The sequence below is a fragment of the Luteibacter pinisoli genome, assembly GCF_006385595.1.
Taxonomy (GTDB): Bacteria; Pseudomonadota; Gammaproteobacteria; order Xanthomonadales; family Rhodanobacteraceae; genus Luteibacter; species Luteibacter pinisoli.
In genome coordinates this window covers 3,645,280-3,700,617 of the sequence record NZ_CP041046.1, presented here as the reverse complement: position 1 = coordinate 3,700,617, position 55,338 = coordinate 3,645,280, and the positions used below count along the sequence as shown (strand labels likewise).

Here is a 55,338-nt window from a genome sequence, read left to right as displayed (position 1 = left end):
GCAAGAAGCACACCGGTAAGTACACCGTTGCCGCCGAGAAGGAAGGCGTCGCCCGCCTCGACCTCGGCGCGAAGCTCGAGGGCGAGATCACCGTCGCCATCGACTTCGCCGCGCCGCTGAACAAGCAGCTGCAGGGCCTGTACAAGGTCTCGCACGAAGGCGTCCCGTACGCCATGACGCAGATGGAGCCGGTGTCGGCCCGCTACGCGTTCCCGGGCTTCGACGAGCCGCGCTTCAAGACCACCTACGACCTGAGCCTCACCATCCCGGCCGACGACCAGGGCGTGGCCAACACCGCGCAGGTGAAGGAAGAGAAGGCCGGCGCTGGCTGGAAGACCCTGACCTTCTCCACGACCAAGCCGCTGCCGACCTACCTGGTCGCGTTCGCCGTCGGCCCGTGGGACGTGGTGAAGGGCCCGGACATCAGCCCGACCGAATTCCGCACCACGGCCACCCCGCTGCGCGGCATCGCCGCCAAGGGCGAAGGCCACCGCATGCAGCACGTGCTGGGCGAAACCAACTCGATCATCCACACGCTCGAGGAGTACTACGGTTTCGGCTATCCGTTCGACAAGCTCGACCTGCTGGCCGCGCCGGACTTCAGCGCGGGCGCCATGGAAAACGCGGGCCTGGTCACCTTCCGCGACTGGCTGCTGCTGATCGATCCGGATTCGGCCGCCAACTACGTGCGTGGCTCGTTCAACGTCAATGCGCATGAGCTGGCCCACCAGTGGACCGGCGACACCGTCACCATGGCGTGGTGGAACGACCTGTGGCTCAACGAAGCCTTCGCGACGTGGATGCAGCAGAAGGTCACCCAGAAGGTGCATCCGGAATACCGCGCCGACCTGGACCGCGTCCGCGGTGCCCAGGGTGCGATGAATAACGACAGCCTGGTCAGCGCCCGCAAGATCCGCCAGGAAATCACCGGCAACGGCGACATCGAAACCGCGTTCGACGGCATCACCTACCAGAAGGGTGCCGCGGTGCTGGGCATGTTCGAAGGCTACGTGTCCGAGCCGGTGTTCCAGAAGGGCATGCGCGCGTACATCCAGAAGCACAAGTTCGCCAACGCCACCGCTGACGACCTCGTCGATTCGATCGCCGAAGCCGCGGGCCAGGGCGAGCAGTTCAAGAAGGCGTTCAACAGCTTCCTCGACCAGTCCGGCGTGCCGTACGTCACCACCGAAGTGAAGACCGAAGACGGCAAGACCGTGCTGCACGTGAAGCAGAGCCGTTACCTGCCGCTGGGCAGCACCGGTGACGCGAACCGCGTGTGGGGCGTGCCGATGTGCGTGCGCTACGGCGTGGCCGGCGGCGACAAGGTGAAGTGCGAAATCTTCAGCGCGGCCGAGGGCAGCATCGTCCTCGACGGCGCCGCGAAGAACACCTGGGTGATGCCGAATGCCAGCGGCCGCGGTTACTACCGCTTCGCGCAGAGCAAGGCGGACCTCGCCAACCTCGCCAAGGTGGTCTCCAGGCTGAGCGACGCCGAGCAGCTGGCTTACGCCGATGCCGTGCGCGCGGGCTTCCAGCATGGCGACATCAACGCCGGTGACACGCTGGCCGCGCTGAAGCCGGTCACCGCGTCGAACACCCGCGAAGTGTTCACCGCGCCGATGGGTACGTTCACCTGGATCGTCGACCACGTCGCCACCACGGACGCCCAGCGCGCCGTGCTGCGCAAGTGGGCCATCGATGCCTACAAGCCGAAGCTGGCCTCGCTGGGCTTCCGCAAGAAGGCCGGTGAGAAGGACAACGACACCCTGACCCGCAACGTGCTCGTGGGCTTCCTTGCCGACAAGGACATCGCCGATAAGGATGTGCGTGCCGAAATGCTCGCGCAGGGCGACGCCGCGCTGAAGACGAAGGACGGCCACCTCGACCTCGACGCCGCCGACCCGGACCTGCTCGCCACCGCCCTCGGCGTGGCCGTGCAGGAACGTGGTGCCCCGGCCGTCGATGCGCTGATCGCCGAAATCCCGAAGACTTCGGACCCGGCCAAGCGCAACGCGATGCTTGCGGCACTCGGCGATGCGCCGAACGCCGCACTCGCCAACAAGGCCCGCGACTTTGCCCTGGGCAAGGACGTGAAGGTCGGCGAGATGGCGATGGTGCTGATGGGTGGCCGCGACAACGAGAAGTCGCGTGATGAGCTGTGGCAGTGGTTCACCACGAACTACGACAAGATCATCGCCCGCACGGGTAGCTTCGCCGGCGGCAAGCTGCCGTCGCTCGCCGCGCAGGGTGGTTGCTCGAAGGCCGAGGCTGACCGCCTCAGCGAGTTCTTCAAGCCCCGCCTCGGCCAGGTGAGCGGTGCCGAACGCGGCCTCGCGCAGACCAGCGAGTCGATCCTCCTGTGCTCCGCACTGAAGGACAAGCAGGACGCGAAGACGATCAAGTAATCGTCGACGTTAAAGCAGACCAAGGCCGGGCAGTTCGCTGCCCGGCCTTTTTGTGCCGCGATTACGGGCGGGTGGGGTGTCGCGGTCGGGGGCGGGCAGGCCCTTGGGGCCGCCAGACGCGGACCTTCGGACCGGGCCGTAGCTTCCTCGTCGCGAGAATCGCCGCGCCACGCGGCCCTCCGCTTATGTCGGCCCCAAGGGCCTGCCCGCCCCCGAGTCCACACGCCTCGTTACATGTCGCAAAAGCAGCCGCGATCAGCGCACCTGGAATGTCACGCGCTGCTCTTTTCCGCTAGTGGCTGGATAGACCGCATACTCGAAGTTGCCACCCTGGTGGCCATTTGCGTCCCACGTGCGGCGATAGCCAATGATGGTTTCGCCACGACGGCATGGCCCAACGGCGTTTCCGTTCTTGCACAACGGTTCCGTCTTGATCTCACGAAGCGCATTGCTGAGTAATTTCGCCTGGGCGGCTTTGCCGTAGCCGATGTCGTCGGTAGTGATCTGCATCCACGCGCCGCCGTGGTCGTTTACGGTCGTGCTTTTTCCTTCAACGTACTCGTTTCCCCCGGCTGCGGATTGGACGCGGAAGACATAGGCGCCTGTTAGAGAGCTCGCATATGACGGAAGCGTCGAGGCTACTGCGAGAAAGGCGAAGCACATTCGTTTCATGATCGTGTCCCTTTGTCGGCCTTATTGCCGGAAACCATGGTCGTGTGCCGCACTTGGATTACCGAGTAGATGGCACCCTCGTTTACGCGTAGGCCGCTGCCTCGTTGACTAGGAATGGCGAAGACGGATGACTGACCTGTAGGCGGCGTACGCCAATTCACGTCAGCGTTTGTCTCGGCACCTGTCCCAAGGGCGTCTGTCGCAAAGGGTGCGTGGTCTGATGGCTGCGCCAAGGCCAGGAGGTCCAAACATGCAGGTTTCCATCAACTCAGCCGTGCCCGCCTCGCAACTCGTGCCGTCAACGCGAGCGCAAACCGCCACGGCGCCCGCTCGTGACGCCGAGCCATTTGCGCTTGATAAGCGCATCGACTTCTCACACATCACCCCGCGTCAGCTGAGCGAGTACGTCGTCGAGCAAGAGCGGCTGGGCGTACTGAGCCGGGATGAAGGCGACGCTCTCCTCAATCAGGTCCCTGTGACGCTATCGGACGCGGGACCCCACGTTCAGATGGATACCCCGTTCAACCTGCGCGCCGGCCTCCAGGGCACGATGGAGTTCCACCTGGACACGAAGAGCGGCCTCGCCAGCTGGTACGCCGGCCTGATCGACCGCCTGGCTACCCTGGAAGCCCAGTCCATCCGGCTGTCTGCGGAGGTCTAGCGGCCACGGCCCCGGTCATGGGTTACGCTAAACCCATGCATACCCGCACGACCACCGCCCGTGATGTTGCCGAACTTGCCGGAGTTTCGATCTCCGCCGTGTCGCGCACGTTTACCGCGGGCGCGAGTGTCTCGGCGAAGACGAAGGCGCGCGTGCTGGCGGCGGCGGAATCTCTGGGATACCGGCCGAACCAGCTGGCCCGCAGCCTGATGACCGGGCGCACGGCGCTGATCGGCCTGGTCTCCAATCACTTTGCGAACCCCACCTTCATGGAGGTGTTCGACCTGTTCACCCGGGAGCTGCAGGCGCGTGGGTTGCGGCCCCTGCTGGCGAACCTGGGCGAGGATGAGGACGGGAGCCAGGCGCTGGACATGATGCGCCAGTACAGCGTGGATGCCGTGCTGATCGCCACCTCCGCACCGCCTGCGGGCTTCGCCGCGTCGTGCCGCGCCGCAGGCATGCCGGTGATTCATGTGTTCGGGAGGGCAGGGCGTGGCTCACCGGTACCGGTGGCGACGGTGGATAACGTCGCTGGGGGCCGGCTGGTCGGTGAAGCGATGCGCAAGCGCGGTCTGAAAAAGCTCGTGTTCCTCGGTGGCTCGTCGCACGATGCGTCATCCATCGACCGCGCCAATGGCTTCGCCGAGGCGGCGGGAAAAGCGCTGAGGCGCACGGTGTTCGCCGGCAACTACACGCACGACCACGGCCGTGACGCCATGCTGGCGCTGCTGGACGACGATGCCACGGTGGATGGCGTGTTCTGCGGCGACGATGTGCTCGCCATGGGCGCGATGGATGCCTGCCGCGAACGCGATATCGACGTGCCTGGCCAGATCAGCATCGTGGGCTTCGACGACATGCCGCTGGCGGCGTGGTCCGCCTACTCGCTGACCACGGTGCGCCAGCCGATCCGGGCGATGATCCTGCACGCGATCGAACGCATCGCCGCGTGGGTGGACAACGCGGATGCCGTCCCGCGCAGCAAGCTCTTCCCCTGCGAACTCATCATCCGCAACAGCCTCCGCTAGAGGTCGACCCAGCGCCTGTCGCGCGCGGAGGCGAGGGCGGCTTCCACCACCTTGTCCACCTCATAGCCATCGCGGAAGGTCGGCCACACGGCGTCGCCGGTTTCCACCCCGCGCAGGAAATCGCGTAGCTCGATCACGATCTGGTCGTTGTAGCCGGTGCCGTGGCCGACGCCCTGGCTAAACGCGAGGTAGTCCGGGTGCGCCGGCCCCATCAGGATTTTCTGGAACCCCCGTCGCGAGGGGTCGCGCGCGGCGTCGTATAGCCACAGCGCATTCTGGTCCTCCTGATCGAAGTACAGCGCGCCACGCGTGCCGGTGATGCGATAGGTGTAGCCCATCTTCCGCCCCGCCGCGACGCGGCTGAAGCTGAGGCTGCCGCTGGCGCCGTTGGCGAAGCGCAGCAGCATCTGGCCCTGGTCGTCGTTCTCGATGGCCTCCGGGCCGTGCGGCCCCGGGCGCGTGGTATGGATGACCTGCGTATCCGCCACGAGGCTGGCGATGGGCCCAACCAGACGCAGGCAGGCGTTGATGATGTGCGGGGCGACATCCGCCAGCGCACCCGCGGCGGTGCCCGTGCTCACGCGCGTACGCCAGGACGCGGGAAGGGCCGGGTCGTGCAGGTAATCCTCCACATGCTCGACGGTCACCTGGATGACCTCGCCGATCTCGCCCGACGCGATGATCTGCTTTGCCAGCTGGCTGGCGGGCGTGCGGATGTAGTTGAAGCCGACCATGTTGGCGAGGCCGGCGCCCTCCATCGCCTCCACCATCCGCAGCGATTCCGCGGCATCGCATCCCAGCGGCTTCTCGCAGAGCACCGGCTTTTTCGCCGAGACGCAGGCGAGCACCATGTCCAGGTGCGTGCGTGGCGGGGTGGCAATGATGACCGCATCGATGCCAGGGTTATCGACCAGCGTGCGCCAGTCCCCGGTTGACCGATGCCAGCCCCAGCGCGCCGCATGGTCCGCCGCGCCCGCCGCCGTGGAGGTGGCGATCATCTCGCAGCGCGGGCGCAGGCCGGTCTCAAAGATGGCGCCTACCGACTGCAGGGCAATGGTGTGTGCCTTGCCCATGTAACCGGCGCCAATCAGGCCGATACGAAGCTCTTTCATCCTGGATATCCCGTGTGGTGTGGGGCCGCCGTCCCGATACTGGCGATGTTGCAGTGCAATTTGCAAGCGCTTGCAAAACGGCATAGCGTAAGCCCTGACAACGCCCGGAGCCTCCGCCATGAACGCCGTTCGCCAGCCCGCCGTCGTACCGCCCGTGTTCACCGAAGCTACCCTCGACACCGACGCCATCGTGCGCGAGCTGCTCGAAGGCGTCGGTGCGGTGACCCTGCGCGGGTTGTTCTCCGAGGCGGAAATTGCCGAGGCGCGCGACATCGTCATGCGCGAATCCAACGGGGACGACCGCGGGGCCAAGGTCACCCATTTCCAGGGCGATGCCGAGCGGGCAGGGCGGATCAACCTGCAGCGCCGCGTGTGGAACCTGCTCGCCAAGGGCGACATTTTCTCGCGCATGGCCGCGCACCCGACGATCATGCAGGTGATGCGGGTGTTCCTTGGCTCGGAGTTCATCATGGGCTCGATCGCGGCGAACCGGATCCTCCCGGGTGGCCCGGGGCAGGAGCCGCACATCGATTACCCGTACTGGGATTTCCATTCGCCGGAAACGCATCCGACGCGGATCAACGCCAGCTTCCCGTTGAACGGGCAGGTGACGATCATGCTCGATCCGTTCACCGAGGACACCGGCGCGACGGCGTATGTCCCCGGCAGCCAGCGCGAACTGCGCTACCCCGACGAGAAAGACGGCTCCTTCGACCGCTGTGAACGCATGCTCGGCGAACCCGGCGACACCGTCGTGTTCTTTGGTGCCGTCTGGCATTGCGCCATGCCCAACCGGAGCAGCATCGACCGCTCGGCGATCATCACCCAGTACCTGCCGAAGTTCATCAAGCCGATGGAAGACCTGCCGGCCGCGCTACCGGAGGCCTTCGTAAAACAGGCAAGCCCCGATATCCGCCAGCTGCTCGGCCTCAACTATCCGTACCCGGAAGTGCTGGATGCCGCGCGTGGCGGCAATGCCGAAGGACGCAAGCGTTACTGACGCCTCGGCGTCGCTTCGACGAAGCGGACGATGTCGTCGAGCACGGGCACCTTGTCCTTCGACGGACCCAGGGCAAACAGGATGCGCATGTGCCCGGTGTCCGGATACAGCTTCACGACGACGGGCTCGCCCTGCGCCTCGTAGCGCTTTGCCAGTGACAACGCGTTCTGCGGCTTCACCGTCGTATCCGTCTCGCCCTGCAACAGCAACGCAGGCGGTTCGTCGCCATCGACGAAGTTCACCGGCTGCGATCGCGCCTGTTCCTGCGGCGTATGCCCGAACATGTCGATGAAGCTGTCGTTGGTCAGTGGCAGGAAATCGTACGGGCCGGCCAGGCCGATCACGCCCGACAGCTCTCGCGGCGTCATGCCCAGCTGTTGCAGCCAGCGTCCGTCGGTCGCCAGCAGCAGCGCCAGGTGCGCGCCGGCGGAATGGCCCATCACGAACAGGCGCGAGGTGTTACCGCCGTATTCACCGGCGTGGCGGTGCGCCCAGGCCACGGCCTGCGAGGTGTCCTCCATGAAGCCATCGAGTTTCGCGCGCGGCCAGGTGCGGTAATCCGGCACCACGGTCACGATGCCGCGAGCCGCCAGCGCCTCGCCCACCCAGCGATACCACTGTCGCTTGCCGCTCTTCCAGCTTCCGCCATAGAGGAACACCACCACCGGTGCGTTCCTGGCGTCCTTCGGTGCATACACGTCGAGCGAAAGCCCGCCGTGGAAGGGAATGTCATGGTGCGCGACGACGCCGTCAGAGGACTGGCGGGCGTTGACGACGGCGAAGAGGGGCGCCTGGCAACCGGAGAGCAGCAGGGCGAGGAGCGCGGCGAGGAAGAGTCGGGTCATGCCCCACAGTTACGTGCCGGGCGTGAAAATGGATGCATCGCCTAGTGGGCGGGATGCCGACGGATGAAGTCCACGGTGTCGGCGAGGACGCTGGCGCGGTGTTTCATGGGGCCAAAGGCCAGCAGGATGCCTTCATGGCCAACGCCCGGGTAAAGGCGCAGCTCGGCCGGCTCACCCGCATCCTCGTAGCGCGCTGCCATCGACAGGGCCTCGGACGGATACACCTCGGTGTCTTCCTCGCCCTGCAGGAGCAGCGCAGGCGGCGCGCCGCTTGCCACGAAGTTCACCGGCTGCGAGGCCGCCTGTTCCTCCGGGGTCGTGCCGAACATGCCAACGTAGTCCGGGTCGTCGTCGATGGGCAGGAAGTCGTAGGCACCGGCGACGCCGATCCATCCGGACAGCGCCCGCGGCTGCATGCCCACCTTGCCCAGCCACTGGCTGTCGGTGGCGAGCATGGCGGCCACGTGCCCGCCGGAGGAATGGCCCATCAGGAAGATGTTGTCGGGCGAGCCGCCGAACTCGCCCGCATGCTCATGCACCCAGCGGACGACGTTGGCGGCGTCGGTAAGGAAACCCGCCATGGCGACAGCAGGCCAGAGCCGGTAGTCCGGCACCACGGCCACCACGCCCTGCCGTGCGAGCGCTTCGCCCATCCAGCGATCCCACTGGCGCTTGCCCTCCTGCCAGTCACCGCCGAAGAAGTAGACGACCACCGGGGCATGCGCGGCATGCGGTGGCGCGTATACGTCCAGCGCCAGCTGGTGCGCGGGGTCATAGACCAGATCGGGATGCGTCACGACGCCCTCGCCAGACTGCGAAGCATTGATGCTTGCGAAGAAGGTAGCCCGGCACGCCGTCAGGCAGAAGAGGGCGACCACGATGAGGAGAACGCGCATCGGCGCATTGTAGGCAGGGCCAGCCGCTAGAATGCGTGCATGACCGATATTCGCACGATCCTGCGCACCGCCGGCCACGCCCTGGGCGACCGGCTTGAGGCGGAACTGCTGCTGGCGCACGCCCTGGGCGTCAACCGCGCATGGTTTTTTGCCCATGCGGAAGACGTGCTGCCGGCGGGCGATGCACTGCGTTTCCAGGAACTCGTCGGCCGTCGCGCGAAAGGCGAACCGGTGGCCTACATCACCGGTCGCCGCGACTTCTGGTCGCTGCCGCTCGAAGTGACACCCGCCACGCTCATCCCGCGTCCGGAAACGGAACTGCTGGTGGAACTGGCACTGGCCCACCTGCCGGAAGGCGGCCGCCTGCTCGATCTCGGCACCGGTAGTGGCGCCATCGCCCTGGCCATCGCCAAGGAGCGCCCGGATGCGACGGTGCACGCGGTGGATGCCAGCGAAGCCGCGCTCAGGGTGGCGCAACGCAACGCCCGCACGCTGGGCCTGCCTGTCACGTTTCACCACGGCGACTGGTTCACGCCCGTCAGCGGCGAGCGCTACGACGTGATCGTCAGCAATCCGCCGTATATCGAGGAAAGCGACGAGCACCTCGGGCAGGGCGATCTTCGCTTCGAACCACGAAGTGCGCTGGCGTCCGGCGTGGACGGGCTTGATGACATCCGCCGCATCATCGATGCGGCGCCCGCTCATCTCACCGAGGGCGGCTGGCTGCTCTTCGAGCACGGCTGGAACCAGGGCGCGCCGTCGCGCGCGCTGTTCGACACCTCGGTGTGGAGCGATCCGGTGACGACGGTCGACCTCGAAGAGCGCGACCGTGTCACGGGCGCGCGGCTTAGCCCGCGCTAGCCACCGGCGTCGCCACGAACTGCGGGAAGCGCCCGCGAATCGCTGTACGGATCTGCGGCAGGTCCAGCCCGGCCATCGTCAGCACTTCCTCGCGGCTACCGTGTTCCAGGTAGGCATCGGGCAGGCCGAGGTGGAAGATCGGAATCGTGATGCCCTTCGCGGCCAGGAACTCGGCGACACCGGCACCGGCACCACCGGCCACCGCGTTGTCTTCGATGGTGACGAAGGCTTCGTGCGTGCGCGCCATCTCGAGGATGAGTTCTTCATCCAGCGGTTTGACGAAGCGCATGTTCACCAGCGTGGCGTCCACTTCGGCGGCGATGACTGCGGCGGGCGCGAGCATGGTGCCGAAGGAAAGGATCGCCAGGCCGTGGTGGCCACGACGACGCACTTCGCCCTTGCCGATCGGCAGCGTTTCCAGGCCTTCCGCGATCTTTGCGCCCGGACCCGTGCCACGCGGATAGCGAATCGCGGCCGGGCCGTTGTACGCATAGCCGGTGCTCAGCATCATCCGGCATTCGTTCTCATCCGCCGGCGCCATCACCACCATGTTCGGCAGGATGCGCAGGAACGACATGTCGAAGCTGCCGCAATGCGTTGCACCGTCCGGGCCGACGACGCCGGCGCGGTCGATGGCGTAGGTGACGTCGAGGTTCTGCAGGGCCACGTCGTGGATGGCCTGGTCGTAGGCGCGCTGCAGGAACGTGGAGTAGATGGCGACGACGGGCTTGGCGCCTTCCACGGCCATGCCGGCCGCCAGCGTCACCGCATGCTGCTCGGCGATCGCCACGTCGAAGTAACGCTGCGGGTATTCACGCGAGAAACGCACGAGGCCCGAGCCTTCGCGCATGGCCGGCGTGATGCCGAGCAGGCGCTCGTCGGCGGCGGCCTGGTCGCAGAGCCAGTCGCTGAAGATGTCGGTGTAGGTCGGCTTGGCCGGCGCACCCTTCTTCACCAGGCCGGCCACCGGATCGAACGGGCCGACGGCGTGGTAATCGATCTGTGATTTTTCGGCAGGTTCGTAGCCCTTGCCCTTGGTCGTCATCACGTGGAGCAGCTGCGGGCCGGGCAGGTCCTTGACCATTTCCAGCGCCTGGACCAGCTGCGGCAGGTTATGGCCGTCGATGGGGCCGGTGTAGTGGAAGCCCAGCTCTTCGAACAGCGTGGACGGCACGAACATGCCCTTGGCGTGCTCTTCCCAGCGCTTGAAGAAGCGGCCGAAGAAGGATTCACGCGGCATGGCCTTCTTGGCCCGCTCGCGCCACGCGTTGAGCGTGCGGCTGGACATCGCGCGCGCGGCCATCTTGGTCATGGCGCCGACGTTTTCGCTGATCGACATGCCGTTGTCGTTGAGGATCACCAGCATGTTCGGCTCGACGTCGCCGCCATGGTTCATGGCCTCGAAGGCCATGCCGGCGGTGAAGGCGCCATCGCCGATCACGGCGACGACCTTGCGGTTGTCGCCACGGCGCTGCAGGGCAATCGCCATGCCCATCGCGGCCGAGATCGAGGTGGACGAGTGACCGACGCCGAAGGTGTCGTATTCGCTCTCGTCACGACGCGGGAAGGGGGCCAGGCCGTCCTTCTTCTTGATCGTGGTGATGCGGTCGCGGCGGCCGGTGAGAATCTTGTGCGGATAGCACTGGTGGCCCACGTCCCAGACCAGGCGGTCCTTCGGGGTTTCGAACACGTGGTGCAGGGCCACGGTGAGCTCAAGTACACCCAGGCCCGAGCTGAAATGCCCGCCGGACGAGGCGACGGCCTCGATCAGGTAGCGGCGCAGTTCATCGGCGATGGCCGGCAGTTCGTCCGCGGGGAAACGGCGAAGGTCCTCCGGCGACTCGATCTGCGCCAGATAGGGGTAATGGGAAAGGTCGTTCATCCGCCTATTGTTCGCCCAAGGCGAGGGCACGGCAAGGGATCGGGTGTGAAACCTTGCGGGCAAAACCCGGGCGGCGTTCAGGCGGGACGGCGGTCCCGCGGCAGGTGGCTCACCAGGAATTCCATCTGGTCGGCCAGGATGTTGCGGTTGGAGAGGATCAGGTGCTCCACCCAGCTGGGCCGGTAGGGCACGGCCAGCAGGGGCATGTGGGCCTGCTGCGGGGTGCGGTTGCTCTTCCGGAGGTTACAGGCCAGACAGGCACTTACGACGTTCTCCCACTCATCCGCGCCGCGCTTGGAGAGCGGCACCACGTGGTCGCGGGTGAGCTCGTGGCGGGTGTACTGGTGGCCGCAATACAGGCAGATGTGCCGGTCGCGGGCGAACAGGGCGGTGTTGGTCAGGGCCGGGGCCGGGTCGATGGCGTGTTCGCGGCAATGGCCGGTACTGGCCACGATGGGGTGCAACTGCATGCTGCTGCGCAGGCCGGACGCCCGGCTGGTGCCGCCGCGGACGGTGACGCAGGGGTCGCCGAGGGTCCAGGCCACGACCCCGCGGACATAGAGGCAAACCGCGTCCTGCCAGCTGATCCAGTCGAGGATACGGCCGGAGGCGTCCAGCGAGAGCACCCGCGTCGCATGCAGCGCGGCCACCCTCGGCAGGTCCTCTTGGAGCACTTCCATCGTCATCTAGTCTCGTCCTTCACGTACGCGAAAGAGCGTTCCAGCAAGCCGAACTCCGTGCGGGCCAGTGATGCCGGCCCCGCCCCACAGGGGGCGTTGACCCGAGCATAGCCCATAAATGCGACAGAAAAGCACTGTCCGGTACGCTTCTTGCGGGGGCTTTTCCTGTCACTCGCCGCTGATATAGTGGGGGTTCGATTGAAAGCCCGCAGGGTTTGGAAGGGGGGCCGGGGTGGCTTCCCAGGCCTGGCGGGTCCTAGAGGGAATGAAAGTGGCAGAAGTGCTTTTCTACGAGCGTCCGGTCGCGCTGAACCGTACGACCCATCGCGACCTTCGCCTGAAGGCCGTCAATAACATCCAGTTCGCCGCCAAGGCGCACTCCGTGCCGCTCACCGGCGTGGAATTCGCCCCGGCCGCGCGTGACTTCCCCATCCTGTTTGCTGGCAACAGCATCGAGGAAGCGGGCCCGATGGCACTTCTCGGCCTGCGCCAGGGTGAAAACCTGCTGGTCGGCGAGAACGGCTTCTGGGAGCAGGGCCTGTACATCCCGGCGTTCGTCCGCCGCTACCCGTTCGTGCTGGCTGAAAAGCCGGCCGGCGCCGAGGGCGACGATTTCACCGTGTTCCTCGACGAGGCCTACGAAGGCTTCAACGAGACCGAGGGCGAGCGCCTCTTCAATGAAGACGGCACCGACGCGCCGGCCCTGACCAACGCCGTGAACTTCCTCGGCGAGTTCCAGGACCACGTGGCCCGCACGCAGTGGTTCATGGGCAAGCTGCGCGAGCACGACCTGCTCGAGCCGCGCACCATCACGCTGCAGAAGGAAGGCCGCGGCATCAATCTCAACGGCCTGTTCGTGATCAACGAAGAGAAGCTGCGCAAGCTCGACGAGAAGGTGGCCGGTGAGTTCCTGCGCGAAGGCGCCTTCGGCTGGATCTACGCGCACCTGGTGTCGCTGGCGAACATCGACCGCATGGCTGCCCGCCTGGACGGCCGCGAGACGAAGGAAGACGTGGCCAAGGCCGCCGTCTGATCCTGAGCGCCACCGCTTCATGAAAAGGCCGCCTGGATGGGCGGCCTTTTTTTTTGCCTAGCGAACCGGCCGGGCCATGCGCACCAGGTCCGTATCGAAGCCGTGGCGCGTGTACAGGTCGCGGGCGTGCTCGTTGCCCGGGAACACGGCCAGGGTGACGAACTGGCAGCGGTGCTCCTTCGCCCAGTGATAGGCGTGGTCGAGCATGGCCTTGCCCGCGCCGGAGCCTTCGTAGTCCTCGTGTACCGCGATGTCCGAGATATGGCAGTTGTCGCGGTGGGTGAAGAAATCCTTGGTCTTCTGCAGGTGGATGAAACCCACCGCCTCGCCGTCGTCGTTCTCGGCCACGAAGATGTAGCTGTTGGACGGCTGTTCGTCGAGGTGCTTCACCAGGTCCGTCTCGATGCCCTTAAGACAGTCGGTCTTGGTTCGCCCGTTGGGCAGCGGGAAATGGATGAACCGGTGGACCAGGCCGAGGATGAAGTCGTCGTCGTCGCTCTCGGCGAGGCGAATCAGGAACGGTGCGTCGCTCATCGTGTCAGGAACCGTCGTTGGCGTAGAGAGTCCGGGTCTGGCCAGTTCTACACCTGAACGAGGGCCGGGAAAAGTCCCGGCCCTCGCTGTCGATCACAGCAGCTCGGGCAGGGTCTCGACGCCGGCGTCGATCGCCGCCTTGTGCAGGTGGATGCGCGGCAGGATGCGGGCGAAGTAGAACGTGGCGGTGTCACGCTTGGCCTGCTTGCCATCGGCCGACAGCAGCTGCGAGCTTTCCGCGGCCAGGACGCTGCGGGCCAGGAAATACGCCAGGGTGATGTAGCCGGAGTAGTAGAGGTAATCCACGGCGGCCGCACCCAGCTCCTCGGGGTTGGCCTGGGCCTTCGCGGCGATGGCCTGGGTCAGTTCGCCCCATGCCTTGGTCGCGGCCGCCAGCGGGCCGACGAACGCCTTCACTGCCTCGTTGCCCGCGTTGGCCTGGCAGAACGCCGCGACCTCGCCGAGGAAATGTTTCAGGCCCGCGCCCTGCAGCTGCATGATCTTGCGGCCCAGCAGGTCCAGTGCCTGGATCTGCGTGGTGCCTTCGTACAGGGTGATGATGCGGGCATCGCGGACGAACTGCTCCATGCCGTGCTCGGCGATAAAGCCGTGGCCACCGAAGATCTGCAGCGCTTCCTTGGTGCATTCCTGCGCCGCCTCGGTGAGCAGGCCCTTGGCGATGGGGATAAGGAACGAGAGCAGCTCGCCGGCCTGCTTGCGCGCCTGCGGGTCCGTGTCGCGTGCCTCGATATCGCTCTGCAGGGCGGCGTAGGCGGCGAGCACGCGGCCACCTTCGACGAAGGCGCGCTGGGTGAGCAGCATGCGGCGCACGTCCGGGTGCACGGTGAGCGGATCAGCAGGCTTTTCCGGCAACTTGGCACCCGAAAGGGCGCGCATCTGCAGGCGCTCGCGGGCGTAATTCAGGCTGTTCTGCAGGGCGCGTTCGGAGACGGCCAGGCCCTGGATGCCCACGGCCAGGCGTGCCGCGTTCATCATGGTGAACATCGCCACCAGGCCCTTGTGCGCGGGGCCCACCAGCCAGCCCTGCGCGTCGTCGAAATTCATCACGCAGGTGGCCGAGCCCTTGATGCCCATCTTGTGTTCGATGGCACCCGCGGCGGCGCCGTTGCGCTCGCCCAGCGAGCCGTCGGCATTCACCTTGAACTTCGGCACCACCAGCATCGAGATGCCGCGGCTGCCGGCGGGCGCATCCGGAAGGCGTGCCAGGACGAGATGCACGATGTTCTCGGCGAAGTCGTGTTCGCCGGCGCTGATGAAGATCTTGGTGCCGTTGATCCGGTAGCTGCCGTCCTCATTCGGTTCGGCGCGGGTCTTCAGCAGGCCAAGGTCGGAACCCGCCTGCGGCTCGGTCAGGCACATGGTGCCGGTCCAGCGGCCTTCCACCAGCGGCTTCAGGAAGGTGTCCTGCTGCCACTCGGTTCCGTGGTGTTCCAGCGCGTCCGTGGCGCCGTGCGAGAGCAGCGGGTAAATGCCCCAGGCAAGGTTGGCCGAGTCGATCATTTCCTTGACCAGCGCGCCAAGCACGGCGGGCAGCGCCTGGCCGCCGAACTTCTCGTGCGCGGTGAGACCGGCCCAGCCGCCTTCGGCGTACTGGTGATAGGCCTCCTTGAAGCCCTTCGGCGTGGTCACGGCGGCCGTGGCCTTGTCGTAATGGCAGCCCTCGGCGTCGCCCGATGCGTTCAGCGGCGCGAGCACCTGTTCGTTGAAACGCGCGGCTTCGTCCAGCACGGCGTCGAGCAGGTCGCGGCTGTGCGCTTCGCCGCCTTCGAGGCGGCCGAGCACGGCTTCGGCGCCGAGCACGTCGTAAAGCGCGAAGCGCATGTCGTTGAGCGGGGCTTTGTAGATGGTCATCGTGGATCCTGGCGAATGCGGCTGGGGATGGGGTCAGGGCGAGCGGTAGGTGTCGGGGATGCCGGGCACCGGCGACAGCCAGCTTTTGCCATGCACCGGGTAGGTGCTGGGCTTGGTTTCTTTTTCCGGGGTGGCGGTGATCTGCCCGCGGATGTCGTAGGCGAGGCCGCCCGAGCTGCCCTTGGCGGCCAGTTCGGCGAGCGCCCTGGACATCTCCGGTGTCGGCAGGAGGTCCACCTGGGTCACGTCCGCGGCGAACGCGGGGATGTCCTGGGCGATGTTCGCATCGAGCAGCACGCCAGGCAGCTGGCCCACCTGCAAGGTGCCCTGGAAGCGGTCGAACGACATACCGCCGTAGCTGTTATTGCGTACGCGCAGGGTCACGTGCCACGTGCCACCCGGCTTGGCGGTGACCTCCTGGAAGGTGATCGTGGGCGGAAACACGCTTTTCTTCGCAGGGCCACAGCCGGCGAGGAGGGCAAGGCCGACGAGCGCGGCCACGCGGACGAACAGAATGCGTCGCATCAAGGTCATTCCCTGGGCATGATCAGGCGTCAAACAGGCGTTCGATGGTAGCGCCCGGCAGGCTACCTGCGCGAGACGGCGTTTGAAACGCGGTTCCCAAGCGGGGGCCGACAAGGCATCATCCGGGTTTGCCTTCCATGACGACTATTTATCCATGACCCGACGCATTGTTGCGCGCCGCTCCCCCATCCATGGCAACGGCGTTTTCGCCGTGGCACCCATCAAGGCGGGTGAAGACGTCGTCGAATACAAGGGCGACCGGATCACCCACGCCCAGGCCGACAAGCGTTACGGCGACGGTGGCGAAACCGGCCACACCTTCCTGTTCACGCTCAATGACACCTGGATCGTCGACGGCAACAGCCACGGCAACACCGCGCGCTGGATCAACTACGGCTGCGACCCGAACTGCCAGGCCGTCATCGTGGAAGACGAGCCGGGCAAGGATTCGAAGAAAGACAAGGTGATGATCGAGGCCATTCGCGATATCGCCCCGGGTGAAGAGCTCACCTACGACTACGGCATCACGCTGGACATGCCGCACACCGCACGCCTGAAGAAGATCTGGGCCTGCCGCTGCGGTTCGCCGAAGTGCACGGGGACGATGCTTAAGCCGAAGGTGAAGACGAAGGCGGCTTGAGCGTCTGGCGGGGGCCCTGTGGCGGCGTCGCGAACGGCGTCGCGCACAGGGTGCGCTCCTAAAGGTCAGTCGTCGTCGGCCTTGGGTTTCCACTGCTCGACGAGGCGTTTCTGCACGGCGGGTGACACGCTGTCGTAGTGGCTGAACTCCATCGCGTAACGTCCCTGGCCGCCGGTGAGGGCTTTCAGCTGGGTCGGGAAATCCGCCAGTTCCGCCAGCGGGACGCGGGCCTTGATCAGGGTCTCGCCACCCCTTAGCGAATCCGTCCCCATGATCTGCGCGCGCCGCGAGGCGAGGCCGCCGGTCACATCGCCCACCGACGGGTCGGGGATCGACACCTCCAGGTCCACCACCGGCTCCAGCACGATCGGCCGGGCCCGGGAGACGGCGTCGAGGAAGGCCTTCCGCCCCGCGCTGATGAACGCCACTTCCTTTGAATCCACCGGATGGTGCTTGCCGTCGTACACGCTGACGCGCACGTCCTGCATGGGATAGCCCGCCACCGCGCCCGCGTCCATCGCCTGGCGGATGCCTTTCTCGATCGCCGGCATGAACTGGTTGGGGATTACCCCACCCTTGGTGTCGTCGGAGAAGATGAAGCCGGCGCCACGGTCCAGCGGTTCCACCCGCAGGAACACCTCGCCGAACTGCCCGGCGCCGCCGGTCTGTTTCTTGTGCCGGTGATGGCCCTCGGATTTGCCGCCGATGGTTTCGCGATAAGCGATGCGCGGCGGGTGGGTGATCACGTCCACGTCGTAGCGCGTCTTCATCCGTTCCAGCATCAGCTTCAGGTGCAGGTCGGAAAGGCCGCGGATCACCGTCTGGTTCACTTCGGCGTGGTGTTCCACGATGAAGCACGGGTCTTCCTCGGCCAGCCGGCCAAGGGCTTGCGCGAGCTTCTGCTCATGGCCCTTGTGCGCGGGCTCGACAGCCAGCCCGAACATCGGCGACGGGAACGGACACGGCTGCAGGTGGATGCCCGATTCGCCGGCGGCATCGTGCAGCACCGCATCGAAGTGGATGTCGTCGACCTTGGCGACCGCGACGATGTCACCGGGCAAGGCCTCGTCGATCTCCACGTGCTCCTTGCCCTTCAGGCGGAACAGGTGCGCCACCTTGAACGGCTTGCGCCCGTCGTCCACCAGCAGCTGCGAATCCTTGCGCACGGTGCCCTGCCAGACGCGGAACACGCCCAGCTTGCCGACGAAGGGATCGTTGACGATCTTGAACACATCCGCGACCACGTGCTTGCCGGCATCGGCGTTGACGTCGAAGTGGATGCCCTTGTCGTCGTGGAACGGCGGCGGATTGATCTCGTTGGGGCAGGGCAGGATTCGCTCGATGAGCTCGAGCAGTTCGCTGACGCCCACGCCGTCACGTGCGCTGGTAAACACGATGGGAACGAGGTGCCCGTCGCGCAGGCAGTGCTCCAGGGCGGCATGCAGTTCCTCGGCGCTGAGCGAACCTTCGCCACCGTCGAGGTAGTGCTCCATCACCGCGTCGTCGATTTCCACCACCTGGTCGATGAGCTGCTGGTGTGCTTCGCCGGTAGACGAAAAGTCCGTATCGCCGTTGTCCTGGAAATACGTGCCACGCACGGCATGGCCGTGCGCCGCGGGCAGGTTCACCGGCAGGCATTCGTTACCGAACTCGGCGCGGATATCGTCGACCAGGGCCGGCAGGTCCACGCCTTCCGCGTCGATGCGGTTGACGATGATCAGGCGGGCGAGGCCGCGTTCCTTCGCGTGCGCCATCATGCTGCGGGTGCCGTGCTCGATGCCGTTGGCGGCGTTCACCACGATGGCGACGGTATCGGTGGCGGCGAGCGCCGCCAGGGCGGGGCCGCGAAAGTCGGCGTATCCCGGGGTATCAACCAGGTGTATTCGAAACCCGTTGCGTTCGATGGAGGCGATGGAGGCATCGATCGAATGCCCCCGCGCGCGTTCCATCGGGTCGTTGTCTGAAACGGTACTGCCTCGTTCCACGCTGCCCATGCTATTGAGCGCGCCGCCGGCGTGGAGCATGGCTTCGAACAAGGTGGTCTTGCCGGCTCCGGCGTGGCCGGCGAGTGACAGGCTGCGGATGTGTTCCGTGGATGGCGACACGATGCGACCCTCCGTAAGGATGGCGGTCCCCTGTCCCCCCAGCCTTCTCCGATTGGGTCCGGGAATCAAGGGGGTGGGAATCTTCTGCCGGGGTCGGTGTCTGTAGGCACAGGCTTAAGGTGCGGTCAGCCGTCCGCGCTAAGCTGTGTGGCTTTCCCCTCAACGGCCCCTTAGGGAACCCCCGCTCGCGTGCAATACCCAGGCAAGGCGCCACCGCCCTACGTCGAATCGCACCGGCTCCCGCCGGAGGCGACGGCGCGCCATGGGTTGCAGCCGATCGATCCGGCCACCTTCACGGCCCTGCGTGCCATCGGCCAGCGCAAGGCGCCGCGCGACCGCGTCCTCACCACCCTCGCCATCGTCGGCACCCTGGTGCTGCACCTGCTCATCATCATGCTGGTGAGCTACGAGATGCAGCCGCGGCCGTACCTGGGCTATGCCCCGGTCGACGACAAGGCGGAGATCATGGAGGTGCGCTTCATCGAGCCGACGCCACCCCCACCGCCCCAGGCCAACGTGCCGCCCCCGCCGCCGGTGAGCGAGCCGCCGCCGAAGGTCCGCTCGCCCGAGGCGACGCGACCGGAGCCGCCCCGGCCGAAGAAAGAGCTGCCCAAGGACGAGCCGCCTGCCGAAAACGAGGCGCCCGCGCCGCCGGCCCCGGCGCTCCAGCTGTATGGGAAGGACGGGAGCATCAACGCGGGCAAGCCGGCGCCGTCCACCGGCGCCACGACCCAGGCCGACTTCGTCTCGCATAAGCCCACCGACGACGCCGGCGTCATGGTCCACAAGGGCCCCGTCACCTACAAGGAAACCCGGTTCGAAAAGGACTGGGCGCCGCGCGACGAGAACATCGCCAATGCCGGCATGCGCAAGGTGCTGGAAAACACCATGCTGAAGAAGGAAGTGAACATCGGCGGCCAGCGCATCAACTGCGCCACCGTGCTGTTCATCCTGCCGGTGGGTTGCCGTGGCCAGGATCCCTCCAAGCCGCCGCCGAAATCCGCGGATGGGCGACTGAACATGGCACCGTCGCATCCGCTCGCGGACGGGCCTGATGTGGTGAAGCCGCCGAGCGAGGCCGAGTGCATCGCGGCCTTCCGTGCCGACAAGCCGCTGCCCCAGGGCTGTGCGAGCGACGTGCCGCTGAAGGCCATCGAGCTGGAAAAGGCCGAGCAGGAACGGCGCACCGGGCACTAGCGGCACCGGCGCGTGCGATGGGCATCGCCGCCGCGATTGTGCGGCGCACGCGCAGCATGGACACTAGCGCCTGATGCCTTCCCACCTGCCACCGGACAGCGATCCACCGATCGCCGAATCGTCGCTGCCCGTCTCGCCGCGCGAGGCGGCGATGCGTGCGCTCGTCTATCGTCGGCAGCTGCGCCAGAAGCCGCGCGAAAGCGCCCTGCGGATCGCCGGTTGGGTCGGCACGATCCTCATCCACGTGATGTTCCTGCTGGGCATGATCCTTGGCCCGGCGTACGACATGCTGCCGCCGCCTCCCGAGCCGGACAACCCGGATGCCCTGCAGGTGCGCCTGATCGACAAACCCCCCGCGCCGGTACCGCCGGTGCGCGGGACGCCGTCGAAGGCGCCCGTGGCCAAGGCAAAGCGGGCCAGCAGCAAGGCCGTGGCCAGCCGGGCCTCGCGCGGCTCGCACGCGGCGGCCGTTGCCTCGGCGAACAAGGCGCTTCCCGCGATCGCCGTACCTGCCGCGCCGCCGCCGCAGGTCAAGCCCGACGTGAAACTCACGGCGCCGCCGCCGAGCATCCAGGCCGTCGCTGAGAAGCCCGTGGTGCAGCCGACCGCGCCGCCGAAACAGCCCGACCTCGAGCCGGTGCCCGTGCCGACGCCGGCACCGCCGGACCTCGCCGTGGAAACGCCGAAGCCCGAGGTGGTGCCGCCGCGCTTCCAGCCCGAGCCCGTGCGCAAGGCGCAGGTGGAAGGCACGGCGCCGATGCCGCCGCCGGCCTCCCTATCCCTGCCACCCACGCCCTCCTCGCAGATGGCCGGGACGCCCACGCCGCCGCAGATCACGGCCGAGCGGACGACGCCGGTACCGACCACGGCGATGACGCTGGCCACCGTGCCGCGCCCGGACGTGCAGGAATCCTCCGCGCCGCCGACGCCGCAGGACACGCCGCTGCCTGCCATCGCCCAGGAGCCGACGGCGCCTCCCGCGCCGCAGGTGACCAACGACGTGCCGCGCCCCGTGCCGCCCAAGGTCGCCGTCGAAACCGTCCGCGCGCCGGCGGTCGAAGCGGAGGCGGAACTCGAGGCCGTGCCGTTGCCTGACGCCACGGCAAAGCCGAGCCTTTCCGCGCCGGTCGCCGACATCGCGCGGCCCGCCGTACAGGCGCCGGCCGTCACCGCGGGCGAACTGCAGCGTCCCGTGGCCGGCGAAGACACGACTCCCGCGCCGCCCGGCCAGGCACCCGGCGATATCGCCGCCGGTGAAGCCACGGCGCAGGCGCAGAACGAACAGGGCAAGGCGACGAACGACAGCAGCGCGGCGCCGACGCAGGGCGCACCAGGCGCACCGTCCGCCGCTGGCGAAGCCACCGCCGCCAGCGCCGGAACGAACACGCCAGGCGCCGCCGCGGACACCGGGAAGCCGGGCGCCGCGAAGGGCACGGACGAAGGTGAGCGCGTCACCGGTGCGAACGGCACGTCGCAGCGCTCGGACGGTGTGGAAGGCGGGCAGGGCGACAAGACCGGCCAGGTCGGTGCGTACGTCGAACTCAAGCCGCGCGGCAACGTCACGCCGCAGAACGGCGCGCGCGTGCACATCGATTACAAGGCCACGCGCTTCGACGGCGCCTGGACACCGAAAGGCGAGAGCTCGGTCGACACCGCGCTGCGCCATGGCGTGGAAGCGACCACCACCCACTTCACCATCCCGCTGCCGCGTGGCGTGCGCATCAACTGCACGGCCGGCCCCGGCGTTTCCGGCGGCGCCATGAAACAGGCGATTTCCCTGCTGACGCTTGGCTGCGGTGGCGATCCGCCGCCCAAGCCGTCCGAGCCCGACAAGCTGGTGAAAAACCAGACGCTCGCCTCGAAGCCGCTGGCGGAAAACCTGCCGCCGGCGAATGCATCGACGGTCGCCACGGTGGCGCAGCCGATCGACAACACCGCGTTCTGCGCCACGGCGCGCGTGGCGGGCGGCCCGCTGCCTGCCGGCTGCGAGCCCACCATCAAGATCAACGTGCCGGCCGCGCCACAGGCCAACGGCTCGTGGGTACCGGCGAGCGATCAGTTCAAGCGGTAAGCGGCCGGATCTCGGTGCCGGCCGCCATGTCGTGCAGGCCGCGTCGGCGGGCGTCAAACAGCGAGGGCAACAGGATCACCGCCCAGCCAGCGACCGGAAGCCACAGCACCACGCCCAGGGGCACCACGCTGTAGAGCAGCAGCAGGAACACCGGTACCGACGCGACCAGCAGGCGTATGAAGCTACGCCGGATATCCACCGGCGCGCCATCGCGCGACACCACGCGAATACGCCACGGCCGCATGCCCAGCGTCTGCCCGCCGCGCATCCACGACAGCAGGAAGTAGGCGCCGACGACGAGCCCCTGCAACGGCTGGTACCACCACGCGACGATGTGCCCGGTGGCGTCCGCCACGCCGCCCTTCGTCGCGATCTGCGCAAGCAGGCCCACCACCATCACGATCGCGACTACCGCGAGCACGTCGTACACGATCGCCGCGAAGCGGCGCCAGGCAGGGGCGGGCAGGGGCATCGTAGTCATGCGGACTCGCTGTGAGGGGCTTTCGCCATTATGGGTTTCGCGAAGGCGTCGTGCGACCATCGGCGCATGGCTGAAACGACGTCTCCCGAACTTTCCACCGCCGACGCCCGCCTGATCGAACGCTTCATCGAGCGCATCTGGTCGGAGGACGGCCTGGCCGACCGCACGCTGGAAGCGTACCGGCGCGACCTCGCGCAGCTGTCGCGCTGGCTGGAGACGCGCGGGCACGCGCTGGCCACGGCCACGCGCGAAGACCTCTCCGCCTACCACGGCAGCCAGCCGGTGTCGGTGCGCAGCATGGCGCGGCGGCAGTCGGCGTTTCGCCGGTTCTATGCGCAGCTGGCGCGGGACGACGGCGCGCGAGAAGACCCGACCCTGTTGATGCAGCGGCCGAAGATGCCGCGCGGCCTGCCCAAGGCGCTGGCGGAACGTGAGATCGAGGCGCTGATCGTCGCGCCCGACACCGGCACGCCCCTCGGCCTGCGCGACCGCGCGATGCTGGAATTGATGTACTCCTCCGGCTTGCGCGTATCGGAACTGGTGGACCTGCCGCTGTCCGGCCTGAACACCCGGCAGGGCGTGCTGCGCGTCACGGGCAAGGGCGGGAAGGATCGCCTGGTGCCGGTGGGCGAGGAAGCCCTCGTCCACGTGGAACGCTACCTGGCCGAGGCGCGCCCCGGGCTGGCGCAGGGCCACGGCCAGCCGCCCGCGCTGTTCCTTTCCCGCCGCGGCAGTGCCATGTCGCGGCAGCAGTTCTGGACCCTGGTGAAGGGCTACGCGCTGCAGGTGGGTATCCCGGGCAAGCGGGTGTCGCCGCATGTGCTGCGACACTCCTTCGCTACGCATCTTCTCAACCATGGCGCCGATCTCCGCGCCCTGCAGATGCTGCTCGGCCACAGTGCCCTCAGCACCACCCAGATCTACACGCTGGTGGCGAAGGAAGGCCTGAAGCGCCTTCACGCCCAGCATCATCCCCGCGGATAACCTCTCGTGCCACAATCGGGGGAACCGATCGCGTGCCGCGCGTTCCAAAGCACGGCCTGCGAACTCCCCCGGTACCCCATGGAGCCGTACCCGATGTTGAAGAAAATCCTCCCGGCGATCCTGGCTGGCGCGTTCGCCATGACGGCCGTTGCCGCCGATGACACCAAGGTCGTGCGCGACGCCGTCGAAGGCCTTGGCCCAGGCATCAAGGTGGACACCATTGCGCCGTCGCCGATGCCCGGTTTCTACCAGGTGGTGGCCTCGGGCCGCATGGTCTACGTCAGCGCCGATGGCCGTTACATGCTCAACGGCAATCTCATCGACCTGAAGAACCAGACCGACCTTTCCGCCGCGAGCTGGTCCGCCACCCGCAAGGCCGCCCTGGCCAAGGTGCCCGCCTCGCAGCGCCTGATCTACTCGCCGGCCAATCCCAAGCACACCGTCACCGTCTTCACCGACGTGGATTGCGGCTTCTGCCGCCAGCTGCACTCGCATATCGACGAGTTCAACAAGCAGGGCATCGCGGTGGAATACGTGTTCTGGCCGCGCGAAGGCATCAAGACCACCGGCGGCAACGACACCCCCTCGTACACCAAGGCCGTCTCGGTGTGGTGCGCGTCGGACCGGAAGAACGCCTTCAATGAGGCGATGAAGGGCGGTTCGGTCAAGGCGGCCACCTGCACCAACCCGGTGAAGGACGAATTCGAGCTGGGCGAGCGCCTCGGCGTGAACGGTACCCCCACCGTGGTGACCGAAAATGGCGACGTGGTAGGGGGTTACCTCACCCCGGAGCAGCTGCTGAAGGCCGTGAACGCCCCCGCTGGCAGCATCAAGGGCGGCTGATAGCGCCGCCCGTGCTGTCCCGCAACATCATGTAGAATAGGCGTTTTCCTCCAGCGCCTATTCCCCCCGCATGATCGCACTCGACGGGCAGAGCGCCCTCTCGCCATTTCGCCTCGAACGTCTGAACGCCCACCTTGAGTCCCTGCACCATGGGACCCGGGTGCAGGCCGCCTGGTTCGTGTATTTCGTGGATGCCGCCACGCCGCCCGAGGGCGACGCCCGCGCGCGCCTGCTGGCCATGCTGGAAGCCAAGGCCGGCCAGCCCGAGCCGGCCGCGTTCTGGGTGGTTCCGCGCCTGGGCACCATCTCGCCGTGGTCCAGCAAGGCCACCGACATCGCCCATGGCGCCGGTTTCGACCTGCGCCGGGTGGAGCGGGGCGTGGCCTGGCAGGTCAGCGGCATGCCGAGCTCGGCCGACCCGGCCTACGCCCAGGTCATGGCCGCCTTCTGCGATCCGATGGTGCAGTCGCCGCTGACGAACATCGCCGACGCCGCCGGGCTGTTCCTGGCCGGCAGCCCGGGCGACCTCGGCCGCGTGGAGCTGGGCAGCGACGCGCACGCCGCGCTCGAGTCCGCCAACAGCGAACTGGGCCTGGCCCTGGCCGTCGACGAAATCGACTACCTCTCGGACCGCTACAGCGAGATGGGCCGCGCGCCCACCGACGCCGAGCTGATGATGTTCGCGCAGGCCAACTCCGAGCATTGCCGCCACAAGGTGTTCAACGCCACGTGGACCGTCGACGGCAAGCCGCAGGACGCCTCGCTGTTCGGCATGATCAAGAACACCCACCAGCACTCGCCGCAGTTCACGCTGTCCGCCTACAAGGACAACGCCGCGGTCGTGGTCGGGTACGAAGGCAACCGCCTGTTCGTCGATCCGAACGACGGCGTGTTCCGCACGGTGAAGGAAAACGCGCCGTACGCGATCAAGGTGGAAACGCATAACCACCCGACGGCCATCGCGCCGTGGCCGGGTGCCGCGACCGGTTCCGGTGGCGAAATCCGTGACGAAGGCGCCACCGGCCGCGGCGGCAAGCCGAAGGCCGGCCTCACCGGTTTCTCGGTGTCGCACCTGCGTATCCCGGGCACGCCGCGTCCGTGGGAGCAGCCGCGTCCGCTGCCGCCGCGCATGGCCAGCGCGTTTGAAATCATGCGTGACGGCCCGCTGGGCGCCGCCGCGTTCAACAACGAATTCGGCCGCCCGGCACTCGGCGGCTACTTCCGCACGTTCGAACAGGAAACCGGCGAGAAGGGCCTTCGCCGCGGCTACGACAAGCCGATCATGCTGGCCGGCGGCCTCGCCGCCATCCGCGAGCAGCACGTGCAGAAGCGTGACGTGCGCCCGGGCGACAAGGTGATCGTGCTCGGTGGCCCGGCCATGCTGATCGGCCTGGGCGGCGGTGCCGCCTCGTCGGTCGCTTCCGGCACCTCCAGCGCGGAACTCGATTTTGCCTCGGTGCAGCGCGACAACCCGGAAATGGAGCGTCGCTGCCAGCAGGTCATCGACGCCTGCTGGGCGATGGGCGACAGGAACATCATCGTCAGCATCCACGACGTGGGCGCGGGCGGCCTGTCCAACGCCATCCCCGAGATCCTCAACGACGCGGGCGTCGGCGGCATCATCGACCTGTCGAAGGTGCCCTGCGACGATCCCACGCTGTCGCCCATGCAGGTGTGGAGCAACGAATCGCAGGAGCGTTACGTCCTGGCCATTGGCCCGGAAGACGTGGCCGCGTTCGAAGCCTTCTGCAAGCGCGAGCGCTGCCCGTTCGCCGTGGTCGGCGATGCCACCGAGGAAGCGCGCCTGATCGTGCGCGATCCGCGCCGCGACATCACCGTGATCGACCTGCGCATGGACGTGCTGTTCGGCAAGGCGCCGCGCATGCATCGCGATGCGGTGCGCGTGAAGCCGCGCGTGGACCTGGTGGCCGACCTCACCGGCATGGGCATGGACGAAGCGCTGATGCGCGTCCTGCGCCTGCCGGCCGTCGGTAGCAAGAACTTCCTGATCACCATCGGTGACCGCACCGTGGGCGGCCTGAACGCACGCGACCAGATGGTCGGCCCGTGGCAGGTGCCGGTGGCCGACGTCGCCGTGACCATGACCGACTTCGACGGCTATACCGGCGAAGCCATGGCCATGGCCGAGCGCGCGCCGGTGGCCCTTTTGTCCAGCGCGGATGCCGCGCGCATGGCCGTGGGCGAAGCCATCCTCAACATGGCCGCCGCGCCGATCAAGCTGGAAGAGATCCGCCTGTCCGCCAACTGGATGGCCGCGGTGAACCACCCCGGCGAAGACGCGGCGCTGTTCGACGCCGTGCGCGCCGTGGGCATGGAACTGTGCCCCGAGCTCGACATCGCCATCCCGGTCGGCAAGGACTCGCTGTTCATGCAGACGGTGTGGACCGACGAGGCCGGCAAGAAACAGAAGACCGTGTCGCCGGTGTCGCTGGTGATCACCGGTTTCGCGCGCGTCGACGACGTGCGCCGTGTGCTCACGCCGCAGCTCAAGCTCGACCGCGGCGACACCGACCTGTGGCTGATCGACCTTGGCGCAGGCCGCGACCGCCTCGGCGGTTCGGCGCTCACCCAGGTGTTCAACCGCGGCGGCGGCGTGCCGCCCGACCTGGACGACCCGAAGCGCCTGCGCGCGATGTTCGAGCTGATCCAGGAAGCCAACCGCGGTGGCCTGCTGCTGGCCTACCACGACCGTTCCGACGGCGGCGCCATCATCACCCTGCTGGAAATGGCCTTCGCCGGCCGTTGCGGCCTCGACCTGCGCCTGGACGGCTGGGCCGACGCCACGCTGCGTGCGCTGTTCAACGAAGAACTCGGCGCGGTGGTCCAGGTGGCCAGCGCCAACCGCGAAGCCTTCGAAGCGCTGCTGGTGAAGCACAACCTCGCCGGCATGACCCACAACGTGGGCCGGCCGAAGGAAAAGCTCGGCATCAAGCTGCACCTCAATGGCGAAACGCCGTTCAAGTGGAACTGGACCGAGCTGTTCCGCGCGTGGAACGAAACCAGCCACGCCATGCAGCGCCTGCGTGACAATCCGCACAGCGCCGACCAGGAAAGCGAATGGCGCCTGGACGACGCGGACCCCGGCCTGTCGCCGAAGCTCACCTTCGACCCGGCTGACGATATCGCCGCACCCTACATCGCCACCGGCGTGCGTCCGCGCGTGGCCATCCTGCGCGAGCAGGGCGTCAACGGCCAGGTGGAAATGGCGGCCGCCTTCTCCCGCGCCGGCTTCGACGCGGTGGACGTGCACATGACCGACCTGGCGTCGGGCCGTTACCACCTGAAGGACTTCCGTGGCCTTGCCGCCTGCGGCGGTTTCTCCTACGGCGACGTGCTGGGCGCCGGCCGCGGCTGGGCCACCTCCATCCTCTACAACGACGCGCTGCGCGAGCAGTTCGCCCGCTTCTTCGAAGACGGTTCCAAGTTCGCGCTGGGCGTGTGCAACGGCTGCCAGATGATGTCGCAGCTGAAGGACATCATTCCGGACGCGAAGCACTGGCCGCAGTTCCTGCGCAACCAGTCCGAGCAGTACGAAGCGCGCCTGGCGACGATCGAGATCCTCGACTCGGGCAGCATCTTCCTGCGCGGCATGGGCGGCTCGCGCCTGCCGGTGGCCGTGGCCCACGGCGAAGGCCGCGTGCACTTCCCCAACGTGTGCAGCCCGTCCAAGAGCCACGCCGCGGCGCGCTTCGTGGACAACCGTGGCAAGCCGACCGAGCACTACCCGCTGAACCCCAACGGTTCGCCGGGTGGCCTCACGGCGTTCACCGCCGCGGACGGCCGCGTCATGATCATGATGCCGCACCCCGAGCGCGTGTTCCGCAGTGCCCAGCTCAGCTGGCACCCGGAGCAGTGGGGTGAGGATTCGCCCTGGATGCGCATGTTCCGCAACGCGCGCGCCTGGGTCGGGTAACCCAGGCGTTGGACGAAGCGAAGACCGTGACAGCAGGCGATCTCACCAGCGTCATCATCGTGCTGGCCGACAGCGGCCCGCTCACTCGCGAGTGCGTGGAACACGCCCTCGCGAGCGATCGCCCTGTCCAGGTCATCATTGTCGACAACGGCTCGGACGATGGCGTGCCCGAGGCGCTGGATCGCGCCTATGCCGCCGATGACCGGGTCAGCGTGGTGTACAACCGCGCCAACCTCGGCTTCGGCCCGGCGGTGAACCGTGGCGCCGCGCAGGCACGCGGCAAGCTGCTGCTGGTGCTGAACCCGGATTGCCTGATCGAACCCGATACCATCTCGCGGATGGCGGCGCATGTCGGGCCGCATACCGGCATCGTCGGTGCCGTCGTACAGGACGAAGCCGGGCACGTGGATCCGGCCTCGCGGCGGCGTGATCCGCTGCTGGCGCGCGCCCTGGCCACCAAGCTGGGCCGCGGCTCGGCCGGCATCGACATCACCGGCCCGCTGCCCACCGGTGCCGTCCCGGCGGAGGTCGTGTCGGGTGCCATCCTGCTGATGCCGCGCAGCGTCTTCGAAACGCTGGGTGGTTTCGACGAAGCCTTCTTCCTGCACTGCGAAGACATCGACCTGTGCCGCCGCGCGCGTGACCACGGTTACCAGGTGCTGCTTGCCGGCGATGTGCGCGTCATGCACGGCAAGGGCGGATCCAGCCGCCACCGGCCGGTGTTCGTCAGCCGGCACAAGCACCGCAGCATGTACCTGTGGTTCCGCCGGCATGATCCGGCGGCGAAACAGCCGCTGGTGCGCTGGCTCGTGTGGCTGGGCATCTGGTCGCATTTCCTGCTGAAGATCCCGGGCCAGCTGCTGCGGAAACGCCGATGAGCACCGCGCCGAAGGGCAGTGGCCTGGCGACGCTGGGCCTGCTGGCGGTGACCGCCATCTGGGGTTCCACCTTCGTCATGATCAAGGACGTCGTCGGCCGCATGCTGCCGATCGACTTCCTGGCCGTGCGCTTCACCATCGCCGCCGTCGCCATGCTCGTGCTGTTTGCCGGGCCGGTGCGTCGCCTGGGCCGCGCACAGCTGCAGCGCGGGCTCGCCCTGGGCGTTCTCTACGGTGTCGCGCAGTGGCTGCAGACCGAAGGCCTGGCGCTGACCTCACCCAGCGTCAGTGGCTTCGTCACCGGCATGTACGTCGTGTTCACCCCGTTCCTGGCGCTGGCCCTCTTTCGCCAGCGCATGCCCGCCACGACCTGGGTAGCGGTGCTGCTCGCCATGGTCGGCCTGGGCGTGCTCGCGCTCAATGGTTTCAGCGTGGATCTCGGCGTGTGGCTGACGCTGGGCTCCGCGGCGCTCTATGCGCTGCATATCGTCGGCCTGGGGCACTGGTCGAAGCCCGGCGACGCCTTCGGCATGTCGGCCATCCAGATGCTCGGTATCGCCGTGGTCTGCCTGCTCGCCACGCTCCCGCACCATGGGCCGGCCCTGCCGCCCGATGGCAAGGCATGGGTCAGCATCATTTACATGGCCCTGGTGGCCGGCGCGCTGGCGATGCTGGTGCAGACCTGGGCGCAGGCCCATATGCCGGCGACGCGCGCCGCCATCGTCATGACCACCGAGCCGGTGTTCGCCGCGGGTTTCGCGGTGGCGCTCGGTGTCGACGTGCTCACCACGCGCATGCTGCTCGGCGGCGCGCTGGTCATGGTGGCCATGTACATGGTGGAACTGGCGCCACGCTTCCGCCGCAAGAAGCCAGCGGAAGCGCTGCACCACGAGGCCGGCTAGCCCCGGTTATTTCGCCGCCTTGTCGGTACTGAACTTGTAGGTCATCACGTTCTTGTACGTGTGGCCCGGGTCCAGCCGCGCCGAACCGAAGTCAGGCTGGTTCGGCGTATCCGGGAAGAGCTGCGGCTCCAGCGCGAAGGCGTCGCCCTGGCGATAGACACCGCCCGACTTGCCCGAGGTGGTGCCGTCGAGGAAGTTGCCCGAGTAGAACTGCAGGCCCGGCTGCGCCGACCACAGCGACAGCACGCGGCCGCTTTTCGGATCCGCCACGCGCGCCACTTCGCGCGGCTGCGCGGCTTCCTTGCGCGAGATCACCCAGTTGTGGTCGAAACCGCGGCCAAACACGATCTGCTGTTCCTTCGCGTCGCGCACGTCGCGGCCGATCGGCTTGGCCTTGCGGAAGTCGAAGTCGGTGCCGGCCACGCCGCGCACTTCACCCGTCGGGATGGCGGTGGCATCCGTCGGCAGGTACGCATCGCCGGCAATCATCAGCTTCTGGTCCATCACGCTGCCCGAACCCTCGCCTGCGAGGTTCCAGTACGTGTGGTTGGTGATGTTGACGATGGTCGGCTTGTCCGTCGTCGCCGTGTACTCGATGGTCAGTTCGTTCTTGTCGTTGAGCGTGTAGGTCGCCGTGGCGGTCAGCGTGCCGGGATAACCCTGGTCGCCGTCGGGGCTGACGTAGGTCATCGTGACGCTGGGCGTGGCACCGGACTCCACCTTGTCCACCGTCCACACCACCTTGTCGAAGCCCAGCTTGCCGCCGTGCAGCGAGTTCGGGCCGTCGTTGACGGGGACGGTGTACTCCTTGCCGTCGAGCTTGAACTTGCCCTTGGCAATGCGGTTCGCATAGCGGCCCACGGTGTCGCCGAAATACTGCGGCTTCTCAAAGGTACCCTTCAGGTCGGGGTAGCCAAGCACCACGTCGCCGGCCTTGCCGTTGCGATCAGGGATATCCAGGGCGTACAGGGCGGCGCCGAGCGATATGACCTTCGCCGTGACGCCCTTGCCGTTGGTGAGCGTGACGACCGTCACATCCTTGCCATCCGGCGTGCTGCCGAAGGAGGCCTTGCTCGCCTCGCCGGCCGACGCGGCCGATGCGCCGCCGAACAGGAATGCCGTGATGGCCACGGCCAATAGCTTGCGCATCTTCCACTCCCTCTGTCATGACTTAGCCGACAAAAGCATATTTGTCGGACAATTGACAAGCTGCGCTGCGTCAAGGCCGCGGGCGAAAAGATGGCTAGGATGCACCGGCTAGGGACGCGGAAGGGGCGCGCGATGGCAACAAAGGCGGCAATGACACGAAACCTGCACGGCCAGGTCGTCGAGGAGATCGGCAGCGCCATCGTGGGCGGGAAACTGCACCCGGGTGATCCGTTGCCCGGCGAGGCCCAGCTCGCCGCACAGATGGAGGTCAGCCGCACCATCCTCCGCGAAGCGCTGAAGGTGCTCGCCGCGAAAGGCCTGATCGAAACCCGCCAGAAAACGGGCATGCGCGTTCGCGACCCCCGCTTCTGGAACCACCTCGATCCCGACGTACTCACCTGGCGCTGCGCCGCGATGCCCACCGAGGATTTCGTCGGCAAGCTCGTCGAGATGCGCGAGATCATTGAGCCCGCCGCGTGCATGGCTGCCGCCCGCCGCCGCGATCCCGAGCAACTTGCCGCCATCGGCGAGGCGCTGGATGCGATGGAAGAATCCGCGGACCTCGATGCATGGGCCGAGGCAGACCTGCGCTTCCACGAGGCCGTCCTGGCCGCCACCAACAACGAGTTGCTGAGCTCGCTGTTTTCGGTGATCGAGACGGCACTGGCCACGTTCTTCGTGATGTCCGCGCGCTCGGCGAAGAACTTCAAGTACGCGCTACCGCACCATCGCGCGGTGTACGAAGCTATTCGTCGTCGCCGTCCTAACGAAGCTGCGCAGGCCATGCGCACGATGATCGACGACTCACGCGCCAACATGCGCAAGGGCCGGAAGAAGTAACCCCGCGACCACTCGAAACGCCAAAAAAAGAGGCCGGCATCAAGCCGGCCTTTTCGTTATCAGCAACAGCGCCCTCCGGTCCCCCGGTAGCGCGCCTCCTGCCTTTCGCGGAAAAACTCCTTGTACGTCGGCACCTGGCGCTCGGGATGATGCTCACGCAAATGCCTCACATACACATCGTAATCCGGCACCCCGCAGCACAACCGCGCCGTCTGCACCGCCCATTGCCAGAACGAGCGCCGCGCCAGCGTACTCACGGCACCACGCTCGACAGGGCCACGTACGGCTCCTCATGCGCCGTCGCATGATTCGCACGCCACGCGCGGACGATCACCCGCAGCGAGAAGAACAGCATCGTCAGCACCAGCAGCATGAACAGGCTGGTGAGGATCAGGTCCACGCGCGCATTACCGATGATCCGCTGCATCTCCTCGGGCGACTTCGCCGGCGCCAGCAGCTTCCCGGCGTCGACCGCATCGGAATACTTGTGCATCACCGCGGTGAAGCTGATCTTCTCGTCGAACAGCTTCTGCCAGCCGGCGGTGAGCGTGCACACGACCAGCCACACGGCCGGCACCGCAGGCACCAGGACGTAACGCTCGCGCTTCAGCTTCACCGTCACCACCGTCGCCAGCATCAGTGCGATGGCGGCGAGCATCTGGTTGGCGATGCCGAACAGGGGCCACAGGGTGTTGATGCCGCCCAGCGGGTCCACGGCGCCCTGGTAGAGGAAGTAGCCCCACAGGCTGACGCAGATGACGGTGGCGAGGATGTTGCTCACCCATGAATCCGTCTTCTTCAGCGGCGCATACGCCATGCCCGCCAGTTCCTGGATCATGAAGCGGCCGACGCGCGTGCCGGCATCGACGGTGGTCAGGATGAACAGCGCTTCGAACAGGATGGCGTAGTGGTACCACAGTGCCATCATCCCTTCGCCGGGCATGATCCCGTGCAGCAGCTGGGCCATGCCCACCGCCAGCGTCGGGGCGCCACCGGCGCGGCCGAGGATGGTGGATTCACCGATATTCTTCGCGGTGTCCGTCAGTTCCGCCGGCGTTACGATGAAGCCCCAGCCGCTGATGGCGGTGGCGGCGTCCTGCACCGTGGTGCCCACCAGCGCGCCCGGCGAGTTCATGGCGAAGTACACGCCCGGATGCAGCGACGACGCGGCGATCAGCGCCATGATGGCGACGAAGGCCTCCATCAGCATGCCGCCGTAACCCACCAGCCGTGCCTCGCCTTCGTTCGCCAGCAGCTTCGGCGTCGTGCCCGAGGCGATGATCGAATGCCAGCCCGAGACGGCGCCGCAGGCAATGGTGATGAACAGGAACGGGAACAGGTTGCCCTGGAACACCGGCCCGGTGCCGTCGATGAACTGGGTGACCGCGGGCATCTGCAGGGTGGGCGCGGCGAGGAAGATGGCCAGGGCCAGCAGCAGGATGGTGCCGATCTTAAGGAAGGTGGAAAGGTAATCGCGTGGCGCGAGCAGCAGCCACACCGGCAGCACCGACGCGCAGAAGCCGTAGCCAATCAGCCACCAGGCCAGGGCCTTCGCGTCGTAGTCGAACAGCACGGCAAGCGACGGCGTGTCGTTGACGGTCTTGCCGAACCAGATGGACGCCAGGAGCAGAACGAGGCCGATGATCGACACTTCGAGGATGCGCCCCGGGCGGAAATAGCGCAGGTACAGGCCCATCAGCAGCGCGATGGGGATGGTCGCCGCGACGGTGAACGTCCCCCAGGGGCTATGCGTCAGCGCCTTGACCACGACCAGCGCGAGCACGGCGAGCACGATCATCATCAGCACCAGCACACCCACCATGGCGATGACGCCAGGTACCTCGCCGAGTTCTTCGCGCAACATGTGGCCGAGCGAGCGGCCGTCACGGCGCAGGGAGAGGCCCAGGATCATGAAATCCTGCACCGCGCCGGCGAAGACCACGCCGACCAGGATCCACAGCATGCCGGGCAGGTAGCCCATCTGGGCGGCGAGCACGGGGCCGACGAGGGGGCCGGCGCCGGCGATCGCGGCAAAGTGATGGCCGAACACCACCCATTTGTCCGTCGGCACGTAGTCCAGGCCGTCGTTACGCAACACCGACGGTGTGGCGCGACTCGGATCCAGCTGCAGTACGCGCGTGGCGATCAGGCGGCTGTAGAAGCGGTAGCCGATGAGGAACACCGCAATTGAGGCGGTGACGATCCAGATGGCGTTGATGGGTTCACCGCGGCGCAGGGCCACGACGCCGAGGCACCAGGCGCCGATGATGGCGATGACGACCCAGAGGATCTTCCCGGCGGGACTGGGTTTGGGAATGGCGCTGTGCATGGTCTTTTTGACTCCCCTTGCGGTAGCCACAAGGGTCACCCCCGCGCCCGTGGGGGTCAATGATTCCGGGGGCGCGGATGTATTAGCCATTGGTCGAATGGCCTTGCGGGCTTGAGCCCGTGCGCCACTCACGCCATGCTGGGGCCATCCCCACTCCCCGCGGCCTGCCGATGATTCGCGAGATCCTGAAGATGGGCGACGAGCGCCTGCTGCGCGTCGCACCTCCCGTTCCCGACGACATGGTGGGGTCGGAAGCGCTGGACGAGCTCATCGCCGACATGTTCGACACCATGCATCACGCCGGTGGCGTGGGCCTGGCGGCGCCGCAGATCGGCGTCGACCTCCAGCTGGTGATCTTCGGCTTCGACAGCAGCGAGCGCTATCCGGATGCCCCGGCGGTGCCGGAGACCATCCTGCTCAATCCGGTGATCACCCCGCTGTCGCAGGACATGGAAGAGGGCTGGGAAGGGTGCCTGTCGGTGCCTGGCCTGCGCGGCGCCGTGAACCGCTACTCGCTGATCCGCTACCAGGGCATCGACCCGCAGGGCCAGCCGATCGATCGGACGGCGGAAGGGTTCCATGCGCGGGTGGTGCAGCACGAGTGCGACCACCTGATCGGACGGCTATACCCGTCGCGGATCACCGACTTCGCGAAGTTCGGGTTTACCGAGGTGCTCTTCCCGGGGATGGATATCGGGGACGATTGATCCCCGGTTACTCGGCTTCGGCTAAGGCTTCGACGATGACGAGGAGGGCCTTGCGGCGCTCCTTCGGCAGGCGGCTGACCAGGCCGACCAGGCGCAGCTGCTCGCGGGAGTCGGCACGGTAGAGCGCGGGGCTCTCCTTGACGCCGGTGGCGCCGCTGGGCGAGCCGCGGCCCGTGGCCAGCCATTCGAAGTTCACGCCGAAGCGGACGGCCATATCGATCTGGCGCTCGAGTTCCGGCAGGCCAAGGTCGCTGAGCCACTTACGTGCCGTTTCCCGGCTGACATCAAAGAGATCGGCCAGCTGGGTAATGCGGCCGCGGCCTTTCTTTACGCCAGCCATGTCCAGCGCGACATGCAGGCGTTGAGAAAAACCTCGGTTGGTGAGTGGCATAACAACTCCGGCGGAACGCTTTTAAGGCGCAAAAGACCCGGTATTGTTGATAGCCCGAGCCACAAGCGTAAGCCCTTGACAGTTGCCAAGTCGTGCAATTTACGACTGCTTTTCGTTTTCAGCCTTTCGAACGAAACGAGTTGACCGATTTTCTCATTTCATCCGCCGCCCGATGTGCTACGGAAGCGAAGTCGCCTTCGCTGCTGGCGTAGAGGATGGCGCGGGAGGACGAAATCATCAGGCCGGTGCCATCGCTTGTCTGGCCGTGCTCCATGACGGCGGCGATGTCACCGCCCTGGGCGCCGATGCCCGGGACGAGTAGGGGCATTTTACCCACAACCGCACGCACGCGACCTAGTTCTTCCGGCCAGGTGGCGCCGGTGACGAGGGCGCAATTGCCGTTTCCGTTCCAGTCCCTGGCAATGGTTTCGGCCACGCGGAGGTAGAGCGGCTCGCCACCGCAGTCCAGCGCCTGGAAATCGGCGCCGCCCGGGTTGGATGTACGGCAGAGCAGGATGACGCCCTTGTCCGCGTGGGCGAGGAACGGATCAATGGAATCCTTGCCCAGGTAGGGGTTGAGCGTCACGGCGTCGGCGTCGTACCGATCGAAAGCTTCTACGCTGTAGTGCTTCGCGGTGGAGCCGATGTCGCCGCGCTTGGCATCCAGGATCACCGGGATGCCTGGATGCTTGTCATGGATATGTTTGATCAGCCGTTCGAGTACCCCTTCGGCGCGCTGGGCGGCGAAGTGGGCGATCTGCGGTTTGAACGCGCAGACCAGTCCCGCGGTGGCGTCGACGATGTCGCGGCAGAAGGTAAAGATGCCTTCCTCGCCCGACAGGCCAGCCGGCAGGCGACCCGGTTCCGGGTCCAGGCCCACGCAGATCAGGGAATCATTGCGACGCCAGGCGTCCTTCAGGGCGGTCATGAAGTTCATGGTGGCTTCGCTTGTGTCGGGTGCAGGGGCAAGGCCGGTACCGGGACGGTACCGGCCCGTTGGATCAGACCAGCTTCTTGTACTTCACGCGCTTCGGGCCGGCGTCGTCGCCAAGGCGGCGCTTCTTGTCGGCTTCGTACTCGTTGTAGTTACCCGGGAAGAACTCGACGTGCGAGTCGCCTTCGAACGCGATGATGTGCGTGGCGATGCGATCGAGGAACCAGCGATCATGCGAGATGACCACGGCGCTGCCCGGGAATTCGAGCAGGGCGTCTTCCAGTGCGCGCAGCGTTTCGACGTCAAGATCGTTCGACGGTTCGTCGAGCAGCAGCACGTTGCCACCCTGGAGCAGGGTCTTGGCCATGTGCAGGCGGCCACGCTCACCACCGGACAGCGAACCGACGATCTTCTGCTGGTCGGTGCCCTTGAAGTTGAAGCGGCCGATGTAGGCGCGCGACTGGATCTCGAAGTTGCCGATGGTCAGGATGTCCGAACCGCCGGACACTTCCTGCCAGACGTTGTTCGAGCCATCCAGCGCGTCACGCGACTGGTCGACGTAGGCGAGCTTCACCGTGTGGCCCAGCTTCACTTCGCCCGTATCCGGGGTTTCCTTACCCATGATCATCTTCATGAGCGTGGACTTACCGGCACCGTTCGGACCGATGATGCCGACGATGGCACCCGGCGGCACCTTGAACGAAAGGTCTTCGATCAGCACGCGGTCGCCGAACGACTTGGTGACGTTCTTGAACTCGATCACTTCCTGGCCCAGGCGCTCGCCCGGCGGAATGAAGATCTCGTTGGTTTCGTTGCGGCGCTGGTACTCGACCGAGTTCAGCTCTTCGAAGCGGTTGATACGCGCCTTGCCCTTGGACTGACGGCCCTTGGCGGCGGTGCGGATCCACTCCAGTTCCTTCTGGATGGCCTTCTGGCGCGACTTCTCCTGGTTGGCTTCCTGCTTCAGGCGCTCGTCCTTCTGCTCCAGCCACTCGGTGTAGTTGCCCTTCCAGGGGATGCCACGGCCGCGGTCCAGCTCGAGGATCCACTCGGCGGCGTTGTCGAGGAAGTAGCGATCATGGGTGACCGCGACGACCGTGCCCGGGTAGTCGTGCAGGAAGGTTTCGAGCCAGTCCACCGACTCGGCGTCCAGATGGTTGGTCGGTTCGTCGAGCAGCAGCATGTCGGGCTTGGAGAGGAGCAGGCGGCACAGGGCCACGCGACGCTTCTCACCACCGGACAGCGGGCCGATCTTCGCATCCCAGGGCGGCAGGCGCAGCGCGTCGGCGGCGACTTCGAGCTGGCGCTCGAGCGCGTGCGCGTCGTTGGCGGCAAGGATGCCTTCCAGCGCTTCCTGTTCCTTGGCGAGCTTGTCGAAGTCCGCGCCGTCTTCGGCGTAGGCGGCGTACACCTCTTCGAGGCGCTTCTGGGCGTCCAGTACCTCGGAGACGCCTTCTTCCACCGCTTCACGCACGGTCTTGTTCGGGTCGAGGTCGGGCTCCTGCGCGAGGTAGCCGATCTTGGTGCCAGGGTTGGCGCGGGCTTCGCCCTGGAAGTCCTTGTCGACGCCCGCCATGATCTTCAGCACCGTGGACTTGCCCGCGCCGTTCACGCCCAGCAGGCCGATCTTGGCGCCGGGGAAGAACGACAGCGAGATGTCCTTGATGATGTGGCGCTTCGGGGGAATGATCTTACTCACCCCGTTCATGGTGTAGATGTATTGCATGGACGCTCCGTCAGGATAGCCGTACCCCGGCGCGCGCTGGGCGCCGCTGGGCAAACCCCGATTATAGCGGGTCGGCATGTCCGGGCGTGTAGGCCGGTTCAGCGTCCGGAAGGCCCGGCGCCGGGGGCGGCCCTTGCGGGTCCCAGTCCGGGCGGTTGGCCTGGATCTGGGCGGCATTGGTTTCGCTGTAGTCCCAGCAGGAGGGCAGGGCCCGGGCCTCGGGCCACATGAGGGACGCGCACTGGGTCAGGACAGGATCCGGCCGGCGGGCCGCTCCCGCATGGACGGCCCCCAGCAAGTGGCCCAACTCGTGGGCGGGTACCGATGCGCCCTGGGTGATCGACGCGAAAGCGTAAGGCCCGCCATTCTGGATGGCGGCCCCGGCGGCGCCAGGGAATACCCAGCGCCGCTTGACCAGCAGGATGTTGTACCGACCGGCCGTCCTCACTCCGGGTGTTTCCCCCTCCAACGGGGACGCCTCGAGCGCCGAGCGCCATGCGAACAGGGCGCCCACCTTGCCGTACGCGATATCCGTGATGCCGGGTATATCGCGACGGAGATGGATTTCCACCCGGCGCTCGGGCAGGAGTCTCCGCATCTCCTTCAACCACGGCGCGAAATGCCGTTTCTGCAGCCGCTCGTCCGACGCGCCGATCTCGTCGTGGACGTACGCGAAGACGTGGATCGGGGCCGGGGCATCGTCGGCGCGGGCCATCGGAACAAACCCCACCGCGGCGGCCAGCGCGAGCACCGTGTCTCGCAAGCGCCGGCAGGCAGGGGGAAAGTCGGTTCGCTGGATCATGGGTCCGTCCTGATGGCGATGACTGACAGTGAGGGCGATGAAAAAGTTAGGGGCCCGGGATGACCGGGTCAGTCGGCGCCAATCCCGCTGCCTTGTAGGCGATTTCCCTGAAAAGGGCCGGCCTTGCCCGCGTATCGCCTGATACGGGTGACCGTCGCGCCGCGTGAGGTCGCGACACTGCGTCCCATCATCACGGAGCGGGAGTCGTCCCCTGGATACGTCCCTACAAACCGGCCTGGCGGGGTGGTCGCGCCTCGACGAGCGGCTCGCTGCCCTCGCGTTCCGCCATGGCCGCTGCGCGGTCGCGGCGCACGAATTCGCCTGGTTCGGCCTGAAGCAGGCGTGGGCGTGCCTTTTCGGTGGTTGCATGGTCGGCTTGCTGCTGGCCAGCGGGCTTTGGTGGCCGGCAGGGGCGCCGGTCGCACGCTACGACGCGCTCACGCTTGCCGCGATCCTGATCCAGGTGGCGCTCGTGACCCTGCGCCTGGAGACCCGCCGCGAGGCAGCCGTGATCCTTCTGTTCCACGTCGTCGGCACAGCGATGGAGGTGTTCAAGACGGCCATGGGTTCATGGGTCTACCCGGAGCCGTCCGTGCTGCGGATCGCCGGGGTGCCGTTGTTCACCGGCTTCATGTACGCGGCGGTTGGTAGCTACATCGCCCGGGCGTGGCGTCTGTTCGATTTCCGTTTCACGGCCCATCCTCCACTGTGGGCCGGCATCCTGTTGTCGGTGGCGATCTACGCCAATTTCTTCACCCACCATTTCCTGCCGGACGCGCGGCCGCTCCTGTTCGCCGCCATGGTCGTCGCGTTCGGACGCACCTGGGTGCACTTCCGGATCCGCGCGATCCACCGGCGCATGCCGCTGCTCGCCGGCCTTGTCCTCGTCGCCCTGTTCATCTGGTTCGCGGAGAACGCGGGCACGTTCGCCCGGGCTTGGGTGTACCCCGCGCAGCGCGGGGGCTGGCATGTGGTGGCCCCGGAAAAGATCGGTGCCTGGCTGCTGCTCATGACGATCAGCTACGTCATGGTCTGGACGGTGCAACGCGCCGGGCCGCAGGCATGCGCCGACGACCCGGCCCGAGGTCAGCGATACATCCGCAGGTAATCGCGGATCTTGTGGTCGTTGGCCCTGGTGTACACGTAGCAGCCCAGCTTGGCGAGCATCATCTGCCCCATGTTCGTGGTGCAGAACGCACGCTGCTCGGATGCCTCGTGGGTGGCGCCGAGGAGGTGGCCGACTTCATGGGCGAAGACGAAGCGATGGCCCTGGTTACTGGCGATGGCTGCGCTCAGGGATTCCGCCGCCACGCCGCGCTGGCCGCTGGGCCAGCTCGCCATGGGTTCGCCGACGAACAGGACGAATTTCGTCAGGGCATCGACCTGTCCCCCCGTGGCTTTCACATGGGCTGCGCCGGCACGGCGAAACTCGCGCAGGCGGTCGACTCCGTCGCCCCGGTGATAATCGATGTCCGTGACGCCGGGCACTCGCGAACGTAGCGACACCGTGATCGGCACGCCGGGCGCCACCGTGGTTTCCATGTCCTTGAGCCACCAGTCGACGTACCAGTCCATGAACTTCGCGGCATCCGTTTCGCCGGCCTGGTCGTGCACGAAGATCCACAGGTGCAGTCGTCGTGTCGCGCTATCCCTCGGGCCGGCGTGCCGGTCCAGGGGCTCGAGGACGTCACCGGTCGGCAGGCTGGGATACAGGCCAGGAAAAAAGCCGCCTTCCGGCCACCCCGGATCCTGCATGGCCACGGCAGGCAGGCTCGTGGCGCACACGGCCACGCCGAGGGTCAGCAACCGTTGCTTCGCTTTCATGGAATTCCTTTCCAGTGATGGGGATGGACGATCCGCGTCCACGGGCCAGCGTAGCGCCACGGGCGCGCCGGATCCCTAGGCGGATGGCGACGGGCGGCGTAAGCCTTCGCCGACAGGCAATGCGCCACAGGTAGGGCATCGGCCCGGATCCGGCGCAGCTGGCCGCCCGCGGCCTCGTCCTGGTCGACTGGATGGCGTCGCGCAGGCCTTGAGATTGGGCGGTAGTGGCCGCAAATCGCCGCTACCGCTACACTTTCGGTCTTGTTTCCCCACCTGTCCCACGAGGTTGAGATGTTCCCGAAGGATGCAACGATCGCCGGCTATGACGACGAACTCGCCAAGGCCATCGCCGACGAGTCCCGTCGCCAGGAAGATCACGTCGAGCTGATCGCCTCGGAGAACTACGCCAGCCCGCGCGTCATGGAAGCCCAGGGTTCCACCCTGACCAACAAGTACGCCGAGGGCTACCCGGGCAAGCGTTACTACGGTGGCTGCGAATACGTCGACGTCGCCGAGAAGCTGGCGATCGAGCGCCTGAAGAAGCTCTTCGGCGCCGACTACGCCAACGTGCAGCCGCACTCGGGTTCGCAGGCCAACCAGGCCGTGTACTTCGCGCTGCTGCAGCCGGGCGACACGATCCTGGGCATGAGCCTCGCCCACGGCGGCCACCTCACCCACGGCGCCAAGGTCAACCTGTCGGGCAAGATCTTCAACGCCATCCAGTACGGCATCAACCCGGACACCGGCCTGGTCGACTACGACGAGATCGAAAAGCTGGCCGTTGAGCACAAGCCGAAGATGATCGTGGCGGGCTTCTCCGCTTACTCGCAGGTGCTGGACTGGGCGCGCTTCCGCGCGATTGCCGACAAGGTCGGTGCGTACCTGTTCGTCGACATGGCCCACGTCGCTGGCCTCGTCGCCGCCGGCGTGTATCCGAATCCGATCGAGCACGCGCACGTGGTCACCTCGACCACGCACAAGACCCTGCGCGGCCCGCGCGGCGGCTTCATCATCGCCAAGGGCCTGGGCGAAGAGCTGGAAAAGAAGCTCCAGTCCGTCGTCTTCCCGGGCATCCAGGGCGGCCCGCTGATGCACGTCATCGCGGCCAAGGCCGTGGCGTTCAAGGAAGCCCTCGAGCCGTCGTTCACCGAGTACCAGAAGCAGGTCGTTGCCAACGCCAAGGCGATGGCGAAGACGCTGATCGCCCGCGGCTACAAGGTCGTTTCCGGCGGCACCGAAAACCACCTGATGCTGATCGACCTGATCGGCCGCGACGCCACCGGCAAGGACGCGGAAGCGGCCCTCGGCAAGGCGCACATCACCGTGAACAAGAACGCCGTGCCGAACGATCCGCGCTCGCCGTTCGTTACCTCGGGCCTGCGCGTCGGTACCCCGGCGATCACCACCCGCGGCTACAAGGAAGCGGAGACGATCGACCTGGCCAACTGGATCTGCGACGTGCTCGACGCGCCGAACGACGCGGCGGTGATCGCCGCCGTGCGTGAGAAGGTCACGGCACAATGCAAGCAGTTCCCGGTGTACGGCTGATCGATGCACTGTCCGTTCTGCCAGCACGAAGACACCCGCGTCATCGATTCCCGGCTCACCGAAGACGGCGGCACGGTGCGTCGGCGGCGCGAGTGCCCGCAGTGCAGCGAACGCTTCAATACGTTTGAAACCGCCGAGCTGAAGCTCCCGGCGATCGTCAAGACAGGCGATCGCCGCGAGCCGTTCGACGAGCACAAGCTGCGGGTCAGCTTTGAGCGCGCGCTGCAGAAGCGCCCGGTGGCCAGCGATGCCGTGGATACGGCGGTGCGCGCGGTCACCAACGACCTGCGCCGCTGTGGCGACCGCGAAGTACCGTCGCGCCAGGTCGGCGAGCTGGTGATGCGCGAGCTGAAGGCGCTCGACCAGGTGGCGTACGTGCGATTCGCCTCCGTGTACCGGCGCTTCGAGGATGTCCACGCGTTCCGCGAGGAGATCGAGAAACTCGAACGCGACCTGCCGTCGCTGGAAGGCCTGCAACTGCCGCTGCTCGAGGCGGCACGGCGCGGACGCAAGTCCTGATGACCCGCCCGTTCTTTCCCGTCATGGACCATGCCCACATGGCCCATGCGCTGCGTCTTGCCGAGCGCGGGATGCACACCACCCAGCCCAACCCGCGCGTCGGCTGCGTCATCGCCCGCGGCGAGACGGTGCTGGGCACGGGCTGGCACCCGAAGGCCGGTGAACCGCATGCCGAAGTGTTCGCGCTGCGCGAGGCCGGCGAGGCCGCGCGGGGTGCGACGGCCTATGTGACGCTGGAGCCCTGCGCGCACCACGGCCGCACGCCGCCGTGCGCGGATGCGCTCATCGCCGCGGGCGTCAGCCGCGTCGTTATCGCCCACGAAGATCCGTTCACCGAAGTCGACGGAAAGGGCATCGAGAAGCTCCGTGCCGCCGGCATCCACGTACAGACCGGCCTGATGCGCGACGCCGCGCATGAGCTGAACATCGGCTTCTTCAGCCGCATCCAGCGCGGCCTGCCGTGGGTGCGGGTGAAGCTGGCGATGAGCCTGGACGGGCGCACCGCGCTCGCCGATGGTTCGTCGAAGTGGATCACCGGCGAGGCCGCCCGCGCGGATGGCCAGCGCTGGCGTGCCCGCGCCTCCGCCATTCTTTCCGGTAGCGGCACGGTGCTCGCGGACAATCCGCAGCTGACGGTGCGGCTGCCGGGCGATGCGCCGTTCGTCCCGCCGCTGCGCGCCATCATCGACACCCACCTGCGCACGCCGGCGGGCTTCCACGTGCTGGACGACCGTGCGCCGACGGTGCTCATGCACGCGGCCGATGCCGTCGTACCGGCGCACCTGCGCGACGTGCCGCGGACGGCGATCCGCCACGAGGAAGGCAAGGGCCTCGACCTGCGTGCCGCGCTGCACTGGCTGGCCCAGCACGACGTCAACGAAGTGCACGTGGAAGCCGGCCCGGTGCTCTGCGGTGCGCTGCTGGCGGAAGGGCTGGCCGACGAACTGCTGATCTATGTCGCCCCCGTCCTGCTTGGCAACAGCGCGCGGCCCATGCTGCACCTGCCGCCGCTCGACGACATGGCCTCGCGCTGGAAGCTGCAGACCATCGACCGCCGCCAGGTGGGCGACGACACCCGCCTGCTGATGCGTCCCGCCGCATGACATCCGTGCGCTGGGGCATCATCGGCTGCGGCGCGGTCACCGAAGTGAAGAGCGGTCCGGCGTTCGCGAACGTGCCGGGGTCCTCGCTGGTGGCCGTGATGCGCCGGGATGGCGAGAAGGCCCGTGACTACGCCCAGCGCCACGGCGTACCCCGCTGGTACGACGATGCCGATGCGCTGATCAACGACGGCGAGGTGGATGCGGTGTACGTCGCCACGCCACCCTCCAGCCACCGCGAGCATGCGCTGAAAGCCATCGCGGCCGGCAAGCCGGTGTATATCGAAAAACCCATGGCGATGGACCACGCCGAGTGCATGGCCATCGTGGAGGCGGGAAGGGCGGCTGACGTCCCCGTGTTCGTGGCGTATTACCGCCGCGCGCTCCCGCGTTTCACCACCATCGCGCGCCTGTTGCGCGAAGGCGCCATCGGCACGCCGCGGCTGGTCAACGTGCTGCTGCACCATCCGTTCGAAGCGCGCTACCACGACGCGGCGAACCTGCCGTGGACCGTGCGCCCCGAGATCGCCGGCGGTGGCATCTTCGTCGACATCGGCTGCCACACGCTCGACATCCTCGATTTCCTCCTCGGGCCCATCACGGACGTGCGCGGCATGGCGCGAAATCAGATGGACGCCTATCCCGCGGAAGACACCGTGGCCATGGCCTTCGCCTTCGGCAGCGGCGTGGTCGGTACGGGCCTGTGGAATTTCGGTGCGGACCGGCGCGAGGACCGCGTGGAAATCGTCGGCGACCGCGGGCGCCTGGTCTTCGCCACCTTCGGTGACGGCCCCATCCGCGTGGAAACCGACGGCAAGGTCGATGAGCTGCTTATCGAAAACCCCCGACACATCCAGCAACCGCTGATCACCACGGTGGTCGACGCGCTGCGGGGGCGAGGCGAATGCCCTTCCACCGGAGACACCGCCGCCCGCACCAGCTGGGTGATGGACCAGGTCTTGCGCAGCCCCTGACCACCCCCATGTTATGCTGCGCACCATATACAAGCGTCTTCAGGGCGGGGTGAAACTCCCCACCGGCGGTAGGTTTCCGTGAGGAAGCGAGCCCGCGAGCGCTCCCGGCACCCGTCGGGAGGTCAGCAGATCCGGTCGAACTCCGGAGCCGACGGTTAGAGTCCGGATGAAAGAAGACGGCACCATGGGCCCCTCGCGGGGCACGTGGCGCCATGCGCCTTGGGGCGTTTTTCGCCAACCTAAGCGGGAAACGTTTCATGAAAACCTGGCATTCCGTCGCGTCCCACCTCGTGGGAGGCCGCTGACATGTTTACCGGCATCATCCAGGCCGTCGGCCGCATCGCGCGGCTCGAGCCCCGTGGCGGCGACGTGCGCCTCGTGGTCGACACCACCACCCTCGACATGGCCGACGTCGCCCTGGGCGACAGCATCGCCGTGTCCGGCGTGTGCCTCACGGTGATCGAGTTCGACGCCAGGAGCTTCGCCGCGGACGTCTCCAACGAGACCCTGGCGATGACCTCGCTCGGCAGGCACAAGGCCGGCGACAGCGTGAACCTCGAAAAAGCCCTGCGCCTGGCCGACCGCCTCGGCGGCCACCTCGTGTCCGGCCACGTGGACGGCACCGGCAAGGTCGTTTCCGTCGTCCCGGACGGCCGTTCGCTGCGCTGGACGTTCGAAGTGGGCCGTGACATCGCCCGCTACATCGCCCACAAGGGCTCGGTGTGCATCGACGGCACCAGCCTCACGGTGAACGAAGTGGACGGGAATCGCTTCGGGGTGAACCTTATCCCCCATACGGTGGAACACACGACGTTCGCCGCGCGTCGCCCTGGCGACACGGTGAACATCGAGGTCGACGTCGTGGCGCGTTACGTGGAACGGCTGCTTTCCAGCGGCACCGCGCCCCGCCTCGACGAGGCCTTCCTGAAACAGCACGGCTTCGCCTGACCGGACACTGACGCATGGCTTTCAACACTATCCCCGAGATCCTCGAGGACCTGCGCAATGGCCGCATGGTCATCATCCTGGACGACGAAGACCGCGAGAACGAAGGCGACATCGTGATGGCCGCCGAGAAGGTGCGGCCGGAAGACGTGAACTTCATGGTGCGCGAAGCGCGAGGCCTGATGTGCCTGACGCTGACCGAACAGCGCACCCGCCAGCTCGGCCTGAAGCCGATGGTGGCGGACAACAATTCGCCGTACCACACCAACTTCACCGTCTCGATCGAGGCGGCCGAAGGCGTGACCACCGGCATCTCGGCGCACGACCGCGCGCGCACCGTGCAGGCGGCCGTGGCGAAGGACGCCAAGCCCATCGACATCACCATGCCTGGCCACGTCTTCCCGCTGACGGCCCAGGCCGGCGGCGTGCTGACCCGCGCCGGCCACACCGAGGCCGGCTGTGACCTGGCCTCGATGGCCGGGCTGGATCCGTCGGCGGTGATCATCGAGGTGCTGCACGACGACGGCTCGATGGCCCGGCGCCCGGAGCTGGAAATCTTCGCGGCGAAGCACGGGCTGAAGATCGGCACCATCGCCGACCTGATCCGCTACCGCTTGGAAACGGAGAAGACCGTGGAGCGCGTCTTCGAGGAAGACGTCGAGACCGAATTCGGCCCGTTCCGCCTGGTGGCCTACCGCGATGCCATCCGCCGCGGCCTGCACTTCGCCCTGTCGCGCGGCGCCATTGGCGACGGCGAGCCGGTGCTCACCCGCGTCCACGTGCGCAATACGCTTTCCGACGTGCTGCACCTGAAGCGCGGCGACCTCGGCCAGACGGTGACCGAAGCGCTCCGCCGCATCGCCGATGAAGGGCGTGGCGTGCTGCTGGTCCTTTCCGGCGAAGACACCCCGGAAGCCCTGCTGGGCCGCCTGCGCGGCGATGCCGTGCCGATGCCGGCGCCGAAGGACGACCAGGAATGGCGTCAGCTGGGCCTGGGCGCGCAGATGCTGGCCGACCTGGGGGTGAAGCGCCTCCGGGTGATCGGTACGCCGCGCCGGTTCGTGGGTATTTCCGGCTTTGGCCTTGAAGTGGTCGAGCAGGACAGCTAAACCTGAGCCCATGCCACATACCTACGATATCCGCCTGATCGCCCCGTCCGGTTACCCGCACAACCCTGCCGCCATGCGCGCCGGGGTGGAGCGGCTTGAAGCGGCCGGCCACCGTGTCCACGGCAAGGACGTGCTGACGCGCCGGGAACTGCGCTTTGCCGGCAGCGATGCCGAGCGCGTCGCCGATATCAACGCGCTGGCCGATCCATCGGCCCCGTTGCCCGACGTGGCCCTGGCCACGCGGGGCGGCTATGGCGTCCACCCGCTGTTGCCGCTGCTGGATTACGACGGCCTGCGCAGCCGCCTGGATGGCGCGCCGCTGGCACTGGTGGGGCATAGCGACTTCACCGCGCTGCAGTGCGCCCTGCTGGCGCGCAGCGGCCTGCCCACCCTCGGCGGCCCGATGCTGGGCCCGGATTTCGGTGCCCAGGAGCTGGACCCGCTGACCTGGGAGCACTTCTGGCAGACCCTGGCCAGTGGCGAAGGCCGGGCCGAATGGGACGCGCCGGACACCGCGGACCTTGCCGTCGAAGGCACGATCTGGGGCGGCAACCTGGCCATGCTCTCGAGCCTGGCAGGGTCGGAGTATTTCCCCGATATCGAAGGCGGCATCCTCTACGTCGAGGACATCGCCGAACCCCCTTACCGGGTGGAGCGCATGCTCTACCACCTGCTCCATGCCGGCGTGCTGGGGCGGCAGAAGGCCCTGCTTATCGGTGATTTCACCAGCTGCCGCGTGGCCGAGTACGACAACGGTTACGACCTCACGGTGGCCTTCGAACGGATCGGCGTGGCAGCGGGCATTCCGCTGGTCCGCGGCCTGCCGTTCGGGCACGGGCCGGCCAAGTTCACCCTGCCGTTCGGCATCCACGGCAGCCTCGCCGTGGCCGACGGCCGCGCCACCCTCGCATTCAGCGGCCACCCCCGGCCGAAAACCCCGTAAAATAGCCGGCCGCCAGGCGGCCCTCCGCCCCACAGGACACCTCCACCCATGAAGATCATCGAAGGCGATTTCGCCACCCCGAAGGGCCGTTTCGCCATCGTCGCCGGCCGTTTCAACGCGTTTGTGGTTGAGCCGCTGGTTGAAGGCGCGCGCGATGCCCTGGTGCGCCACGGCGTGAAGGACGACGCGATCGACCTGATCCGCGTCCCGGGCGCGTGGGAAATCGCCCAGGCCGCCTACAAGGTCGCCGCCTCGGGCAAGTACGCCGCCGTGCTCGGCCTCGGCGCCGTCATCCGCGGTTCCACCCCGCATTTCGACTACGTGGCCGGCGAAGCCGCCAAGGGCCTCGGCCAGGCCGCGTACGCGTCCGGCGTGCCGGTGTCGTTTGGCGTGCTCACCACCGACAGCATCGAACAGGCCATTGAGCGTGCCGGCACCAAGGCAGGCAACAAGGGCGCCGACGCGGCGATGGTCGCGATCGAAATGGTTAACCTCTACGCGAAGCTTGGTAAATGAATAACACTCCCCCGCACGGCATCGACCTCGCCGCGCGCTCGCGCGCACGCCGCCGTGCGCTGCAGGCCCTGTACGCCTGGCAAGTGGGCGGCGCGAAGATGGGTAACGTCATCGAGCAGTTCCGCCACGAGCAGGACATGCAGGTGGCCGACCAGGAATACTTCGAAGACCTGCTGCGCGGTGTCGAGAAGCACGTGAAGGAACTGGACGACGGCATCAAGCCCTTCGTCGACCGCGAGGTCAACCAGATCGATCCGATCGAGCTCTCCGCGCTGCGCATGGGTGCCTACGAGCTGAAGTACCGCCCGGACGTGCCCTACCGCGTGGTGATCAACGAAGCGGTGGAAGCCACCAAGCGCTTCGGTGCCGACCATGGCCACAGCTATGTGAACGGCGTCCTCGACAAACTCGCGACGCATTGGCGTACGGCCGAGAAGCGATCCTGATCCCCCGCGCGTTTCGTGCGCGCTGATGGAGCACGCATGGAATTCGACCTGATTGAACGCATCCGCCGGCACACTGACGTCCATCGCGACGACGTGGTGACCGGCATCGGCGATGACGCCGCCGTGGTGTCCATCCCGGCCGGCCGCGAGCTGGCGATCGCCGTGGATACCCTCGTCGAGGGCATCCATTTCCCGGTGGGCACCGCAGCGGCCGACATCGGCTGGAAAGCCCTCGCGGTGAATCTTTCCGACCTGGCCGCGATGGCGGCCACGCCGGCCTGGGCCTTGCTGGCGCTCACGCTGCCCACGCCCGACGAAGCGTTCATCGACGGCCTGGCACGCGGCTTCGCCGAGCTGGCCACGCCCTTCCGCCTGGCCCTGATCGGCGGCGACACCACGCGCGGCCCACTGACCGTCAGCGTGACGGTGCATGGCTTCACGACGCCCGGGCAGGCCCTGTTGCGCTCGGGCGCCCGCGTGGGCGACGTGGTGATGGTGACCGGCACCCTGGGGGATGCGGCCGCCGGCCTGCGTTGCCTCGCGGAAGCCGACACCACGCCGTATGCCTCGCTGATCGACCGCCTCAACCGGCCGACGCCGCGCGTGGCCGCGGGGCAGGCGCTGCGCGGTATCGCCACGGCGTGCATCGATGTCTCCGACGGACTCGTCGCCGACCTCGGCCATATCTGCAAACAAAGCGGTGTGGGCGTGGAAATCGATCCCGCGCTGCTGCCGCGTTCGTCCGCGATGCTCACCCATTTCCACGATGCCGACGCGCTGGACTTCGCGCTGGCCGGCGGTGATGACTACGAGCTGTGCTTCACCGTCCCCGCCGACCGGGCGAGCGAGGTGGCGGCGGATCTCTCTCGCGTCGGCTGCGGCGCCACGCGCATCGGCCGCGTGGTCGAGGGCGCCGGCGTGCACCTCGTCGACGGGACGGGCCAGGTGCGTACGCCGGATCGCGCGGGCTGGAACCACTTCGCATGAGCACGAAGTACGTCCTCGACGCGGCAGGCCGTCGCCGGCTGATGGCCACGCCGGCGGGCTGGATCGCCACCGGCTTTGGTTCCGGCCTTGCGCCGAAAGCGCAGGGGACGTTCGGCTCACTTGCCGCGATCGTACCGTGGCTGTTGCTGATGCGGCTGCCCGTATGGGGCTGGGTGCTGGTAATCGTGGCGTCGTTCGCCCTGGGTGTCTGGGCGTGCAACGTGGCTGGCCGTCTTATCGGCGTGGACGACCACCGCAGCCTGGTCTGGGATGAGTTCGTGGGGCAGTGGATCGCCTTGCTGCCGGTGATCCTCGTGCCGGGCCTCGCCTGGGTGGTACTGGGCTTCGTCCTCTTCCGCGTGTTCGACGTGTGGAAGCCCTGGCCGATCAGCTGGCTCGATCGCCGCGTCAAGGGCGGCCTCGGTGTCATGCTGGACGACGTGATCGCCGGACTCTTCGCCGCCGTCGCGCTGTGGATCATCCAGTCCTTCGTGCTGTATCAGATGCGGTTCTTACTGCTCTAGGAGCCTTCCATGGAATACCGTCGCCTCGGTGCTACCGGCCTGAAGCTGTCGGCGCTGTCGTATGGCGCCTGGGTCACGTTCGGCCGCCAGGTGGGCCGTTCGGACGCGCGCGAACTCATCGCGCTGGCCTATGACAACGGCATCAACTTCTTCGACAACGCGGAAACCTACAACGCAGGCGACGCCGAAACGCTGATGGGCGATGTCATCGCCGACTTGCGCCTGCCGCGCGATGCGTACTGCGTTTCCAGCAAGGTGTACTTCGGCGCGAGCACCGACCCGAAGCCCACCCAACGCGGGCTCTCGCGCAAGCACGTGTTCGACGCCTGCCACCAGGCACTGGCGCGGCTGCGCGTGGATTACCTGGACCTGTATTTCTGCCACCGCCCCGATCCGGACACGCCGGTGGCGGAAACCGTGCTGGCGATGGATACGCTGGTGCGCCAGGGCAAGGTGCTTTACTGGGGCACCAGCGAATGGCCGGCCGACCTGATCGAGGAAGCGCATCGCGTGGCGCGCGAGCATCATCTCGTCGCCCCGTCCATGGAGCAGCCGCAGTACAACCTGCTGCACCGCGAGCGTTTCGAGCGCGAGTACGCGCCGCTGTACCGCGAGCACGGCATGGGCACGACCATCTGGTCGCCGCTGGCCTCCGGCCTGCTCACCGGCAAGTACAACGATGGCGTGCCCGATGATTCGCGCCTTGGCCATCCCGACTACGCGTGGTTGCGCGATGCGTTGCTGGAGAACGACGGCGCACGCCTGAAGACGGTGCGTGCGCTGGCGCCGATTGCTGCGGACCTTGGCATCCCGCTGGCGCGTCTTTCGCTGGCGTGGTGCCTGAAGAACCCGCATGTATCGACGGTGATCCTCGGCGCGAGCAAGCAAGGGCAGCTGGCGGAGAACCTGAAGGCGCTGGATGCGCTGCCGTTGCTTGACGACGACGTGATGCAGCGGATCGCTTCCGTGGTGTAATCGAAGAGGTCGCTGCTACCGGCGACACCCGTCCACCACGGAGCCACGGAATGCACCCGGATAAACATCTACGTCGTTTCGCCGCCCTCGTCGCATGGATCGGCGCGGCCGCGAGCGCGCATGCCGCGGTCGCCGCGAACGCCACGCTCGCAGCCATCGAGGCGGCCGACCAGGCCGACCGTGCCGCGGGTTCGAACGCCATCGACTGGGCTGTCGTGGGTAAGCGCGACGCGTCGCGTCGCGCGCAGGTGATGCGGCTGCTGCAGGCGGGCCACGTGCGCACGGCGGACGATTACCTCAATGCGGCGGTGGTCTTCCAGCACGGGGAGGACGTGGCGGATACCCGCCTGGCGCTCGCGCTGGCGACCACGGCGTCGCGGATCGATCCTGCCAACAAGGACGCCGGTGTCCTGGCGGCGCAGGCGTGGGATCGGATCCTGGTCAAGAGCGGCAGGCCGCAGTGGTACGGGACGCAGTTCGCGCGCGACAAGGCGACGGGGCGATGGGCGATCAGCCCTGTCGAGGCTGGCGTCGTGAGCGAGCCGCAGCGCGAGGCGATGGGGTTGCCGACCCTGGCGCAGACGCAGGCGCACCTGGATGCGATGAACGCCCGCAAATAACCTGCGTGGTCGCCTCGTCGGCGGGCATTACACGTCGCCGTAGAGTGCCTGCAGCATGGCGATGGCGGCGAGGCCGGCGGTTTCGGTGCGCAGGATGCGTGGGCCGAGCTTGAGGCCGGTGAAGCGGGCGGCGGCGAGTGCGGCGCGGTCGCGCTCGCCGAAGCCGCCTTCGGGGCCGATCGCCACGATCGCGGGGCCGGCGAGGGCGAGGTCGGCGGGGCGGGTATCGCCTTCGGGGAGCAGCGCCAGGCGTACCGGGCCGGCGTCGTCGAGGGAGGCGAGCCATGCGCCCAGCGCGACCGCAGGCGCGACAACGGGCACCTTCGCCCGGCCGGACTGTTCGCAGGCGCTGGCGGCGACGGCGCGCCAGTGCAGCAGGCGTTTTTCAGCACGGGCGGCGTCGAGTTTCACTTCCGATCGCTCGGTGATGATCGGCACGATCCGGGCGATGCCCAGCTCGGTGGCTTTCTGCACGATCAGGTCCATCTTCTCGCCGCGGGCGACGCCCTGGGCGAGGGTGAGCTCCAGCGGAGATTCGTTGTCGAGCACGCGCGCTTCGCCGACCAGGGCGACCACTTCGCGCTTGCCGACCGCGGACAGCGTGGCATCGAATTCGACCGCCACGTTTCCGGCAAACAGCACCACCGGATCGCCCGCCTGCATGCGCAGGACGCGCGCGACGTGTTCGCCGGCCTGGCTGGGCAGGATGATCTCCTGGCCGGGGGCCAGGGGCTGGTCGACGTGGATGCGGATGCTGCGCATGCTGGGGCCTGTGTCACGGAACATCCATTGTACCGGCCCACGCGGGCGGCTATCGTCTTGCCGTATCCGACGGAGCCCGTGCATGCCGATCGCCTGGTACTTCGACTTCGTGTCGCCCTTCTGCTGGTTGCAATGGCCAGCCATCCGCGACCTGGCGGCGACGCGCCAGGTGGTGCTCCGGCCGATCCTGTTCGGCGCGCTGCTCAAGCAGATGAACCACCTGGGCCCCGCTGAAATCCCGTGCAAGCGCGAGTTCACCTATCGATCGGCGCTGTGGCGCGCGCGCCAGGCGGGCATGCCGCTGCGGTTCCCACCCAGCCATCCGTTCAATCCATTGCCGGCGTTGCGCCTGTGCGTCGCGGCGGGCACCACCGTGGAAGTGGTCGGGGCGATCTTCGAGTGGATCTGGGCGCACGGCCGCGCCGCCGACACGGCCGAAGCGCTCGCGCCGCTGGCCGCCTCGTTCGGCATCGCCGACCTGCGCGAGGCGCTGTCGGCGCCCCGGGTAAAAGCGGCGCTGCAGGCCAACTTCGAGCTGGCCATGGAAGAAAGGCTGTTCGGCGTGCCCACGCTCGCGATCAATGGCGAGCTGTTCTGGGGCGCCGATGCACACGACTTCGCGATGGCCTACCTCGACGATCCCGCCCTGTTCGACGACGGCGAGATGGCCCGCCTGGGTCACCTGCCGATCGGGCTGTCGCGGATCTAGGCGACGGCCTTCGCGATTCCCGCGATCGCCGTGTCGACCATGAAGTCGATTTCGTCCTCGCGAATCACGTACGGCGGCATGAAGTACACGATGTTACCGAGCGGCCGCAGCAGCGCGCCGTTTTCCAGCCCATGGCGATAGACCCGCAGCCCGCGCCGGTCCTGGGCGGGGAAGGGCGTGCGCGTGGCCTTGTCGGCCACCAGTTCAATCGCCGCGATCATGCCGGTCTGGCGCACGTCAGCCACATGCGGATGATCGCGCAGCGGCGCGATGCGCCGGGCCAGGTGCGCGGCCAGTTCGCGGTTGCGTTCGAGGACCGGGTCGTCGCGGAAGATCTTCAGCGTGGCCGTCGCGGCGCGGCAGGCCAGCGGGTTACCGGTGTAGCTGTGCGAATGCAGGAAGGCCTTGCCGGCGCTGTACTCCGCGTAAAACGCCTGGAACACATCCTGCGTGGTCACCACGGCGGACAGCGCCATGAAGCCGCCGGTGAGGCCTTTCGACAGGCACATGAAGTCCGGCGACACGCCGGCCTGCTCACAGGCGAACAGCGTGCCGGTGCGGCCGAAGCCCACGGCGATTTCATCGGCGATGAAGTGCACGTTGAACTCATCGCACAGCGCGCGCAGGCGGGTGAGGTACGAGGGGTGGTACATGCGCATGCCACCGGCGCACTGCACCAGCGGCTCGACGATCACAGCGCAGGTTTCGTGCGCATGGCGTTCCAGCAGCGCGCGCATCTCGCCCAGCCGGCGCGTCGCGATCTCCACCGGGGTTTCGCCCGGCTCGCCTTCGTACGTATCGGGCGAGGGCGCCAGTTCCGGGGTCAGCAGCAACGGGGCGTACGTCTTGCGGTACAGCGCCACGTCGCTCACCGAGAGCGCGCCCAGGGTTTCGCCGTGATAGCTGCCGGTGAGGGCGATGAAACGGGTCTTCTCACCGTGGCCGCGGTTCAGCCAGTAGTGGAAGCTCATCTTCAGCGCCACCTCGATCGCCGCCGAACCGTTGTCGGCAAGGAACACGCGCTCCAGCCCCGGCGGGGTGATCCGCACCAGCTCCTCGGCCAGTTCCACCGCGGGTTCGTGGGTGAAGCCGGCGAAGATCACGTGCTCCAGGCGGTCCAGCTGGTCTTTCAGCGCGCCGGCGATGCGCGGCTCGGCGTGGCCGAACAGGTTGGTCCACCACGAGCTCACCGCATCCAGATAGCGGCGGCCATCGGCGCCCACCAGCCACGCCCCTTCGCCGCGGACGACAGGTACCATGGGCAGGGTTTCGTGGTCGTGCATCTGGGTGCACGGGTGCCAGAGAACGGAGAGGTCGCGGGCTACAAGGGCGTCAGTCATCCGCCCATGATCGCCCCGACGCCCCCCGTCCTCAAGTTTCATGCAGAGGTGATGGATTGAAGTGGTTTCGCCGGATCGGCCTTCTCGTCCTGCTGCTGGTGCTCGCCGCCGGCGTTTTCTACTGGTTCCTGCCCGCCAGCGTGGCGGTGCCCTTCGTGACGCAGCGGGCCCGCGGCCTGGTCCTGGATGATCTCTCCGGCACCGTCTGGAACGGGCGTGCCGGCCGGGTCAGCACTCGCGATGGCCTGGACCTGGGCGCCGTCAGCTGGCAGCTCGGTCGCGACGTGATCCTTGGCCGCACCCACCTGGATATCCACCTGGATGGCCATGCCGGCCGTTTCGACGGGCATATGGAGCGCACCCAGGCCGACCGCGTTCAGTGGCGCGACGTGGCCTTCCGCCTCGACGCCGCGGCCCTTACCGGCCCGGGCGTGCCCCGTGAGCTGGTGCCGGTCGGCGTGGTGGAAGGCACGATTCCCCACGCGGACCTGCAAGGCAACTGGCCGCTCGCGCTGGATGCCGAGGTCACCTGGCGCGCGGCGGCGGTGAAGACGCCCGAAGGCCACGTCACCCTCGGC

Annotated in this window: 53 protein-coding genes and 1 riboswitch (2 of these 54 cut by a window edge); of the genes, 32 read left to right on the top strand and 21 right to left on the bottom strand. The window is 67.3% G+C overall.

The features are described 5' to 3' along the window. Positions 1-2,405: the 3' portion of a M1 family metallopeptidase gene (locus tag FIV34_RS16900; RefSeq protein ID WP_139984691.1), read on the top strand. Its footprint begins 274 nt before the window's first position; 2,405 of the gene's 2,679 nt are visible here — the last part of the coding sequence; the start codon falls outside the window, past its left edge; its stop codon occupies positions 2,403-2,405. Between the two features lie 255 nt (positions 2,406-2,660). On the opposite strand, the gene FIV34_RS16895 is transcribed toward FIV34_RS16900, so the two are convergent. Then, positions 2,661-3,077: a DUF4879 domain-containing protein gene (locus FIV34_RS16895; protein ID WP_139984690.1), complete on the bottom strand. Its 417-nt coding sequence runs from the start codon at positions 3,075-3,077 to the stop codon at positions 2,661-2,663. A 250-nt stretch (positions 3,078-3,327) separates the two neighbouring features. On the opposite strand from FIV34_RS16895, the gene FIV34_RS16890 reads away from it, so the two are divergent. Together FIV34_RS16890 and FIV34_RS16885 are read left to right on the top strand one after the other, a co-directional pair. After that, complete coding sequence (locus tag FIV34_RS16890) at positions 3,328-3,738, top strand: hypothetical protein (protein ID WP_139984689.1); 411 nt, start codon at positions 3,328-3,330, stop codon at positions 3,736-3,738. A 35-nt stretch (positions 3,739-3,773) separates the two neighbouring features. After that, positions 3,774-4,766: a LacI family DNA-binding transcriptional regulator gene (locus FIV34_RS16885; RefSeq protein WP_139984688.1), complete on the top strand. Its 993-nt coding sequence runs from the start codon at positions 3,774-3,776 to the stop codon at positions 4,764-4,766. On the opposite strand, the gene FIV34_RS16880 is transcribed toward FIV34_RS16885, so the two are convergent. Then, positions 4,763-5,878, bottom strand: coding sequence for a Gfo/Idh/MocA family protein (locus tag FIV34_RS16880; protein WP_139984687.1), 1,116 nt, complete (start codon positions 5,876-5,878; stop codon positions 4,763-4,765). The genes FIV34_RS16885 and FIV34_RS16880 overlap by 4 nt on opposite strands. A gap of 118 nt (positions 5,879-5,996) precedes the next feature. Here FIV34_RS16880 and FIV34_RS16875 point away from each other — a divergent pair, with 118 nt between their 5' ends. Continuing rightward, on the top strand, positions 5,997-6,878 hold the full coding sequence (locus FIV34_RS16875; protein ID WP_139984686.1) for a phytanoyl-CoA dioxygenase family protein: 882 nt from the start codon (positions 5,997-5,999) through the stop codon (positions 6,876-6,878). On the opposite strand, the gene FIV34_RS16870 is transcribed toward FIV34_RS16875, so the two are convergent. Both FIV34_RS16870 and FIV34_RS16865 read right to left on the bottom strand, forming a co-directional pair. Then, positions 6,872-7,723: an alpha/beta hydrolase gene (locus FIV34_RS16870; RefSeq protein WP_139984685.1), complete on the bottom strand. Its 852-nt coding sequence runs from the start codon at positions 7,721-7,723 to the stop codon at positions 6,872-6,874. The genes FIV34_RS16875 and FIV34_RS16870 overlap by 7 nt on opposite strands. Before the next feature lie 41 nt (positions 7,724-7,764). Further along, positions 7,765-8,619, bottom strand: coding sequence for an alpha/beta hydrolase (locus FIV34_RS16865; RefSeq protein WP_139984684.1), 855 nt, complete (start codon positions 8,617-8,619; stop codon positions 7,765-7,767). A gap of 39 nt (positions 8,620-8,658) precedes the next feature. Here FIV34_RS16865 and prmC point away from each other — a divergent pair, with 39 nt between their 5' ends. Further along, positions 8,659-9,480, top strand: a complete 822-nt coding sequence (prmC, locus tag FIV34_RS16860) for a peptide chain release factor N(5)-glutamine methyltransferase (RefSeq protein WP_139984683.1) — start codon at positions 8,659-8,661, stop codon at positions 9,478-9,480. Here the strand turns inward: prmC and dxs are convergent. Both dxs and FIV34_RS16850 read right to left on the bottom strand, forming a co-directional pair. After that, the gene (dxs, locus tag FIV34_RS16855; RefSeq protein WP_139984682.1) at positions 9,467-11,362 is read right to left on the bottom strand and encodes a 1-deoxy-D-xylulose-5-phosphate synthase; all 1,896 of its coding nucleotides are present in this window, start codon (positions 11,360-11,362) and stop codon (positions 9,467-9,469) included. The genes prmC and dxs overlap by 14 nt on opposite strands. Positions 11,363-11,439: 77 nt before the next feature. Beyond that, on the bottom strand, positions 11,440-12,042 hold the full coding sequence (locus FIV34_RS16850) for an HNH endonuclease (protein ID WP_139984681.1): 603 nt from the start codon (positions 12,040-12,042) through the stop codon (positions 11,440-11,442). Positions 12,043-12,313: 271 nt separating this feature from the next. Between FIV34_RS16850 and FIV34_RS16845 the strand changes: the two genes are divergently transcribed. Continuing rightward, positions 12,314-13,075, top strand: coding sequence for a SapC family protein (locus tag FIV34_RS16845; RefSeq protein WP_139984680.1), 762 nt, complete (start codon positions 12,314-12,316; stop codon positions 13,073-13,075). A gap of 57 nt (positions 13,076-13,132) precedes the next feature. Here FIV34_RS16845 and FIV34_RS16840 read toward each other — a convergent pair whose 3' ends face one another. The 3 genes from FIV34_RS16840 to FIV34_RS16830 all read right to left on the bottom strand — a co-directional run bounded on the left by FIV34_RS16840 (position 13,133) and on the right by FIV34_RS16830 (position 16,006). Next, positions 13,133-13,609, bottom strand: a complete 477-nt coding sequence (locus tag FIV34_RS16840; RefSeq protein ID WP_139984679.1) for a GNAT family N-acetyltransferase — start codon at positions 13,607-13,609, stop codon at positions 13,133-13,135. Between the two features lie 93 nt (positions 13,610-13,702). Continuing rightward, positions 13,703-15,481 carry an acyl-CoA dehydrogenase C-terminal domain-containing protein gene (locus FIV34_RS16835; RefSeq protein WP_139984678.1) on the bottom strand — a complete coding sequence of 593 codons (1,779 nt, stop codon included), beginning with the start codon at positions 15,479-15,481 and terminating at the stop codon, positions 13,703-13,705. Between the two features lie 33 nt (positions 15,482-15,514). Then, positions 15,515-16,006, bottom strand: coding sequence for a hypothetical protein (locus FIV34_RS16830; protein ID WP_139984677.1), 492 nt, complete (start codon positions 16,004-16,006; stop codon positions 15,515-15,517). A 154-nt stretch (positions 16,007-16,160) separates the two neighbouring features. Between FIV34_RS16830 and FIV34_RS16825 the strand changes: the two genes are divergently transcribed. Further along, positions 16,161-16,646, top strand: coding sequence for an SET domain-containing protein (locus FIV34_RS16825; protein ID WP_139984676.1), 486 nt, complete (start codon positions 16,161-16,163; stop codon positions 16,644-16,646). A 65-nt stretch (positions 16,647-16,711) separates the two neighbouring features. Here FIV34_RS16825 and fusA read toward each other — a convergent pair whose 3' ends face one another. Next, positions 16,712-18,751: an elongation factor G gene (gene fusA / locus FIV34_RS16820; RefSeq protein WP_139984675.1), complete on the bottom strand. Its 2,040-nt coding sequence runs from the start codon at positions 18,749-18,751 to the stop codon at positions 16,712-16,714. Positions 18,752-18,940: 189 nt separating this feature from the next. Between fusA and FIV34_RS16815 the strand changes: the two genes are divergently transcribed. Together FIV34_RS16815 and FIV34_RS16810 are read left to right on the top strand one after the other, a co-directional pair. Beyond that, on the top strand, positions 18,941-19,948 hold the full coding sequence (locus FIV34_RS16815) for a hypothetical protein (RefSeq protein WP_139984674.1): 1,008 nt from the start codon (positions 18,941-18,943) through the stop codon (positions 19,946-19,948). 73 nt (positions 19,949-20,021) lie between these two features. Then, a complete protein-coding gene (locus tag FIV34_RS16810; protein WP_139984673.1) occupies positions 20,022-22,019 on the top strand; it encodes a hypothetical protein in 1,998 nt (665 codons plus the stop codon). On the opposite strand, the gene FIV34_RS16805 is transcribed toward FIV34_RS16810, so the two are convergent. Then, positions 22,009-22,500 (bottom strand): RDD family protein, encoded by a 492-nt coding sequence (locus FIV34_RS16805; protein WP_139984672.1) that lies wholly within the window; start codon positions 22,498-22,500, stop codon positions 22,009-22,011. The two genes, FIV34_RS16810 and FIV34_RS16805, sit on opposite strands and share 11 nt — an antisense overlap. Positions 22,501-22,566: 66 nt before the next feature. Between FIV34_RS16805 and xerD the strand changes: the two genes are divergently transcribed. The 5 genes from xerD to FIV34_RS16780 all read left to right on the top strand — a co-directional run bounded on the left by xerD (position 22,567) and on the right by FIV34_RS16780 (position 30,041). Further along, positions 22,567-23,484 carry a site-specific tyrosine recombinase XerD gene (gene xerD, locus FIV34_RS16800; RefSeq protein WP_139984671.1) on the top strand — a complete coding sequence of 306 codons (918 nt, stop codon included), beginning with the start codon at positions 22,567-22,569 and terminating at the stop codon, positions 23,482-23,484. 93 nt (positions 23,485-23,577) lie between these two features. After that, entirely contained in the window at positions 23,578-24,327 is a 750-nt protein-coding gene (locus FIV34_RS16795; RefSeq protein ID WP_139984670.1) for a DsbC family protein, read from the top strand. A 70-nt stretch (positions 24,328-24,397) separates the two neighbouring features. Further along, a complete protein-coding gene (purL, locus tag FIV34_RS16790; protein WP_139984669.1) occupies positions 24,398-28,261 on the top strand; it encodes a phosphoribosylformylglycinamidine synthase in 3,864 nt (1,287 codons plus the stop codon). 26 nt (positions 28,262-28,287) lie between these two features. Next, positions 28,288-29,139 (top strand): glycosyltransferase family 2 protein, encoded by an 852-nt coding sequence (locus tag FIV34_RS16785; RefSeq protein WP_246058659.1) that lies wholly within the window; start codon positions 28,288-28,290, stop codon positions 29,137-29,139. Next, positions 29,136-30,041, top strand: coding sequence for a DMT family transporter (locus FIV34_RS16780; RefSeq protein WP_139984668.1), 906 nt, complete (start codon positions 29,136-29,138; stop codon positions 30,039-30,041). Before FIV34_RS16785 ends, FIV34_RS16780 begins: the two co-directional genes overlap by 4 nt. 6 nt (positions 30,042-30,047) lie before the next feature. Here the strand turns inward: FIV34_RS16780 and FIV34_RS16775 are convergent, their stop codons facing one another. Continuing rightward, positions 30,048-31,190: an aldose epimerase family protein gene (locus FIV34_RS16775; protein WP_139984667.1), complete on the bottom strand. Its 1,143-nt coding sequence runs from the start codon at positions 31,188-31,190 to the stop codon at positions 30,048-30,050. A 150-nt stretch (positions 31,191-31,340) separates the two neighbouring features. On the opposite strand from FIV34_RS16775, the gene FIV34_RS16770 reads away from it, so the two are divergent. Further along, complete coding sequence (locus FIV34_RS16770) at positions 31,341-32,030, top strand: FadR/GntR family transcriptional regulator (RefSeq protein WP_139984666.1); 690 nt, start codon at positions 31,341-31,343, stop codon at positions 32,028-32,030. A gap of 59 nt (positions 32,031-32,089) precedes the next feature. Here FIV34_RS16770 and FIV34_RS16765 read toward each other — a convergent pair whose 3' ends face one another. Together FIV34_RS16765 and FIV34_RS16760 are read right to left on the bottom strand one after the other, a co-directional pair. Then, positions 32,090-32,278 (bottom strand): YbdD/YjiX family protein, encoded by a 189-nt coding sequence (locus tag FIV34_RS16765; protein WP_139986040.1) that lies wholly within the window; start codon positions 32,276-32,278, stop codon positions 32,090-32,092. 5 nt (positions 32,279-32,283) lie between these two features. Next, the gene (locus FIV34_RS16760) at positions 32,284-34,359 is read right to left on the bottom strand and encodes a carbon starvation CstA family protein (RefSeq protein ID WP_139984665.1); all 2,076 of its coding nucleotides are present in this window, start codon (positions 34,357-34,359) and stop codon (positions 32,284-32,286) included. 170 nt (positions 34,360-34,529) lie between these two features. Here FIV34_RS16760 and def point away from each other — a divergent pair, with 170 nt between their 5' ends. Then, on the top strand, positions 34,530-35,066 hold the full coding sequence (gene def, locus FIV34_RS16755; protein WP_139984664.1) for a peptide deformylase: 537 nt from the start codon (positions 34,530-34,532) through the stop codon (positions 35,064-35,066). A 7-nt stretch (positions 35,067-35,073) separates the two neighbouring features. Here def and FIV34_RS16750 read toward each other — a convergent pair whose 3' ends face one another. From FIV34_RS16750 to FIV34_RS16735, 4 genes are all read right to left on the bottom strand, one after another. Then, complete coding sequence (locus FIV34_RS16750; protein WP_139984663.1) at positions 35,074-35,457, bottom strand: helix-turn-helix domain-containing protein; 384 nt, start codon at positions 35,455-35,457, stop codon at positions 35,074-35,076. Between the two features lie 118 nt (positions 35,458-35,575). After that, positions 35,576-36,394, bottom strand: a complete 819-nt coding sequence (gene pyrF / locus FIV34_RS16745; protein ID WP_139984662.1) for an orotidine-5'-phosphate decarboxylase — start codon at positions 36,392-36,394, stop codon at positions 35,576-35,578. A gap of 64 nt (positions 36,395-36,458) precedes the next feature. Then, positions 36,459-38,117 carry an energy-dependent translational throttle protein EttA gene (gene ettA, locus FIV34_RS16740; RefSeq protein ID WP_139984661.1) on the bottom strand — a complete coding sequence of 553 codons (1,659 nt, stop codon included), beginning with the start codon at positions 38,115-38,117 and terminating at the stop codon, positions 36,459-36,461. 61 nt (positions 38,118-38,178) lie between these two features. Beyond that, complete coding sequence (locus FIV34_RS16735) at positions 38,179-38,919, bottom strand: hypothetical protein (RefSeq protein WP_139984660.1); 741 nt, start codon at positions 38,917-38,919, stop codon at positions 38,179-38,181. Between the two features lie 367 nt (positions 38,920-39,286). Here FIV34_RS16735 and FIV34_RS16730 point away from each other — a divergent pair, with 367 nt between their 5' ends. Continuing rightward, the gene (locus tag FIV34_RS16730; protein ID WP_246058658.1) at positions 39,287-40,027 is read left to right on the top strand and encodes a DUF817 domain-containing protein; all 741 of its coding nucleotides are present in this window, start codon (positions 39,287-39,289) and stop codon (positions 40,025-40,027) included. On the opposite strand, the gene FIV34_RS16725 is transcribed toward FIV34_RS16730, so the two are convergent. Then, on the bottom strand, positions 40,006-40,743 hold the full coding sequence (locus tag FIV34_RS16725) for a hypothetical protein (RefSeq protein ID WP_139984659.1): 738 nt from the start codon (positions 40,741-40,743) through the stop codon (positions 40,006-40,008). The genes FIV34_RS16730 and FIV34_RS16725 overlap by 22 nt on opposite strands. A gap of 291 nt (positions 40,744-41,034) precedes the next feature. On the opposite strand from FIV34_RS16725, the gene glyA reads away from it, so the two are divergent. The 13 genes from glyA to FIV34_RS16660 all read left to right on the top strand — a co-directional run bounded on the left by glyA (position 41,035) and on the right by FIV34_RS16660 (position 51,949). Then, on the top strand, positions 41,035-42,291 hold the full coding sequence (glyA, locus tag FIV34_RS16720; RefSeq protein ID WP_139984658.1) for a serine hydroxymethyltransferase: 1,257 nt from the start codon (positions 41,035-41,037) through the stop codon (positions 42,289-42,291). Positions 42,292-42,294: 3 nt separating this feature from the next. Then, positions 42,295-42,810, top strand: a complete 516-nt coding sequence (nrdR, locus tag FIV34_RS16715) for a transcriptional regulator NrdR (protein WP_139984657.1) — start codon at positions 42,295-42,297, stop codon at positions 42,808-42,810. A 38-nt stretch (positions 42,811-42,848) separates the two neighbouring features. Continuing rightward, entirely contained in the window at positions 42,849-43,913 is a 1,065-nt protein-coding gene (gene ribD, locus FIV34_RS16710) for a bifunctional diaminohydroxyphosphoribosylaminopyrimidine deaminase/5-amino-6-(5-phosphoribosylamino)uracil reductase RibD (RefSeq protein ID WP_139986036.1), read from the top strand. After that, positions 43,910-44,884 carry a Gfo/Idh/MocA family protein gene (locus tag FIV34_RS16705; protein ID WP_139984656.1) on the top strand — a complete coding sequence of 325 codons (975 nt, stop codon included), beginning with the start codon at positions 43,910-43,912 and terminating at the stop codon, positions 44,882-44,884. Before ribD ends, FIV34_RS16705 begins: the two co-directional genes overlap by 4 nt. 31 nt (positions 44,885-44,915) lie before the next feature. After that, positions 44,916-45,066, top strand: a riboswitch (FMN riboswitch). 124 nt (positions 45,067-45,190) lie between these two features. Continuing rightward, positions 45,191-45,832 carry a riboflavin synthase gene (locus FIV34_RS16700; RefSeq protein ID WP_139984655.1) on the top strand — a complete coding sequence of 214 codons (642 nt, stop codon included), beginning with the start codon at positions 45,191-45,193 and terminating at the stop codon, positions 45,830-45,832. A 14-nt stretch (positions 45,833-45,846) separates the two neighbouring features. Continuing rightward, positions 45,847-46,938 (top strand): 3,4-dihydroxy-2-butanone-4-phosphate synthase, encoded by a 1,092-nt coding sequence (gene ribB / locus FIV34_RS16695; protein WP_139984654.1) that lies wholly within the window; start codon positions 45,847-45,849, stop codon positions 46,936-46,938. A gap of 10 nt (positions 46,939-46,948) precedes the next feature. Then, positions 46,949-47,881: a muramoyltetrapeptide carboxypeptidase gene (gene ldcA, locus FIV34_RS16690; protein ID WP_139984653.1), complete on the top strand. Its 933-nt coding sequence runs from the start codon at positions 46,949-46,951 to the stop codon at positions 47,879-47,881. 48 nt (positions 47,882-47,929) lie between these two features. Beyond that, positions 47,930-48,397: a 6,7-dimethyl-8-ribityllumazine synthase gene (gene ribH / locus FIV34_RS16685; protein ID WP_139984652.1), complete on the top strand. Its 468-nt coding sequence runs from the start codon at positions 47,930-47,932 to the stop codon at positions 48,395-48,397. After that, positions 48,394-48,843: a transcription antitermination factor NusB gene (nusB, locus tag FIV34_RS16680; RefSeq protein ID WP_139984651.1), complete on the top strand. Its 450-nt coding sequence runs from the start codon at positions 48,394-48,396 to the stop codon at positions 48,841-48,843. Before ribH ends, nusB begins: the two co-directional genes overlap by 4 nt. A 36-nt stretch (positions 48,844-48,879) precedes the next feature. After that, positions 48,880-49,830 (top strand): thiamine-phosphate kinase, encoded by a 951-nt coding sequence (gene thiL / locus FIV34_RS16675; protein ID WP_139984650.1) that lies wholly within the window; start codon positions 48,880-48,882, stop codon positions 49,828-49,830. Next, on the top strand, positions 49,827-50,354 hold the full coding sequence (locus FIV34_RS16670; protein WP_139984649.1) for a phosphatidylglycerophosphatase A family protein: 528 nt from the start codon (positions 49,827-49,829) through the stop codon (positions 50,352-50,354). Before thiL ends, FIV34_RS16670 begins: the two co-directional genes overlap by 4 nt. Positions 50,355-50,363: 9 nt before the next feature. Further along, positions 50,364-51,329, top strand: a complete 966-nt coding sequence (locus FIV34_RS16665) for a potassium channel beta subunit family protein (protein WP_139984648.1) — start codon at positions 50,364-50,366, stop codon at positions 51,327-51,329. Positions 51,330-51,379: 50 nt separating this feature from the next. Continuing rightward, on the top strand, positions 51,380-51,949 hold the full coding sequence (locus tag FIV34_RS16660) for a hypothetical protein (RefSeq protein WP_139984647.1): 570 nt from the start codon (positions 51,380-51,382) through the stop codon (positions 51,947-51,949). Between the two features lie 27 nt (positions 51,950-51,976). Here the strand turns inward: FIV34_RS16660 and FIV34_RS16655 are convergent, their stop codons facing one another. Continuing rightward, on the bottom strand, positions 51,977-52,711 hold the full coding sequence (locus FIV34_RS16655; RefSeq protein WP_139984646.1) for a 16S rRNA (uracil(1498)-N(3))-methyltransferase: 735 nt from the start codon (positions 52,709-52,711) through the stop codon (positions 51,977-51,979). Between the two features lie 82 nt (positions 52,712-52,793). Between FIV34_RS16655 and FIV34_RS16650 the strand changes: the two genes are divergently transcribed. Beyond that, entirely contained in the window at positions 52,794-53,420 is a 627-nt protein-coding gene (locus tag FIV34_RS16650; protein WP_139984645.1) for a 2-hydroxychromene-2-carboxylate isomerase, read from the top strand. Here FIV34_RS16650 and FIV34_RS16645 read toward each other — a convergent pair. Then, positions 53,417-54,760 carry an adenosylmethionine--8-amino-7-oxononanoate transaminase gene (locus FIV34_RS16645; RefSeq protein ID WP_139984644.1) on the bottom strand — a complete coding sequence of 448 codons (1,344 nt, stop codon included), beginning with the start codon at positions 54,758-54,760 and terminating at the stop codon, positions 53,417-53,419. The genes FIV34_RS16650 and FIV34_RS16645 overlap by 4 nt on opposite strands. A gap of 56 nt (positions 54,761-54,816) precedes the next feature. Between FIV34_RS16645 and gspN the strand changes: the two genes are divergently transcribed. Further along, on the top strand, positions 54,817-55,338 hold the 5' portion of the coding sequence (gspN, locus tag FIV34_RS16640; protein WP_139984643.1) for a type II secretion system protein N. The gene runs 252 nt beyond the window's last position; the window shows 522 of its 774 coding nt (coding positions 1-522); the start codon lies at positions 54,817-54,819; its stop codon lies beyond the right edge, outside the window.

Bases quoted from the DNA above. Each gene is read 5' to 3' on its own strand.
- FIV34_RS16895 (WP_139984690.1), bottom strand. From the start codon at position 3,077: ATGAAACGAATGTGCTTCGCCTTTCTCGCAGTAGCCTCGACGCTTCCG.
- FIV34_RS16890 (WP_139984689.1), top strand. From the start codon at position 3,328: ATGCAGGTTTCCATCAACTCAGCCGTGCCCGCCTCGCAACTCGTGCCG.
- FIV34_RS16885 (WP_139984688.1), top strand. From the start codon at position 3,774: ATGCATACCCGCACGACCACCGCCCGTGATGTTGCCGAACTTGCCGGA.
- FIV34_RS16880 (WP_139984687.1), bottom strand. From the start codon at position 5,878: ATGAAAGAGCTTCGTATCGGCCTGATTGGCGCCGGTTACATGGGCAAG.
- FIV34_RS16875 (WP_139984686.1), top strand. From the start codon at position 5,997: ATGAACGCCGTTCGCCAGCCCGCCGTCGTACCGCCCGTGTTCACCGAA.
- FIV34_RS16870 (WP_139984685.1), bottom strand. From the start codon at position 7,723: ATGACCCGACTCTTCCTCGCCGCGCTCCTCGCCCTGCTGCTCTCCGGT.
- FIV34_RS16865 (WP_139984684.1), bottom strand. From the start codon at position 8,619: ATGCGCGTTCTCCTCATCGTGGTCGCCCTCTTCTGCCTGACGGCGTGC.
- prmC (WP_139984683.1), top strand. From the start codon at position 8,659: ATGACCGATATTCGCACGATCCTGCGCACCGCCGGCCACGCCCTGGGC.
- dxs (WP_139984682.1), bottom strand. From the start codon at position 11,362: ATGAACGACCTTTCCCATTACCCCTATCTGGCGCAGATCGAGTCGCCG.
- FIV34_RS16850 (WP_139984681.1), bottom strand. From the start codon at position 12,042: ATGGAAGTGCTCCAAGAGGACCTGCCGAGGGTGGCCGCGCTGCATGCG.
- FIV34_RS16840 (WP_139984679.1), bottom strand. From the start codon at position 13,609: ATGAGCGACGCACCGTTCCTGATTCGCCTCGCCGAGAGCGACGACGAC.
- FIV34_RS16835 (WP_139984678.1), bottom strand. From the start codon at position 15,481: ATGACCATCTACAAAGCCCCGCTCAACGACATGCGCTTCGCGCTTTAC.
- FIV34_RS16830 (WP_139984677.1), bottom strand. From the start codon at position 16,006: ATGCGACGCATTCTGTTCGTCCGCGTGGCCGCGCTCGTCGGCCTTGCC.
- FIV34_RS16825 (WP_139984676.1), top strand. From the start codon at position 16,161: ATGACCCGACGCATTGTTGCGCGCCGCTCCCCCATCCATGGCAACGGC.
- FIV34_RS16810 (WP_139984673.1), top strand. From the start codon at position 20,022: ATGCCTTCCCACCTGCCACCGGACAGCGATCCACCGATCGCCGAATCG.
- FIV34_RS16805 (WP_139984672.1), bottom strand. From the start codon at position 22,500: ATGACTACGATGCCCCTGCCCGCCCCTGCCTGGCGCCGCTTCGCGGCG.
- xerD (WP_139984671.1), top strand. From the start codon at position 22,567: ATGGCTGAAACGACGTCTCCCGAACTTTCCACCGCCGACGCCCGCCTG.
- FIV34_RS16795 (WP_139984670.1), top strand. From the start codon at position 23,578: ATGTTGAAGAAAATCCTCCCGGCGATCCTGGCTGGCGCGTTCGCCATG.
- purL (WP_139984669.1), top strand. From the start codon at position 24,398: ATGATCGCACTCGACGGGCAGAGCGCCCTCTCGCCATTTCGCCTCGAA.
- FIV34_RS16780 (WP_139984668.1), top strand. From the start codon at position 29,136: ATGAGCACCGCGCCGAAGGGCAGTGGCCTGGCGACGCTGGGCCTGCTG.
- FIV34_RS16775 (WP_139984667.1), bottom strand. From the start codon at position 31,190: ATGCGCAAGCTATTGGCCGTGGCCATCACGGCATTCCTGTTCGGCGGC.
- FIV34_RS16770 (WP_139984666.1), top strand. From the start codon at position 31,341: ATGACACGAAACCTGCACGGCCAGGTCGTCGAGGAGATCGGCAGCGCC.
- FIV34_RS16760 (WP_139984665.1), bottom strand. From the start codon at position 34,359: ATGCACAGCGCCATTCCCAAACCCAGTCCCGCCGGGAAGATCCTCTGG.
- def (WP_139984664.1), top strand. From the start codon at position 34,530: ATGATTCGCGAGATCCTGAAGATGGGCGACGAGCGCCTGCTGCGCGTC.
- FIV34_RS16750 (WP_139984663.1), bottom strand. From the start codon at position 35,457: ATGCCACTCACCAACCGAGGTTTTTCTCAACGCCTGCATGTCGCGCTG.
- pyrF (WP_139984662.1), bottom strand. From the start codon at position 36,394: ATGAACTTCATGACCGCCCTGAAGGACGCCTGGCGTCGCAATGATTCC.
- ettA (WP_139984661.1), bottom strand. From the start codon at position 38,117: ATGCAATACATCTACACCATGAACGGGGTGAGTAAGATCATTCCCCCG.
- FIV34_RS16735 (WP_139984660.1), bottom strand. From the start codon at position 38,919: ATGATCCAGCGAACCGACTTTCCCCCTGCCTGCCGGCGCTTGCGAGAC.
- FIV34_RS16730 (WP_246058658.1), top strand. From the start codon at position 39,287: ATGGTCGGCTTGCTGCTGGCCAGCGGGCTTTGGTGGCCGGCAGGGGCG.
- FIV34_RS16725 (WP_139984659.1), bottom strand. From the start codon at position 40,743: ATGAAAGCGAAGCAACGGTTGCTGACCCTCGGCGTGGCCGTGTGCGCC.
- glyA (WP_139984658.1), top strand. From the start codon at position 41,035: ATGTTCCCGAAGGATGCAACGATCGCCGGCTATGACGACGAACTCGCC.
- nrdR (WP_139984657.1), top strand. From the start codon at position 42,295: ATGCACTGTCCGTTCTGCCAGCACGAAGACACCCGCGTCATCGATTCC.
- ribD (WP_139986036.1), top strand. From the start codon at position 42,849: ATGGCCCATGCGCTGCGTCTTGCCGAGCGCGGGATGCACACCACCCAG.
- FIV34_RS16705 (WP_139984656.1), top strand. From the start codon at position 43,910: ATGACATCCGTGCGCTGGGGCATCATCGGCTGCGGCGCGGTCACCGAA.
- FIV34_RS16700 (WP_139984655.1), top strand. From the start codon at position 45,191: ATGTTTACCGGCATCATCCAGGCCGTCGGCCGCATCGCGCGGCTCGAG.
- ribB (WP_139984654.1), top strand. From the start codon at position 45,847: ATGGCTTTCAACACTATCCCCGAGATCCTCGAGGACCTGCGCAATGGC.
- ldcA (WP_139984653.1), top strand. From the start codon at position 46,949: ATGCCACATACCTACGATATCCGCCTGATCGCCCCGTCCGGTTACCCG.
- ribH (WP_139984652.1), top strand. From the start codon at position 47,930: ATGAAGATCATCGAAGGCGATTTCGCCACCCCGAAGGGCCGTTTCGCC.
- nusB (WP_139984651.1), top strand. From the start codon at position 48,394: ATGAATAACACTCCCCCGCACGGCATCGACCTCGCCGCGCGCTCGCGC.
- thiL (WP_139984650.1), top strand. From the start codon at position 48,880: ATGGAATTCGACCTGATTGAACGCATCCGCCGGCACACTGACGTCCAT.
- FIV34_RS16670 (WP_139984649.1), top strand. From the start codon at position 49,827: ATGAGCACGAAGTACGTCCTCGACGCGGCAGGCCGTCGCCGGCTGATG.
- FIV34_RS16665 (WP_139984648.1), top strand. From the start codon at position 50,364: ATGGAATACCGTCGCCTCGGTGCTACCGGCCTGAAGCTGTCGGCGCTG.
- FIV34_RS16660 (WP_139984647.1), top strand. From the start codon at position 51,380: ATGCACCCGGATAAACATCTACGTCGTTTCGCCGCCCTCGTCGCATGG.
- FIV34_RS16655 (WP_139984646.1), bottom strand. From the start codon at position 52,711: ATGCGCAGCATCCGCATCCACGTCGACCAGCCCCTGGCCCCCGGCCAG.
- FIV34_RS16650 (WP_139984645.1), top strand. From the start codon at position 52,794: ATGCCGATCGCCTGGTACTTCGACTTCGTGTCGCCCTTCTGCTGGTTG.
- FIV34_RS16645 (WP_139984644.1), bottom strand. From the start codon at position 54,760: ATGACTGACGCCCTTGTAGCCCGCGACCTCTCCGTTCTCTGGCACCCG.